The organism is Duganella fentianensis (assembly GCF_009857835.1).
Classification (GTDB): domain Bacteria; phylum Pseudomonadota; class Gammaproteobacteria; order Burkholderiales; family Burkholderiaceae_D; genus Rugamonas; species Rugamonas fentianensis.
In genome coordinates, this window is sequence record NZ_WWCL01000004.1 from 687,578 (window position 1) to 745,248 (window position 57,671).

General features: G+C 59.1%; 44 protein-coding genes (2 of these 44 running past the window's edge). 40 read left to right on the plus strand and 4 right to left on the minus strand.

Going from position 1 to position 57,671, the window contains the following annotated elements; all coding sequences use genetic code 11:
• The 27 genes from epsE to GTP23_RS20300 form a co-directional block, all read left to right on the plus strand.
• On the plus strand, nucleotides 1–138 hold the end of the coding sequence (gene epsE, locus GTP23_RS20170; RefSeq protein ID WP_161036733.1) for a polysaccharide export protein EpsE. 654 nt of this gene lie to the left of the window's left edge; the window shows 138 of its 792 coding nt (coding positions 655–792); its start codon lies off the left edge, out of view; its stop codon occupies nucleotides 136–138.
• Nucleotides 139–202: 64 nt separating this feature from the next.
• Entirely contained in the window at nucleotides 203–1,609 is a 1,407-nt protein-coding gene (epsF, locus tag GTP23_RS20175) for a chain length determinant protein EpsF (protein ID WP_161036734.1), read from the plus strand.
• A 12-nt stretch (nucleotides 1,610–1,621) separates the two neighbouring features.
• A complete protein-coding gene (epsG, locus tag GTP23_RS20180) occupies nucleotides 1,622–2,497 on the plus strand; it encodes a chain length determinant protein tyrosine kinase EpsG (RefSeq protein WP_161036735.1) in 876 nt (291 codons plus the stop codon).
• A 26-nt stretch (nucleotides 2,498–2,523) separates the two neighbouring features.
• Entirely contained in the window at nucleotides 2,524–3,408 is an 885-nt protein-coding gene (xrtB, locus tag GTP23_RS20185) for an exosortase B (RefSeq protein WP_229256197.1), read from the plus strand.
• On the plus strand, nucleotides 3,405–4,109 hold the full coding sequence (gene epsI / locus GTP23_RS20190) for an exosortase-associated protein EpsI, B-type (protein ID WP_161036737.1): 705 nt from the start codon (nucleotides 3,405–3,407) through the stop codon (nucleotides 4,107–4,109). The genes xrtB and epsI overlap by 4 nt, the downstream gene beginning before the upstream one ends.
• A 37-nt stretch (nucleotides 4,110–4,146) precedes the next feature.
• Complete coding sequence (gene asnB, locus GTP23_RS20195; protein WP_161036738.1) at nucleotides 4,147–6,063, plus strand: asparagine synthase (glutamine-hydrolyzing); 1,917 nt, start codon at nucleotides 4,147–4,149, stop codon at nucleotides 6,061–6,063.
• Complete coding sequence (locus GTP23_RS20200) at nucleotides 6,054–7,211, plus strand: glycosyltransferase family 4 protein (protein WP_161036739.1); 1,158 nt, start codon at nucleotides 6,054–6,056, stop codon at nucleotides 7,209–7,211. Before asnB (GTP23_RS20195) ends, GTP23_RS20200 begins: the two co-directional genes overlap by 10 nt.
• Nucleotides 7,208–8,386 carry a glycosyltransferase family 4 protein gene (locus GTP23_RS20205; protein ID WP_161036740.1) on the plus strand — a complete coding sequence of 393 codons (1,179 nt, stop codon included), beginning with the start codon at nucleotides 7,208–7,210 and terminating at the stop codon, nucleotides 8,384–8,386. Before GTP23_RS20200 ends, GTP23_RS20205 begins: the two co-directional genes overlap by 4 nt.
• Before the next feature lie 22 nt (nucleotides 8,387–8,408).
• Nucleotides 8,409–9,671, plus strand: coding sequence for an O-antigen translocase (locus GTP23_RS20210; RefSeq protein WP_161036741.1), 1,263 nt, complete (start codon nucleotides 8,409–8,411; stop codon nucleotides 9,669–9,671).
• Complete coding sequence (locus GTP23_RS20215; protein WP_161036742.1) at nucleotides 9,646–11,136, plus strand: O-antigen ligase family protein; 1,491 nt, start codon at nucleotides 9,646–9,648, stop codon at nucleotides 11,134–11,136. Before GTP23_RS20210 ends, GTP23_RS20215 begins: the two co-directional genes overlap by 26 nt.
• Nucleotides 11,137–11,488: 352 nt before the next feature.
• Nucleotides 11,489–12,934 (plus strand): hypothetical protein, encoded by a 1,446-nt coding sequence (locus GTP23_RS20220; RefSeq protein WP_161036743.1) that lies wholly within the window; start codon nucleotides 11,489–11,491, stop codon nucleotides 12,932–12,934.
• Between the two features lie 394 nt (nucleotides 12,935–13,328).
• A complete protein-coding gene (locus tag GTP23_RS20225; protein WP_161036744.1) occupies nucleotides 13,329–14,612 on the plus strand; it encodes a nucleotide sugar dehydrogenase in 1,284 nt (427 codons plus the stop codon).
• A gap of 7 nt (nucleotides 14,613–14,619) precedes the next feature.
• Complete coding sequence (locus tag GTP23_RS20230) at nucleotides 14,620–15,651, plus strand: NAD-dependent epimerase/dehydratase family protein (protein WP_161036745.1); 1,032 nt, start codon at nucleotides 14,620–14,622, stop codon at nucleotides 15,649–15,651.
• A gap of 19 nt (nucleotides 15,652–15,670) precedes the next feature.
• Nucleotides 15,671–16,834 (plus strand): glycosyltransferase family 4 protein, encoded by a 1,164-nt coding sequence (locus GTP23_RS20235; protein WP_161036746.1) that lies wholly within the window; start codon nucleotides 15,671–15,673, stop codon nucleotides 16,832–16,834.
• Nucleotides 16,834–18,273 (plus strand): phenylacetate--CoA ligase family protein, encoded by a 1,440-nt coding sequence (locus tag GTP23_RS20240; RefSeq protein WP_161036747.1) that lies wholly within the window; start codon nucleotides 16,834–16,836, stop codon nucleotides 18,271–18,273. Before GTP23_RS20235 ends, GTP23_RS20240 begins: the two co-directional genes overlap by 1 nt.
• 22 nt (nucleotides 18,274–18,295) lie before the next feature.
• Entirely contained in the window at nucleotides 18,296–18,733 is a 438-nt protein-coding gene (locus GTP23_RS20245) for a serine O-acetyltransferase (RefSeq protein ID WP_202412261.1), read from the plus strand.
• 47 nt (nucleotides 18,734–18,780) lie between these two features.
• On the plus strand, nucleotides 18,781–19,839 hold the full coding sequence (locus GTP23_RS20250) for a glycosyltransferase (RefSeq protein ID WP_161036748.1): 1,059 nt from the start codon (nucleotides 18,781–18,783) through the stop codon (nucleotides 19,837–19,839).
• Nucleotides 19,840–19,875: 36 nt separating this feature from the next.
• Nucleotides 19,876–20,967 carry a glycosyltransferase family 4 protein gene (locus tag GTP23_RS20255; RefSeq protein WP_161036749.1) on the plus strand — a complete coding sequence of 364 codons (1,092 nt, stop codon included), beginning with the start codon at nucleotides 19,876–19,878 and terminating at the stop codon, nucleotides 20,965–20,967.
• A gap of 16 nt (nucleotides 20,968–20,983) precedes the next feature.
• The gene (asnB, locus tag GTP23_RS20260; protein WP_161036750.1) at nucleotides 20,984–22,852 is read left to right on the plus strand and encodes an asparagine synthase (glutamine-hydrolyzing); all 1,869 of its coding nucleotides are present in this window, start codon (nucleotides 20,984–20,986) and stop codon (nucleotides 22,850–22,852) included.
• Between the two features lie 7 nt (nucleotides 22,853–22,859).
• On the plus strand, nucleotides 22,860–24,887 hold the full coding sequence (locus GTP23_RS20265; RefSeq protein WP_202412262.1) for a heparinase II/III family protein: 2,028 nt from the start codon (nucleotides 22,860–22,862) through the stop codon (nucleotides 24,885–24,887).
• The gene (locus GTP23_RS20270) at nucleotides 24,877–26,187 is read left to right on the plus strand and encodes a nucleotide sugar dehydrogenase (RefSeq protein ID WP_161036751.1); all 1,311 of its coding nucleotides are present in this window, start codon (nucleotides 24,877–24,879) and stop codon (nucleotides 26,185–26,187) included. Before GTP23_RS20265 ends, GTP23_RS20270 begins: the two co-directional genes overlap by 11 nt.
• Complete coding sequence (locus GTP23_RS20275) at nucleotides 26,171–27,418, plus strand: glycosyltransferase family 4 protein (protein WP_161036752.1); 1,248 nt, start codon at nucleotides 26,171–26,173, stop codon at nucleotides 27,416–27,418. The genes GTP23_RS20270 and GTP23_RS20275 overlap by 17 nt, the downstream gene beginning before the upstream one ends.
• A complete protein-coding gene (galE, locus tag GTP23_RS20280; RefSeq protein ID WP_161036753.1) occupies nucleotides 27,415–28,413 on the plus strand; it encodes a UDP-glucose 4-epimerase GalE in 999 nt (332 codons plus the stop codon). Before GTP23_RS20275 ends, galE begins: the two co-directional genes overlap by 4 nt.
• A gap of 15 nt (nucleotides 28,414–28,428) precedes the next feature.
• On the plus strand, nucleotides 28,429–29,589 hold the full coding sequence (locus GTP23_RS20285; RefSeq protein ID WP_161036754.1) for a nucleotidyltransferase family protein: 1,161 nt from the start codon (nucleotides 28,429–28,431) through the stop codon (nucleotides 29,587–29,589).
• Entirely contained in the window at nucleotides 29,586–31,001 is a 1,416-nt protein-coding gene (locus GTP23_RS20290; RefSeq protein ID WP_161036755.1) for a mannose-1-phosphate guanylyltransferase/mannose-6-phosphate isomerase, read from the plus strand. The genes GTP23_RS20285 and GTP23_RS20290 overlap by 4 nt, the downstream gene beginning before the upstream one ends.
• Nucleotides 31,002–31,070: 69 nt before the next feature.
• Entirely contained in the window at nucleotides 31,071–32,087 is a 1,017-nt protein-coding gene (locus tag GTP23_RS20295) for a TIGR03790 family protein (RefSeq protein ID WP_371866953.1), read from the plus strand.
• Between the two features lie 475 nt (nucleotides 32,088–32,562).
• Nucleotides 32,563–33,063, plus strand: a complete 501-nt coding sequence (locus tag GTP23_RS20300) for an FxDxF family PEP-CTERM protein (RefSeq protein WP_161036756.1) — start codon at nucleotides 32,563–32,565, stop codon at nucleotides 33,061–33,063.
• A gap of 136 nt (nucleotides 33,064–33,199) precedes the next feature.
• Here GTP23_RS20300 and murJ read toward each other — a convergent pair whose 3' ends face one another.
• Entirely contained in the window at nucleotides 33,200–34,750 is a 1,551-nt protein-coding gene (gene murJ, locus GTP23_RS20305) for a murein biosynthesis integral membrane protein MurJ (protein ID WP_161036757.1), read from the minus strand.
• Between the two features lie 182 nt (nucleotides 34,751–34,932).
• On the opposite strand from murJ, the gene rpsT reads away from it, so the two are divergent.
• Nucleotides 34,933–35,199 carry a 30S ribosomal protein S20 gene (gene rpsT, locus GTP23_RS20310; RefSeq protein ID WP_154359505.1) on the plus strand — a complete coding sequence of 89 codons (267 nt, stop codon included), beginning with the start codon at nucleotides 34,933–34,935 and terminating at the stop codon, nucleotides 35,197–35,199.
• Between the two features lie 147 nt (nucleotides 35,200–35,346).
• Here the strand turns inward: rpsT and GTP23_RS20315 are convergent, their stop codons facing one another.
• Nucleotides 35,347–35,907, minus strand: coding sequence for a pseudouridine synthase (locus tag GTP23_RS20315; RefSeq protein WP_161036758.1), 561 nt, complete (start codon nucleotides 35,905–35,907; stop codon nucleotides 35,347–35,349).
• A 197-nt stretch (nucleotides 35,908–36,104) separates the two neighbouring features.
• Here GTP23_RS20315 and icd point away from each other — a divergent pair, with 197 nt between their 5' ends.
• Together icd and chrA are read left to right on the plus strand one after the other, a co-directional pair.
• A complete protein-coding gene (gene icd / locus GTP23_RS20320) occupies nucleotides 36,105–37,358 on the plus strand; it encodes an NADP-dependent isocitrate dehydrogenase (protein ID WP_155434754.1) in 1,254 nt (417 codons plus the stop codon).
• Between the two features lie 72 nt (nucleotides 37,359–37,430).
• On the plus strand, nucleotides 37,431–38,774 hold the full coding sequence (chrA, locus tag GTP23_RS20325) for a chromate efflux transporter (RefSeq protein WP_161036759.1): 1,344 nt from the start codon (nucleotides 37,431–37,433) through the stop codon (nucleotides 38,772–38,774).
• An 81-nt stretch (nucleotides 38,775–38,855) separates the two neighbouring features.
• Here chrA and cspE read toward each other — a convergent pair whose 3' ends face one another.
• Nucleotides 38,856–39,059, minus strand: coding sequence for a transcription antiterminator/RNA stability regulator CspE (gene cspE / locus GTP23_RS20330; RefSeq protein WP_008446468.1), 204 nt, complete (start codon nucleotides 39,057–39,059; stop codon nucleotides 38,856–38,858).
• A gap of 322 nt (nucleotides 39,060–39,381) precedes the next feature.
• Here cspE and clpS point away from each other — a divergent pair, with 322 nt between their 5' ends.
• Both clpS and clpA read left to right on the plus strand, forming a co-directional pair.
• Entirely contained in the window at nucleotides 39,382–39,684 is a 303-nt protein-coding gene (gene clpS / locus GTP23_RS20335) for an ATP-dependent Clp protease adapter ClpS (RefSeq protein WP_155434756.1), read from the plus strand.
• A complete protein-coding gene (gene clpA / locus GTP23_RS20340; protein ID WP_161036760.1) occupies nucleotides 39,681–41,987 on the plus strand; it encodes an ATP-dependent Clp protease ATP-binding subunit ClpA in 2,307 nt (768 codons plus the stop codon). Before clpS ends, clpA begins: the two co-directional genes overlap by 4 nt.
• A gap of 133 nt (nucleotides 41,988–42,120) precedes the next feature.
• Here the strand turns inward: clpA and prpR are convergent, their stop codons facing one another.
• Nucleotides 42,121–43,779, minus strand: coding sequence for a propionate catabolism operon regulatory protein PrpR (gene prpR / locus GTP23_RS20345; RefSeq protein ID WP_161036761.1), 1,659 nt, complete (start codon nucleotides 43,777–43,779; stop codon nucleotides 42,121–42,123).
• Between the two features lie 172 nt (nucleotides 43,780–43,951).
• Here prpR and prpB point away from each other — a divergent pair, with 172 nt between their 5' ends.
• The 8 genes from prpB to GTP23_RS20385 all read left to right on the plus strand — a co-directional run.
• Entirely contained in the window at nucleotides 43,952–44,839 is an 888-nt protein-coding gene (gene prpB, locus GTP23_RS20350; RefSeq protein ID WP_161036762.1) for a methylisocitrate lyase, read from the plus strand.
• Between the two features lie 14 nt (nucleotides 44,840–44,853).
• On the plus strand, nucleotides 44,854–45,999 hold the full coding sequence (gene prpC, locus GTP23_RS20355) for a bifunctional 2-methylcitrate synthase/citrate synthase (RefSeq protein ID WP_161036763.1): 1,146 nt from the start codon (nucleotides 44,854–44,856) through the stop codon (nucleotides 45,997–45,999).
• Nucleotides 45,999–48,596, plus strand: a complete 2,598-nt coding sequence (gene acnD / locus GTP23_RS20360; RefSeq protein WP_161036764.1) for a Fe/S-dependent 2-methylisocitrate dehydratase AcnD — start codon at nucleotides 45,999–46,001, stop codon at nucleotides 48,594–48,596. The genes prpC and acnD overlap by 1 nt, the downstream gene beginning before the upstream one ends.
• Before the next feature lie 2 nt (nucleotides 48,597–48,598).
• The gene (prpF, locus tag GTP23_RS20365) at nucleotides 48,599–49,789 is read left to right on the plus strand and encodes a 2-methylaconitate cis-trans isomerase PrpF (protein WP_161036765.1); all 1,191 of its coding nucleotides are present in this window, start codon (nucleotides 48,599–48,601) and stop codon (nucleotides 49,787–49,789) included.
• Nucleotides 49,790–49,823: 34 nt separating this feature from the next.
• Nucleotides 49,824–51,725 carry a propionate--CoA ligase gene (locus GTP23_RS20370; protein WP_161036766.1) on the plus strand — a complete coding sequence of 634 codons (1,902 nt, stop codon included), beginning with the start codon at nucleotides 49,824–49,826 and terminating at the stop codon, nucleotides 51,723–51,725.
• Between the two features lie 93 nt (nucleotides 51,726–51,818).
• On the plus strand, nucleotides 51,819–52,127 hold the full coding sequence (locus GTP23_RS20375) for a DUF485 domain-containing protein (protein ID WP_161036767.1): 309 nt from the start codon (nucleotides 51,819–51,821) through the stop codon (nucleotides 52,125–52,127).
• On the plus strand, nucleotides 52,124–53,794 hold the full coding sequence (locus GTP23_RS20380) for a cation acetate symporter (protein WP_161036768.1): 1,671 nt from the start codon (nucleotides 52,124–52,126) through the stop codon (nucleotides 53,792–53,794). Before GTP23_RS20375 ends, GTP23_RS20380 begins: the two co-directional genes overlap by 4 nt.
• Nucleotides 53,795–54,046: 252 nt before the next feature.
• Nucleotides 54,047–57,671: the 5' portion of a bifunctional diguanylate cyclase/phosphodiesterase gene (locus tag GTP23_RS20385; RefSeq protein ID WP_161036769.1), read on the plus strand. 8 nt of this gene lie beyond the right edge of the window; 3,625 of the gene's 3,633 nt are visible here — the first part of the coding sequence; its start codon is at nucleotides 54,047–54,049; its stop codon lies beyond the right edge, outside the window.

Below are 57,671 nucleotides of genomic sequence, written 5' to 3' on the forward strand. Positions count from 1 at the left end.
CTGACGCCGCGCGGTACCGAGCGCGGTCTGGTGATCAAGCGTCGTGACGCGCACGGCAAACAACAGATTATCGATGCCAAACAGGATGACCTGGTGCAGAACGATGATGTGGTATATGTCAAAGAGAGCCTGTTCTGATCTTCTGCGCTGTGCATGACGAGTTGTCTGGCGGCGTGTGTATTCTTAAACTGAAAGCCTTATCATGAATTTGTCCCAATTTCTGCTGATCCTGCGTGCCCGAAAGTGGGTCGTGCTGGCAGTGCTGCTTACGACGGTGCTGGTGACCGTGGCGGTCAGCCTGTTACTGCCTAAAACTTATAAAGCCACGGCATCGGTGCTGCTGAATTACAAGGGGATGGACCCGGTCACCGGCATGACCATGCCTAGTCAGTTGCTGCCAGGCTATATGGCGACCCAGGTCGACATCATCAGCAGCAAGAACGTTGCGCTGCGTGTGGTGGATGCTCTTGGCCTGGCCAATAACCCGGCTGTAGTGGCGCAGTTCCAGGAGTCGACCGGCGGTAAAGGTACGGCGCGCGACTGGCTGGCAGACCTGCTGCTCAAAAAGCTCGATATCGTGCCTTCGCGCGAGAGCAGTGTCGTGGAGATTACCTTCAAGGGGACGGATCCTGCTTTCGTTGCTGCCGTGGCCAATGCGTTTGCCGATGAATACCAGAAAATCAGCGTGCAGCTGAAAGTCGAGCCGATGAAGCGCGCGGCCGCCTATTTCAATGACCAGCTGAAATTGCTGCGGGACAATGTGGAAGCAACTCAAGCCCGTCTGTCCAAATACCAGCAGGAGAACGGTATAGTTAGCGTCGACAACCGTCTGGACGTGGAAAATAACCGCCTCAACGACCTGTCGGCCCAGCTGGTGGCAGCCCAGGGTCAGCTGATGGAAGCGAGCTCGCGTGCGGGCATGGCCAACGGTTCGGCCGAATCGCCCGATGTGGCCGGTAACCCGCTGGTACAGAATCTGCGTATCGGTCTCGGCGTGGCCGAAGGTAAACTGGCCGAGCTGAGCCAGCGTCTTGACCGCAATCACCCGCAATACCAGAGTGCCAAGGCGGAAGTGGAGAAGCTGCGTGCAGATCTGAATGCCGCGATTAAATCCACCACGAATAGCGTGGGCAATAATGCCGCCATCCTGCGTCGCCGCGAAGCGGACGTGCGCGCTGCGCTGGCCGAACAGAAGAAAAAAGTGCTGGAACTGAACCGCACCCGCGATGAATTGAACGTGCTGGTGAAGGATGTAGAAGGAGCCCAGCGCGCGTTCGATACCACCTCGCAGCGCTTCTCCCAGACCCGTCTGGAAGGTCAGGCTGAACAGTCCGAAATCGCTCTGCTCAACCCGGCAACAGCGCCAATCGCACCGGCCGGACCTAAAGTCGTGCTGAATGCTTCGCTGTCGCTGCTGCTCGGTACCATGCTGGGCGTGGCAATGGCTTTTGTGCTGGAAATGCTTGACCGTCGTGTGCGCTCCGCCGCGGATCTGGCTGAAACGCTGGAAATTCCCGTATTTGGCGTGATCGATTGGAATAAAACCAAGCATGCCCACAAACGTACCGGCCTGAATGCGCTGATACCGCGCCGCCTGCGCTTGAATTGAGAAGAGGACTCTATGAACGCCCCTACGTACCCGAATTCACCGCCGGTAGGTCCGGCCCAGACTGATTCCAGCATCGGTGGTTTGCTGCTCGAATCGGGCAAGATTACGCCGGAAAATGCCGAGCGTGTGTTGCGCATGCAGAAAGAGCTGGGCATACGCTTCGGCGAAGCTGCCCAGCGTCTTGGCCTGATTACTGAAACTGATTTGCAGCAAGTGCTGGCCCGCCAGTTCGAATACCCGTATCTTCAAGCGGGCGAAGGGAAGTTTTCGCCCAAACTGGTGGCCGCCTACCAGCCGTTCAGCGAGCAGGTCGAGCAGTTGCGCGCCGTACGTAGCCAGCTGATGCTGCGCTGGTTTGCCCGCGGCCATCGCTCCCTGACCATCATGGAAGTCGATGCGGACGACGGCGCCAGTACCTTTGCTGCCAATCTGGCCGTGGTGTTCTCCCAGCTGGGCGAACAGACCCTGCTGGTAGATGCAAATCTGCGTACCCCCCATCAGCGCGAGAATTTCGATCTGCAGGGCCGTCAGGGCCTGTCCGATGTGCTGGCCGGCCGCGCCGATTTGAGCGCCGTCACCAAAGTGCCATCGTTTGTCGACTTGTCGGTGCTGCCGGCAGGTACTTTGCCGCCTAACCCGCAGGAATTGCTCAGCCGCGCCCAGTTCGGCATTCTCAATACCCAGCTCGAAGCCAATCATGCGGTGGTGCTGTACGATGTGGCGCCGTTCTCGGTCGGTGCCGATGCGCTGGCGGTGGCAGTGCACACGCGCGGCGTGCTGCTGGTGGCGCGCCGTCACCAGACCTCGCTCGATGATATTGCCGATGCTGCTGAAAAGCTGACGCAGGCGGGTGTGCAAGTTGTAGGTTCCGTGCTGGTAGATGCATGATGGTGAGCGCGCCGGACAGTGGGCGTTTGAGCGCCGATATACCTGCGCGCGCGCTAGCGTGGGAGTGGGCCCCTATCGTCGTCGGTCTGCTGGTATTGTTCGTACCGACTTTCTGGGCGCTGTTTAACGGCCCCTGGTCGAGCGAAGATCAGGCTCACGGCCCGGTGATTCTGCTGTTGTCACTGTGGCTGCTGTGGCGTGGTTGGCCGGCAATGATGGCGGCCAGCGCTACTCGCCCGGGCAGCAAGCTGGGATGGCCGCTGCTGCTGATCGGCTTGCTCGCCTATATACTGGGCCGCTCCCAGCAAATCAATCTGTTCGAACTGCTGGCCTTTATCGCGGTACTGCAAGCCGTGCTGCTGATCAAGCAGGGCGGTGCTGCCTTGCGCATGCTGTGGTTCCCGTTCTTCTTCATGCTGTTCATGATCCCGCTACCAGGGGGGCTGGTCAGTCTGCTGACCATGCCGATGAAGATGGCCGTATCGTTTGTGGTCGAGCATCTGTTATTCTGGGTCGGCTATCCGATCGCGCGTACCGGAGTGATCCTGCAGATTGGGCAGTACCAGTTGCTGGTGGCGGATGCCTGTGCCGGCCTGCAGACCTTCCTCACGCTGGAGTCGCTGGGCCTGCTGTATCTGAATGTGGTGCGGCATAACTCGGCATTGCGCAATATTGCCATCGCCATCTTGATCATTCCCATTTCGTTTACGGCCAATGTAATCCGGGTGATTTCGCTGACCCTGATTACCTATTATTTCGGCGACGCGGCGGGGCAGGGCTTCCTGCATGGCTTTGCCGGCATGGTGCTGTTCATGAGCGCGCTGATGCTGATCCTGGCGCTCGATACCTTCCTGCAGTGGTGGGTGGGCCGGCGTGACAAGCCAGCGTTAGATACTGCGAGAATTGCATGAACAAGAACCGTGCTATAAGTTTGTTACTGGGTGTACTGATGTGCTCGTCAGCGCTGGCTGCCTATGTGCTCACGCCTAAGGTGAAGGTGGCGGACCAGCATGCGCGTATCGATCTGGAAACCATGGTGCCGCGCGCTTTCGGTGACTGGCAAGTCGATCCCAATGCCGGCGGCAACGTGCTGCCATCGCCCGATGCCCAGGCCACGCTGGAAAAGATCTACGATCAGATTCTGACCCGCACCTATGTCAATAGCCGTGGCGAGGCGATGATGCTGACCATTACCTATGGCTCTGCCCAGACCCAGGAATTGAAAGCCCACCGCCAGGAAGTGTGCTATGCGGCGCAAGGCTTCGAGATCCAGGGGCTGGAGCATCCGACTCTGCCTATCGCGGGGCGCCAGGTACCGGTTACCCGGATGTTCGCGGCCAAAGGCGAACGCAAGGAACCGGTGACCTACTGGTTCACCATGGGCGATCAGGTGGTGCTCAGCCGTACCGAACGTCTGTTGGTGCAGGTTAAGTATGCGTTTTCCGGTGTGATTCCGGATGGCATGCTGGTGCGCGTGTCGAATCTGAAACGCAATCCGCAGCAAGGGTATGAAGAGCAACGGGTATTCCTCGATCAGATGATGAGTACTCTCAATAAAGACGCTACTGATAAATTGCTGGGTATAGACGGCCATCGTCCTGACATCCGCTGAGTGTGCTAGCGATCACGTAAATTCTAGGATAAGCCGTATGTGTGGAATTGCAGGATATGTAGACCGTTCGGGGCGGGTTGCCGGCCTGAATCAGGATCTGGATGAGGCGGTGCGCGCCTTGCGCCATCGCGGCCCCAATGACCAGGGCTGCTGGACTGAGCAGGCCGGGGTCGGCATAGGCCAGACCCGGCTGGCCATTCTGGATCTCTCGCCCAACGGTCATCAACCCATGGTGTCGGAAGATGGCCAGGTGGTGATGTCGTTTAACGGCGAAGTGTATAACTTCGCCGAGATTCGCGCGGAACTGGAACCGCTCGGTCACCATTTCCGCGGCACGGGCGACTCCGAAGTCATACTGGCCGCGTTCCGCCAGTGGGGTATGGAAGCGGTACAGCGCTTTATCGGCATGTTCGCCATCGCCCTGTGGGATAGCCGGACGCGCCGTCTTCATCTGCTGCGCGACCGGCTAGGCGTCAAGCCTCTGTACTACGGCTGGGATGGACAGGTACTCTGCTTCGCCTCTGAATTAAAAGCCCTGCGCGCTTTCCGCCACTGGACCCCGGCCATCGACCGCGATGCACTGGGCGAGTATTTCCAGTTCGGGTATATCAATGCGCCGCGCAGCATTTATCAGGGCATCGCCAAACTGGAACCGGGCCACTGGCTGGAACTGGCGGAAGACGGACCGCCCAGACTGCAGCGCTATTGGTCGGTACTCGATGCCTGTAGCCAGCCCCTGAGCGGTACCGAAGAGGAACTGACGGCGCAGCTCGAAGCGCTGATGACCGATGCCTTCCGTCTGCGCATGGTGGCGGATGTGCCGGTAGGGGTGTTCCTGTCCGGCGGCATCGACTCGTCGCTGGTGACGGCATTGCTGCAAAAGGATGCCGAGCGTCCTATCCACACCTTTACTATCGGCTTTGCCGAAGAGCGTTTCGATGAATCGCCGTTTGCCCGCCGGGTAGCCGAGCATCTGGGGACCGAACACACCTCGGCCATACTGCAGACGGATGAGGCCAAACGCATACTGCCCATGTGGGGGCAGTTGTATGATGAACCTTTCTTCGATTCCTCCGGCGTACCCACCTATCTGGTTTCGCGCATGGCCAGTGAGCAAGTCACCGTCGTGCTGTCGGCCGACGGCGGCGACGAAGCGTTCGGCGGCTACGGTATCTATGACTATATGTTGGCCAAGTGGCAGAAGCGCCAGAGCTGGCCGGCCGCATGGCTGGCGCTGTTGCAGGGCGTGCTGCCGCGCCTGCCCATCGACGCAACGGACCGGCTGGTAACCTGGCTGCCTTTGCCACAGTCACTGCGTCGGCTGCTGCGTACCAAGCTGATCGAACCTGCCATACAGCTGCGTGACGTGCTGTGTGCCAGCAGTCTGGGGGAGGCCTATGATGCCAAGTTCTCGGTATGGCCCAAGGCCAAAGTGGCGCGCCTGCTGGGACAGTTTCGCCGTGTGCGCGTGACGGCCGATAGCTATCCCGGCACCCCGGCCGACCAACTGGGCCTGTGGGACTTGCATCATTATCTGCCGGGTGATGTGCTGGCCAAGGTGGACCGTGCTTCGATGGCCGTCAGCATCGAAGGGCGCGAGCCGCTGCTGGACCACCGGATTATCGAATTTGCCTACCGTCTGCCGCTGGCGCTGCGTCGCGGCAAGCTGGGTAACAAGCATATCCTGCGCAATATCCTGTACAAATACGTGCCGCGCGAGCTGATCGAGCGCCCCAAACGAGGTTTCGCCGTACCCTTGCTGGAGTGGTTGCGCGGCGATCTGGCCGAACTCGTCGACCGCTATCTGGACACCGACGCAGTGCGCACCCAGGGCATACTCGATGCCGATCAGGTGGCCGCCACTGTGCGCGCTTTCCGGGACGGTGACGATCGCCTGGTGCAGCAAGTCTGGACTCTGCTGGCATTCCAAATGTGGCATGAACAATGGATGTGAAGCTTAAGCAGGCCGCGCCCGGACGGCGCCCCTCGGTGTGTTTTGTCGCGCCGGCAATTTATCCGGTACTGGCACGCGACACGGGAATTGAAAGCGTGGGTGGGGCGGAGGTCCAGCAGGCCGTACTGGCGCGCACGCTGCAGCGGGCCGGCTACGAGGTCTCGGTGGTGACCATGGATTATGGCCAGCCGGCCATGGTGGAAATCGATGGTATCCGGGTTTATCGCGCCCATACCCCTGATGGCGGCCTGCCCGTGCTGCGCTTTGTGCATCCGCGCCTGACCTCGATCTGGTCGGCCATGCGACGGGCCGATGCGGATATTTATTATCAACGATCTTCCGGCATGCTCACCGGTGTGGTTGCCCAGTTCTGCCGTATGTATGGACGGCGCTTTATCTACGCGGCCGCGTCCGATGGCGACTTCTACCCGGCCTTGCCGCTGATAGCGCACGGGCGTGACAAATGGCTGTACCGGCGTGGCCTGCGCCAGGCCGACGCCGTGGTGGTGCAGCACCCGGCGCAGCGCGAGGCCTGCGCCCAGCACTTTCTGCGTGCTGACAGCCACATAGTGCCCAGCTGCCATGCTGGCGCCGCGGAGGCAAGTGCGGCTGCGGATGGTTATGTGCTCTGGGTCGGTACCATCAAGCCGCTGAAGCGGCCCGAGCTGTTTATCGAGCTGGCACGGCGCCTGCCACAGTTCCAGTTCCGGCTGGTGGGCGGTGGTAGCGGCAATGCGCTGTTCGAGCAGCTGCGCGAACAGGCAGCGGCACTGCCCAATCTGACGCTGACCGGCTTCGTGCCATATGCGGCGGTGGATCAGCAGTTTGCCGGCGCGCGGCTGTTCGTCAACACCTCCGACTTCGAAGGTTTTCCCAATACCTTTCTGCAGGCCTGGTCGCGCGGGATTCCTGCCGTCAGCTTCTTTGATACGGGTGCTACCCATGAGGGCGGGCCCGTGTGCCGGCAGGTGCCGGATCTGGACGCCATGGCGGCCTGCGTGGCACGCCTGATGGGCGATGCCGCGGCCTGGCAGGCGGCCAGTGATCATGTGCGTCGCTATTTCGATGCTAACCATACGCCATCGGCCGCTCTGCGCGCCTATGAGCAAGTATTCGCTGCCATGGGTGCAGCTGGTGGGGTTGTATGAGTGTGAATGCCGTTGCAGGCCGTGCGCCGCTGGAGGAAAATCCCGCGCTGCCGCATATCTGTTTTGTCGCGCCTGATATCTATCCGGTACTGGTGGGGGACACCAGCATCCCGGTGGTGGGCGGTGCCGAGGTGCAGCAGTGTTTTCTGGCCCGAGGTCTGCGCCAGGCCGGTTATCGCGTCAGCATCGTCACCGGTGATTTCGGTCAGCCGGACCAGTGCGAAATCGACGGGATCCGCGTCTTCAAGATTATTCGCTCCACCCTGAACATTCCCGTACTACGCTATCTGCATCCGCGTCTGACTTCGATCTGGCAGGCTTGCCGCCGTGCCAATGCCGATATCTATTACCAGCGCTGCGCCTCGGCAGTGACCGGAGTGACGGTGGCCTATGCCAATTTCGCCCGGCGCAAAGCAGTATTTGCTGTTGCCAGCGACATCGATCTGTTGCCGGGCAAGGCCAACTCGAATGCAGCATTGCGTGAGCGCTGGCTGTTCGTGTACGGCTTGCGCCGCGCTGCGGCAGTGGTACTGCAAAATCCGTTACAGCAGCAGCGCCTGCTGGACTGGACTGGCCGTCAGGGCGTGCAGATTCCTAGCTGTTATGCCTTGCCTGCGCAGCGCAGCACAGCGCCCGGTGGCTACATCCTCTGGGTTGGCATGATGCGTCTGGCCAAGCGTCCGGAACTGGTGCTGGATCTGGCAGAACGTTTGCCCGGACTACGCTTCCGTCTGATCGGCGGCCCCTCGTCGAGCGGTGATGCGGACGATTATTTCCGCCACATCGAGGCACGCGCGCGCACATTGCCAAATGTGGAATTCCTCGGTTTTGTTCCCTATGCGCAGGCCGAGCAGCACTTCGATGGCGCCGCACTGCTACTCAATACCTCGGTCATCGAAGGCTTCCCGAATACCTTCCTGCAGGCATGGGCACGTGCTGTTCCATCCGTTTCCTTCTTCGATTGCGGCGCGCGCGATGCGCAAGGCACGCTGGGCGCCGTGGTGCCCGATGTCGATGCCATGGTGGCCCAGCTGGCGCTGCTGATGGGCGACGACGCGGCCCGTGCTGCGCTGGGCCAGCGCTGTCTCGATTACTTCCAGCACAAGCACCATGTCAGCGCGGCCCTGAGCAAACTGCAACCGCTGCTGGCACAACTGCAGGAAGCCCAGCAATGACGAACGCAGGCGGAGCAAGTTTATGGCGTTAAAAGTTGCGCTGATATGGGGGGCAGGACAGACCGCTCTGAAGATGGTGCTGAGTTTTCTGAGCATCAAGATTACGGCCGTCTATCTGGGGCCGGTAGGTCTGGCCATGGTGGGCCAGTTCGGTAATTTCTTTACGCTGCTGCAGGCGGTGGTGGGGAGTGCCCTGAATACGGGGGTGACCAATCTCAGTGCCCAGACGGATGACCGCGCGCAGCTGCGCCGGGTGTGGGGCACGGCCATGAGCGGTTCCCTGCTGTTAGGCGGAGCGATGGCGCTGTTGGTCGCGCTGGCTTCCTATCCGATTGCCCAGTGGCTGCTCAAGGATGGGGCCTACTGGCCGGCCGTAGTGGGGGGCGCCGTCAGTGTGCCGGTGGTGATGGTGGGATTGGTGCTGAATGGCGCAATTAATGGCCGCAAGCAGATTTCCTTGCTGGGCCGCATAGGTATGGGGGGCGCGCTGGCCGGCACTCTGGTGTTTGTGCCGCTGTGCTATCTGTTCGGTGTATGGGGCGGCTTGTTCGCTTATTCGCTGTCCACTTGCTGTGTATGTCTGGTAACGGTGATTGCCGTGTATTGGTCGCGTGACTGGCACTGGGCCGATTTCGGCCTGTGCTGGGACAGTGCGGTGGCGCGCCAGTTGCTGGCATTTTTCCCCATGCTGCTAGTACATGCCGTTGCCGAGCCGATTGCGCCACTGCTGATGCGCGATGCCATGTTGGCTAATCTGGGCGCCACCAGTACTGGTTTCTGGCAGGCAGCGCTGAGGCTGTCCGATATGTATACGCTGGTGGTGACGACGGCCGTCACCATGTTTCTCATGCCCCATCTGGCATCGATTAAAGATGATCGCCAGTTCGGCCGCGAACTGTGGCGCATGATGCTGCAGGTTGCCGGTATTACGGCGCTGGGGGCTGGTGTGATCTATCTGTGCCGTGATCTGGTGATCTCTATCGTGTTCACCCGCGAGTTCCGTCCCGTCCGTGATCTGCTCGCCTATCTGTTTTTAGGGAATATTTTCAAGCTGGCGTCGTGGCCTCTGCGCATGGCCTTGGTCATCAAGCTGCGCGCCAAATGGTATATTTTGGTGGAAATCGGGGTAGCGCTGGCGCAGATCGGCCTGACCCACTGGTGGCTGGCCGATCTCGGGGCCAATGCCGCTAACGCCGCCTATGCGGTTTCATTCGGACTGGCCTTGGTCATCCTCCTCTATTCGAACAAGGATTATTTGTATGGGCTACAGCGTCAAAAAAGCTAAGAGCTCCCACTGGGTAGCCATGCTCATTGGGCTTACTCTGGCGGTCGTCTTTGGACTCATCGGTGCAGTGGCCGATGGCTGGCTGGCCTTGCTGCTGTTCGCCCCGATTATCCCGGTGGCGCTGGTGCTGGCCGATTTCCGCATAGGTGCGGTGCTGCTGATGGTCCTGCTGCCTTTGCAAAACTCGCCACTGCTACCTAACTTCACGGGCTTCAACATCATTAACTTCATCGTGCTGGGCACCATGGTGTCGATGTACCTCAGCTATTTTGGCGGCAAGGTGAAGTTTTTCCGTATCTCCAAAGTGTACTGGTGGGCTTATTTGCTACCTATCTTCGTGGGCGCTGCAATCGGAGTGATGCATTTGGGTAATGTTCCCAATATAGATGACTTCATTCTGTACCAGACACCATTCAAGTATTTGATAGGTATGATTATCAAGCCTCTGTTCACGCTGCTGGTGGCCTGGATGGTGGGTGTGGCTGTGACCCGCAGCAAGCGTCCCGAACTGTTCCTGGTCCCCCTGGTCCTGACGGCCGTAATGCCAGCCATTCTGGTCATCGTTTTCGTCTTCCGCAACGGTTTGAGCCTGGCCATGCTGGCCAGCGAACACCAGCGCGGATTGTTGTCCAGTCTGGGCATGCATGCCAACGGTTTTGGTCAGTTCTTTGGGCTGGGCTTTATTCTGCTGCTCTTCTTGTTCCCGGTGGTGACCCAGCTGCGCCATCGTATCTGGCTGACCATCTCGCTGGCTCTGGTGACGCTGGCCTTGCTGATGACGTTCTCGCGCGGTGGTTATGTAGTGGCGCTGGTGGGCATGCTGAGTTTCCTGTTCATACAGCGGCGCCTGCGCTATGCTGTAGTGCTGGCCTGCTTCGCGGTGGCGGCTGCGTTTCTGGCGCCTGACGCCGTGGTGGGGCGGGTTACAACTGGCTTGAATGCCTCCGCTACAAGCAAGATGAAAGCCGGTAAGGTGGATGAACTGACGGCGGGACGGGTGTGGATTTGGGGCCAGGTGGTACCGGAAATTGCCCGCAGCCCAGTGTGGGGGCGCGGCGTCGGTTCGATTGCCTGGTCGGAACCAGTACAGCGCGGCTTGCTGTTCTATATTCACCCGCACAATATGTTCCTGCGCCTGTTGATGGACTTGGGTTTGCTCGGCTTTATGGTGATGGCTTACTTCACCCGCTATCTGTTCCGGCAGCTGCGTGCGGTAGGGAAGATACCCGGACAATCACCCTATGTGGTGGCATTGGCTCAAGGCATGGTGATCGTCCTGTTGGGGATACTGGTGAGCGGAATGTCGGGCGGACACTACATTGCCGGCCCGGAGACGGTGATATTCTGGATGGGCTTGGGGGTGCTGTTGCCATTCTTGCCACGCCCTGCCAAGCGTGGCTCAGCAGCAGTGACCCAGCCGGAGGTAGACAGCAGGGTGTCAACGGGGAGCCGGACGGCAGGGTAGTAACAGGCGTCAAACAGGTGTTGAAAGCTTGCCATGCCCGGTCTGTGGCAAGCGCTGCAAGCTTTCATGCCGAGGTGTAAAGGCTTGTTGTTTATGTCATCATTATTTCCGTGTGGCTATTTGGATGCGTGACAGAAAAATGATTTTTTTCGGTAATTGTTTGAAGTTTTTTGTGCTAGGATGAATTATTGCGTCGCTGCATTGATGTTTAGACGGCCTATACCGGCAGCAGAAATTGCCCAGTAACAGCGTACGCGATGGTCCCGACGGGTAAGGCAAGGCGGGACGGGATGCTGTGCATAGGCGTGCACGATAGCACATTAATATTGAATATCTTTTCTGGATAATGCTCATGTTTACTCACGACACCAATAGTATCGCACCGCGCGGTGCACGGTTGATCGCTGTTGCCGCTTGTTTGGCCGCTGCAGGTCTGGCGCAGGCACAAACCACTACGGCCGTGACGGTCCCGTATATCGATCGTTTCGAATTTGTAGCGGGCGACGGTAGTCTGGGACCGGCAGGCACGATCCCGAATAACTGGGGTGGCCATCAGTCACGTATCACCCGTCACCTTGACTCCGTACGGTTGATATACACCCGTACCGATGCTGCCGGCAATATCACCTGGCAGCTGATGAAGCGCGGTACCAACGGTGGCTGGAGTAAGGAATTTTCCGGTCCGACTACGGATGATGTCAGCCTGTTGCGCGACCAGCGCGGCAATGACCGTGCTTACGTCGTGGCCTGGCCCGCCGGTGTGCCCACCGTGTACACGTCGCCTCTGTATGCGCCCGTGGCCATACCAGGCACTTGGCAAGTTCTGCCATCGAAATACCGTCAGTACACCAATACCGGCATTTCGGCCGATGGCTATCTGTGCCTGAAAGTCAACCGCGAGTTGCCTACCACCAGCGCCATGCAGACCTCCAATGTCCGTATGGAGTATCAGTGCGGCAGGACCGATGCCACCCGTACGGCGATCAGCTGGGGCTGGGCGGGTCAGGTGACCCACGTGGTCGGTCTGCGCTTCAATTATGACTATATCTTCCCCAACCCCCAGGGACGGGTGGAAGGTTTGCATGGCGTGGCCACCAAAGACGTGTACTACACTGTGTCGGACGTGCCGAAACTTGATGCCAGCAAATTCCCCTATGTTTATAACGGTGCCAATTCCTATGTGACCGCTCTGCGCGCCGATAACTACAAGGCCCAGACTGCTGTGTCTCCTGTGCCGGTACCGACGGGGGCTACGGCAGCACCGGTGGCCAAACTGATGGATAGCTTCATCGATAGTAGTGGCCGCATGTTCTCCAGCTATCACAAGGAAGATCCGCGTGACGCTTCCGTGTACGGTACTTATGTGGTGGTGCAGGATGCGCAAGGTAAGGTCCTGTTTGATAAAAAATGGCCAGCGACCCTGGAAACCTATGCCAACGTGCGTATGTTCGAAGATGCGAAAAACCGTATCTGGCTGTTGTGGAGCAACCGTGGCAACCGTGCCAGCCAACTGCGTCTGTTCCCTGTGATCGAGAGCGGTACGGCGGCTGCGCCTAGCTTTACGCTGGGGGCCTGGACGGAAGTGGGCGGTCCGACCTATCCTTACGCACTGGATGGCAATATCTATATTTCCACGGTGCGCGGCGGTACCAGCAAGAGCCAGTATGTGGAAATGTTGTTTAACGCCTGCACGGAAACCTATACGGCAGGGATTGCTTACAATGGCAACAATTGCTATCACGCCGATCGTAGCGGTCTGATGCAGATCTATTACGCCCGCCTGCGTCTGCCAGACTAATTGAGTTCAGCGTTTCACGCGACTCTGAATAACCGTGCAATCTAATTTGCACGGTTTTTTTTCGGCTACACGTACTGCTTGGGTTGCCGGGGCCGATTGACGGCGGTGGTGGAGCGCAGGCAGACATTGGCAAAACCTCGGCCGATTTAAATACTTTTAGCAATATTAAACATTCTTAACCCTGCAGTCCCGAAGTACTCAGTAGAACCCTTAGGTTTTTTGCATCGTGCGCGGTAGAATTTGCATGACGGCACGTCGTCGTGAGGTTGAAATTCTGGTATGCTTCATAACTCATGTGAATAAATTTGCAATGTGCGCGCTGGCCTCCCGGTAGCAGCCAGAAACAGGGCCGGCACAGCATGCATTGCGCAGTAAAAAAGGATTATTGTCAGCTATGCACAAACGTAAGATTTCGGTAGTGGGTCTGGGCTATGTGGGCTTGCCAGTGGCGGTGGCGTTTGGCGCACAAGCCGAGACCATAGGCTTTGATATCAACGAGGCGCGTCTGCAGGAGCTACGCGACGGCCATGACCGTACCAATGAGGTGACGTCGGCGGAACTGCGCGGCGCAAACATCACGTACACGGCTGATACCAGCGTGCTGGCACGTGCCGACTTCCACATCGTGGCCGTGCCGACTCCGGTCGATGATGCGCACCAGCCGGATCTGACGCCGGTTGAGCGTGCATCCGAGACGGTGGGCAAAGCCCTCAAGAAGGGCGATATCGTGGTCTATGAATCGACCGTTTATCCGGGCGTGACGGAAGATGTCTGCGTGCCCATCCTGGAGCGTGTCTCGGGGCTGAGCTGCGGACCTGATTTTACCGTGGGTTATAGCCCAGAGCGTATCAATCCCGGTGACAAAGAACATACTTTTACCAAGATCACCAAGATCGTTTCCGGTCAGAACCCCGCCACGCTGGAAGTCGTGGCCGAGGTTTATGGCTCCGTGGTGACGGCTGGAGTCTACAAGGCTGCCAGCATCAAAGTGGCCGAGGCCGCTAAAGTGATCGAAAATACCCAGCGTGACTTGAACATTGCGCTGATGAATGAGCTGTCGCTGATTTTTGACCGCATGGGCATCGATACCAATGGCGTGCTTGACGCCGCCGGTACCAAATGGAATTTCCTGCGCTTCAAACCGGGTCTGGTAGGCGGCCACTGTATCGGCGTCGACCCATACTACCTGACCCACAAGGCAGAAATGCTGGGCTACCACTCGCAAGTGATTCTGGCAGGCCGCCGCATCAATGACGGCATGGGCGCCTACATCGGCCAGCAAACCATCAAGCAGCTGATTCGCGCTGGACATGATGCAGGTCAATCGGTAGTAACCGTGTTCGGTCTGACCTTCAAGGAAAACTGCCCGGATCTGCGCAACTCCAAAGTAATCGATGTGATTCGTGAGCTGCAATCCTATGGCATCCAGGTGCAGGTCACCGATCCGCAGGCGGATCCGGAGGAGGCGCTGCACGAGTATGGTATCAAACTGACGCCGTTCGATCAGCTGCGTCCTGCTGAGGCGGCAGTGATCGCCGTCGCCCACAGCGAATATGCGAGCTGGACGGCCCAACAGTTCCGTGCCGTGCTGACCGAACGTCCGGTAGTGATCGACGTCAAGGGACTATGCGAACGTACTGCCTTTGAAGATGCCGGCATGATTCTGTGGCGTCTGTGAGGTGAAGATGTCGGCATATCAAGAATTGCAAGGCACGCTGCGCAGCGCGCCGAAGACCTGGCTGATTACCGGTGTGGCGGGCTTCATCGGCTCGAATCTGCTGGAGACCCTGCTGTCGCTGGATCAGCAGGTGGTGGGTCTGGATAATTTCGATACTGGCCACCGGCAGAATCTGGAGCGGGTGCAGGCACTGGTGACGCCAGAACAATGGCGGCGTTTCCGTTTTCAGGAAGGCGATATCTGCGACCCTAGTGCCTGCGTCGCAGCCGTGCAGGGGGTGGACTACGTGCTGCACCAGGCGGCACTGGGAAGTGTGCCCCGTTCGCTGGAAAACCCGCGCCGTACCAACGATACCAATATCACCGGCTTCCTCAACATGCTCGTCGCCGCACGCGATGCGCGCGTGCGCCGCTTCGTGTACGCTGCCTCCAGCTCCACTTATGGCGATCATCCGGGCCTGCCCAAGGTGGAGGAGGTGATCGGCAAGCCGCTGTCGCCATATGCCGTGACCAAGTACGTCAACGAGCTGTATGCAGATGTGTTCGCACGCTGCTACGGCCTGTCGTCGATAGGTTTGCGTTACTTCAACGTGTTCGGTCCCCGCCAAGATCCTAATGGCGCCTATGCCGCCGTGATTCCCAAGTGGTATGGCGCGCTGCTCAGTGGCGAGCAAATCCAGATTAACGGTGACGGTGAGACCAGTCGCGACTTTTGCTACATTGCCAATGTGGTGCAAGCCAATCTGCTGGCCGCAACCAGCGAGCGGGCGGAAGCGGTGAACCAGGTGTACAACGTGGCGCTGGGTGATCGCACCACCCTGAATGAACTGTTCGAGCTGATACGCCAGCGGGTCGCCCGCAGTGTGCCGGCCGCCGCCAGCGCCGTGGCCAATTACCGCGCCTTCCGCGACGGTGATGTGCGCCATTCCCAGGCCGATACCAGCAAGATTGTTTCGCTGTTGGGCTATGCCCCTACGCATCGCGTTGCGGAAGGGTTGGATCAGGCCACGGCTTACTACCTTGCCGTGATCGGGCGCTAACTCGATGGTGCCCAACGTCATGTTCGTTGTGCCCAGCCTGATCCGGGCTGGGGCGGAAACCCAGGTGATCGATCTGGTCAACCAGATCGATCCGGGGCAGATGCGCGTACATCTGTTTACCTTTGAACGCCAGCTGGACCTGCTTGAAAAGCTGGACCGTAGCAAAGTCAGTCACCATCAGTGTGTGCGGCGCAGTAAGTACGACTTGCAGCCGGCGCGCGAACTGGGGCGCTTGATCGACGAGCTGGAAATTGATGTGGTGCATTGCACGCTGCAGTTCGCGTTGCTGTGCGGCTGGCTGGCGCGCCGCTACAGCCGGCGCCAGCCACGCCTGATCGTCTCCGTCCATACCACGCTCAATCGTGATTTCAAAGGCGATGTGCTGGACTGGGTGATGTACCAGTGGCTGATGCGGGCCTGTGACCAGATTATTTTTGTCTGCGATGCGCAGCGTCATCACTGGATACGGCGTTTCCCGTTTATTGCTGCCACTGCCGTGACTATCCATAACGGTATCAATGTGGCGCGTTTCGATCCATCCCAGACTGCGCCGGCCGGGGTGGCATTGCGGGCGCAACTGGGGATACCGGCCGACGCCGTGGTGCTCGCTCACGTTGCTGCCTTCCGCCCGGAAAAGGCCCATCAAGTGTTGCTGCAGGCGCTGGCGCAAGTCATGCCGGAATTGCCTGAGTTGCAGGTGATTTTTGCCGGTGACGGCCCTTTGCGGTCCGCCATCACGGAGCAGGGCCGGCAGTTGGGCCTGGCGCCGCGTCTGCACTTTACCGGTAGCCTGCCCGATGTGCGGCCAGTTCTGGCGGCGGCCGATTTTTCCGTGCTGCCGTCGATCGCTGTCGAGACGTTTTCACTGGCCATGCTGGAATCGCTGGCGCTGGAAGTACCGATGATCGCTTCCGACCTGGGCGGTGCCCGCGAGGCGGTGCTGCAGGGCGAGACGGGTGCGCTGGTGCCCCCCGGGCAGGTGGCCGAACTGGCCGCAGCATTGCGTGCCTTGTGCCGCGATGCAGCTGGTCGCCGCCGCATGGGGCAGCGTGGACGACAGCTGGTGCTGGAACGTTATGATGGCGCGATGATGGCGCAAAAAACGGCTGATGCCGTGCTGCAATGCGTGCGCAGTGCGCCAGGGGCTGCGCGACTGCCGTACGCCAAGAGCATGGGTAAGTAATGGGATTTGAAGATCGCCTGTATTCGCTACTGTCCCTGTACATCCGATCGCCGCAATGGGTCAAGTCTATCTTCGGCCGTCTCTATCTTGCCTTGCCTCCCTACGTACGCCGGGGGCGGCATTATCCGCGCTTTCTGGAACAGGTTGCAGTGCACGATCCGGCGGCGCTGGCACAGCTGTCGCGCGCCAAGCTGACCGAGACGTTGCGCTGGGCATTGCAGACCGTACCCCGGTACGCCTCCTATGCCCACTTGCTCGGCCAGCTGGAAGCTGATCCCTATGCGGTGCTGCAGCAGCTGCCTATTGTCAGCAAGAGTGACGTCAAGGCAGATCTCGATGACTTGCTGTCGCGCCAGATGCCGCTGACGGCAAGGCTGAAGACTTTTACCGGCGGCTCGACGGCCCAGCCCATGATGTTTTACCTGCACAAAGGGGTGACGCGTACCAAAGAGTATGCCTTCATGGATAGTTTCCACCGTCGCGTAGGCTTGAGCGACAAGGATGTGGTGCTGGCACTGCGCGGACGCAGCGTGCCCGGCGCTGGTCGCCCCGGTGCCAGTTTGTGGATGTATGAGCCCATCAAGAGGCAGCTGATACTGAGTTGCGACCATCTGGAGCGCGCCAATATGCCGGCCTATGTAGAGGCCATCCGGCGCTGGAAACCGCGTTTCATCCAGGCCTACCCGTCAGCGTTGCATCCGCTGGCGCGCTGGCTCAAGGAGCATCCGGCGCCCGATGTGACAGCCCCGATACGCGGCATCATGCTGTATTCGGAAAATGTGTACGAGGGCCAGATGGCCATGCTGCGCTCGGTATTCGATTGCCCTATCCTGTGTCATTACGGTCATTCCGAGCGGGTCCTGATGGCGGCTTCTATGCCGGACGATGAGCGCTGCTTCTTCTGGCCCCAGTATGGCCATGTGGAATTGCTGGATGTGATGGGGCGGCCTGTAACGCAACCGGGCGAACTGGGCGAGCTGGTGGGAACCTGCTACGACAATCAAGTCATGCCGTTCGTGCGCTATCGTACCGGCGATCTGGCCGTGCTTAGCGATCGTCCCCATCCCGCTCTGCCCGGCTATTTTGCGGTGGAACGGATAGAGGGGCGCTTGCAGGAGTTTCTGGTGTGCCACGACCACCGCCTGATTTCCATATGCACCATGGGGGCGGCGCATTTCGACGATCTGGCTGCGGTCGAAATGATACAGTACGAACAGTTCCGGCCCGGACACTTCCTGCTCAATGTGGTGGCCTCGCAAGCCTTGTCCGACGCTGCCCGCGGCCGCATCGCCAGGGCAGTGTATGCCAAGACGCAAGGCGGCTGCCAGGTCGAAGTGCGCGAAGTGGCGCAGATTGCCCGCACCGCTAGTGGTAAGCATCGCATGTTGTTGCAGCATCTGGATATCAGTGAATATTTTGGTGCGACGCTGGCAAGCTGAGTCGCCCCCTTAGGAGTTTGTTATGTTGCCTCTGTTCCGACTGTATTCCCTGCTCTGGCGCTGGCGTGTGCCACTGCTGCCACGTTTGCTCTATCTGCTCAACCGCATACTGTTTTCCGTGGCGCTGCCGCCTAGCGTGCGGATGGGTAAGAATGTGGTGCTGGCCTATCAGGGGCTGAGCACGGTAGTGCATGCCCAGGCCAGTATCGGTGATGATGTGTATATCGGTCCGCAAGTGATCATCGGTGGCCGTAGCGGCGAAAGCCTGGTACCCGTGATCGAAGCGGGCGCGTATATCGGCGCTGGTGCGCGCGTGCTAGGGCCTGTCACCGTGGGACGCAATGCACTGGTGGCGGCGGGCGCGGTGGTGTTGGCCGATGTGGCGCCCGGGCAAGCCGTTGCCGGCATTCCCGCGCGTCCTATCAAGATGTCGCGCGGCGAAGCGGGGCGGGATACCTGAGTGAGGGCGGCGGCCCCGGCATATCGATGAAGCGGCGCTGGATAGTCATGCTGGGGACGGCGGAGGCAAGCCGGGGCGGGATAGCGGCCGTGCTGCAAGCCTACCGCCGCGGCGGCCTGTGGTCGCGCTGGCCCGTGCTGCATCTGGCCACCCATACTGATGGCAGCGCGGCCGCCAAACTGGGGCAGGCCTGGCGCAGCTGGGTGCGTCTGCTGTGGCTGCTACTTACCGGCCGGGTGGCACTGGTGCATCTGCATCTGGCCTCGCGTGCCAGCTTCTGGCGCAAATTGATGTTTTTCCTGCCCGCGAGGCTGGCCCGGGTACCAGTGCTGGTGCACCTGCATGGCGGGGGATTCCAGAATTTTTATGCGCGGGGCGGCGGGCTGACCCGGGGGGTGATCCGGCTGGTGTTCCGCCAAGCCGCGTGTGTGCTGGTACTCTCGTCGGGCTGGGCGCACTGGCTGGCGAGCGTGGCGCCGCGCGCGCAGGTGATCGTGCTGCCTAATCCGGTGAGCGTGCCGTCTGTCGTGCACCGGGAAAAACTGAGCGAGCGCTTGATTTTTCTAGGGCATTTGAGCAAGGCCAAAGGCTGTTACGATTTGCTGGCAGCACTGGCGATGCTGGCGCCACGGTACCCTCAGCTCAGCCTGGTGATGGCCGGCGAGGGCGAACGCGCTGCGCTGATGGCTCATGCAGCCAGCCTGGGCCTGGCGCAGCGGGTACTGTTTCCCGGCTATGTGGATAGGGATGAGCGCGATCGTTTGCTGGCCGATGCGGCCGCATTGGTGCTGCCCTCGTATGCGGAAGGGGTGCCCATGTGCCTGCTCGAAGCCATGGCGGCGGCAGTGCCGGTGGTGGCCAGCAAGGTAGGTGGCATCCCTGATCTGGTTAGTGCCGGTGTCGAAGGGCTGCTGGTGCCCCCGGGGGACGTGACGGCACTGGCTGCCGCGCTGGCTACGTTGCTCGATGATGTGGGGCGCGCCCGTGCCATGGGACTGGCTGGACGTAGCACGGTTATTGCTTGTTATAGCGATGGTCGGGTGCTGGCGCAGCTGGAGCAGCTTTATGCACGATATGCCGGGATCGACAGTAAGTCGGTTTATTAATATAATGTTATTTCAAAGGTAATTGTGACAACGCGCATGAAGAAAACAGTGATGATGCTGGGGCCGTCCACCGCTGCTGTCAGCGGGGTCAGCACCCATTTAAACCAATTATTTCATTCAGCGCTGGCGCAGCAGTGGGAGCTGGTGCAGTTTCAGGTGGGCAGCGAAGGGCGCGCCGAATCGACGTTGAGCAAGCTATGGCGCTTTGCCATCAGTCCGCTGCAATTTGCCGTGGCCATCTGCCGTCTCTGGCCTGCGATCGTCCATCTGAATACATCGCTCGAGCCCAAGAGCTACTGGCGTGACATTGTGTATTTACTGATCGCCAAATTATTCGGCCGACGTGTGCTATATCAAGTCCACGGCGGTGCTTTACCTGAACAGTTTTTTGCCGGTCAGCCGATGCGTCGCTGGTTGCTGCGCCGCATGTTGCGCCTGGCCGATGCCGTGGTGCTGCTGGCCGATATCGAGCTGCAGGCCTATCGCCAGTTCGATCCCCGGCTGGTGCTCAGCGTGATTCCCAACGCCATCGATCTGGTACCCGATCCGGCCGGCAAGGAGCAGCAGTTGCAAGGCCCGCTAACGGTGGCTTATGTGGGACGTCTGGCGCGCAACAAGGGGATTTTCGAACTGCTGGACGCACTGGCACTGGTACGGCGCGAAGGCGTTGCACTGCAACTGGTGATTGCCGGCGGCGGCCCGGACGAGGCCGAATTGCGCGCAGCGGTGGAGCGGCTGGCGCTAGCCGATCAAGTGCGTTTCGCCGGCCCCGTGTTCGGCAAAGAGAAAGATGAGCTGTGGGCCCGCGCGGATGTGTTCGGTTTCCCGACCTATCATCGCGAGGGGCTGCCTTATGCTTTGCTCGAAAGTATGGCCGCGCGCACCGTGCCCCTGGTATGTCCCGTGGGGGCTGTGCCGGATGTAATGCAGGATGGCGAGCATGGTGTGTTTGTCCCGCCCCGGGATCCGGCGGCGCTGGCCGCCGCTTTGTTGCGTCTGGAGCGTGACCGTGCCCTGTTGCGGCGCATGGGCGCGGCCGGGCGCCAGCGTATAGAACAAGCTTATACCGTGGAACGTTTGGCGCGTGATTTTGACGCCGCCTATACGCGCCTGTGTACTGAACATTGAAATAGGAGTCGTATCCATGTGTGGAATTGCCGGATTTGTACTCGCTGCGCCGCAGCCGGAACGGCCCCAGTTGCTGCGTGCCATGGGGCAGGCGATCGCTCACCGGGGTCCCGATGACGCCGGTTTCCTCGAGGTCGATACTGCCGATGGTCAGTATCATGTGGGCCTGGCGCACCGGCGCCTGTCCATCATCGATCTGGCGACCGGCCATCAGCCGATAGGCAACGAGGATGGCAGCGTGCAGATCGTCTTCAATGGCGAAGTGTATAACTTCGAAGCCTTGCGCACGCAGCTGATCGATCTGGGTCACCAGTTTGTTACAGCGTCGGATACGGAAACCATCGTCCATGCCTACGAGCAGTGGGGCTATGCCTGCGTCGAGCATTTCCGCGGCATGTTTGCATTCGCCATCTGGGATGCGGCGCGCGAGCGTCTGTTCCTGGCCCGTGACCGCTTCGGCAAGAAGCCGCTGTTCTTCCACGAACATGAAGGCAACCTGCTGTTCGCGTCCGAAATCAAGGCTTTGTTGGCGGCACCGGATGTGGTTGCGGCAGCCGATACGGCGGCGATCTGGGACTATCTGTCCTACCGCTACGTGCCGGGGCCGCGTACCCTGTTTGAAAACATCCGCAAGCTGGGCCCTGGTTGCTATGCCGTGTGGGAAAAAGGCCAGTTGACGGAAACCCCGTATTACCGCAATCCCGACAGCCTGCCGCCGCGCGCCCAGCCCATGCCGGCCGACCCGGTCGCGACCTTCCTCGACAAGCTTGATGAAGCAGTGCGCATTCGCATGGTGTCGGATGTGCCGTTCGGCGCCTTCCTGTCCGGCGGACTCGATTCCTCCGCCGTGGTGGGATTGATGTCGCGCCACTCCACGTTGCCGGTCAAGACTTTTTCTGTAGGTTTCAAGGAAGGCGCGTTCAGCGAGCTGCGCTATGCGGCCGAGATTGCCCGCCAGTTCAAAACCGATCACCACGAGCTGACTGTCTCGGTCAACCAGGTGATGGATCTGCTGCCTACGCTTGTGCGCTTCCGCGATGCGCCGGTGGCCGAACCGTCGGATATTCCCATCTATCTGTTGGCCCAGGAAGCGCGCAAAACCGTCAAGATGGTACTGACGGGCGAAGGGTCGGACGAATTCCTCGGCGGTTATCCGAAGCACGTCTATGAAAATCTGGTCCAGCCCTATCAGCGTCTGCCTGGCTGGCTGCGTGCGGGCGTGATCGAGCCGGCCGTATGTGCTTTGCCTTACCGCTTCCAGCGCGCCAAGACGGCCATCGTCAACCTCGGGCTGGATGCCTTCGAACAGCGCATGCCACGCTGGTTCGGTGCGCTGTCCGAGCGCGAGCGCGAGCATCTGGTGGCGCTCGACCCGCTGCCGCCGGGGCGCAATCGCGCCATGCAGGTTGCCAGCGAGGGTAGCACGCCGATGCGGCGCATTCTCAGTTTCGATCAGACCAGCTGGTTGCCCGACAATCTGCTCGAACGTGGCGACCGCATGACCATGGCCGCTTCGCTGGAAGCGCGCATGCCGTTCATGGATCACGAACTGGCCGCCTATGTGTCCACCCTGCCGGACCAGTATCGGGTGCGGGGCAAGGTCACCAAATGGGTGTTGCGCGAAGCGATGAAGCGCATGTTGCCAGTGTCCATACTGGAGCGTCCCAAGGTGGGCTTCCGCGTGCCCGTCAATGAATGGTTCCGCGGCCCTATGCGCGAATACCTGTACGACCACCTGACCGGCCCCGATTCGCGCACCCGTGATTACTACCGTCGTGAAGCGCTGGAGAAGGTGCTGGCAGACCACGTCGCCGAACGCCAGAACCACGAAAAACTGTTATGGAGCCTGCTCAATCTAGAGATCTGGCACCGCGAGTACCTGTGAGTCCGTCTTGAGTCAACTAGTCTGGAAAATAAACCGCCTGCGCGCCATGGGGGCGGGCGAGATTGCCCACCGGGTCGGCGATGCCATCCGTATGCGCCTGCAGGCGCGCGGCGTCGGTCTGGCCCGGCCTGCGCCGGCGCGCCAGACCTACGGCCAGCCGTGGGTGCCGCAGCTCCCCCGTCCGGCGCAGCCGCAAGCCTATGTGGCGGCGGCCGAGCAGATCCTGGCGGGCCGCTTCGATGTGTTCTCGCTGCGCGCTGCGGAGCTGGGCTGGCCGCCGCGCTGGAACCGCGATCCGCGCACGGGCATCGAAGCGCCGCTGGTCAACGGTAAAATGCTTAACTACCGCGACGAGCAACTGGTAGGTGACATCAAATACCTGTGGGAGCCCAATCGCCATCTGGAACTAGTGACGCTGGCGCAGGCCTGGCACTTGACGGGCGAAGCGCGCTATGCCGAGGGTGTGCGCACGCTGCTCGATTCCTGGTTGCAGCAATGCCCGTATCCACAGGGGCCCAACTGGACCAGTTCGCTGGAACTGGCAATCCGCCTGATGAACTGGTCGATGGCCTGGCATCTGCTCGGCGGCGCGGCCTCGCCCCTGTTTTACGGCAGTGAGGGCGCGGCCTTCCGCGAGCGCTGGCTGGAGAGCGTGTACCGTCATTGCCATTTCATTGCAGGTTATTTTTCGCGCCATTCTTCCGCCAACAACCATCTGTTCGGCGAACTGGCGGGCTTGCATATCGCCGCGCTAACTTGGCCTTGCTGGAATGATAGTGCCGCCTGGCTGGCGCAAACCAGTGCGGAACTGGAAACCCAGGCCCTGCTACAGAACGGCAAGGATGGGGTAAATCGCGAGCAGGCCGTGTATTACCAGCATGAAGTGGCCGATATGATGCTGCTCTGCTATCTGGTAGGCCGCGCCAATGGCTTGCGCCGCTCGGCAGCATATATGGAGCGTCTGGAACAGTTGCTGGAGTTTCTCGCCGCGCTGATGGATGTGGGCGGCCAGTTGCCGGCCATAGGCGATGCCGATGATGCCTTGCTGGTGCGCTGGAACCAGCAGCCCCACTGGAATGTGTACCGCTCGCTGCTGGCAACCGGCGCCGTGCTGTTCGGCCGTCCCGACTTCAAGGCCAAGGCCGGCCCGTTCGATGACAAGAGTCTGTGGCTGCTGGGTGAAGACGGGGCCCGGCGCTATGCCCGCATGGCCTCGGTGCGCCAGCCGCCATGCCAGGCATATCGCGAGGGCGGCTACTATATATTGGGGTGTGATTTCGATCAGCCGAGCGAAGTACGGCTGGTGGCCGACGCCGGGCCACTCGGCTATCTGGCGATCGCGGCGCACGGCCACGCCGACGCGCTGGCGCTGACCCTGTCCGTGGCGGGGCAGCCCATGCTGATCGATCCCGGCACTTATGCCTACCACACGCAGAAAAAATGGCGTGATTATTTCCGCGGCACCCAGGCGCACAATACCTTGCAGGTAGATGGACTGGACCAATCCGAATCGGGCGGGAATTTCCTCTGGCTGCGCAAAGCGACGGCACGCTGCGAAGCCTGGCATAGCGACGCCCGGTGCGATAGTCTGACAGCCAGCCATGATGGTTATCTGCGTCTGGCCGATCCGCTGCTGCACCGGCGCCGGATCGAGTTCCTGAAAGACAGCCTTAGCATAGTTATTGAAGATATAATCGAGTGCGAAGCTAGTCATGAGATCGCATTGAGCTGGCATTTCGATCCTGCCTGCCGTGTAGTGTTGGAAAACGGGGTGGTCAGGGTAAGCACGGGGCCGGCGACACTGACTTTAAGCATGGAAAATGGCGCGGCCGTGCCGCGTCTGGTATGCGGTGCAGAGCAGCCTCCGCTGGGGTGGAGCGCGCCGTGTTTTGACACCAAAGTGGCAACGCATACCGTGGTGTGGAGTGAAAAAATACAGGGCAATACCAGCCGCCGGACACGCATAGAGTTGGTGCTGAATCAATCAAAGCAGCAGACTCAAACATTTATCGAAGGGGAACGTCTTGAAAATTAGTATATTTGGTCTGGGTTACGTCGGTGCCGTTTCTGCAGGTTGTTTGGCCACGGATGGCCATCAGGTGGTCGGGGTGGATCCCAATCTGACCAAGGTCGAACTGATCAATCAGGGCGTCACGCCGATTATTGAAAAAGACATAGGCGAAATGATCGCCAGCACCGTCAAGTCCGGCCATCTGCGGGCCACGGTCGATGTGCGTGATGCCGTGCTCAATACGGATATTTCGCTGATCTGCGTCGGTACCCCGTCCCAGTTGAACGGCAACCTCGATCTGAGCCACGTGCGTAAAGTGTGTGAACAGATCGGCGCGGCCATCAAGGAAAAATCCAGTTTCCACGTGGTGGTGGCGCGTAGCACCATGCTGCCCGGTTCGATGACCAGCGTGGTGATTCCGACGCTGGAAGCGGCTTCCGGCAAAAAGGCCGGGGTGGACTTCGGTGTTTGCAACAATCCTGAATTCCTGCGTGAAGGTACGGCCGTCTATGACTATTACCATCCGCCCAAGACCGTCATCGGCGAGAGCGATGTGAAGGCTGGCGCCATGCTGGTGGAACTGTATGCCAAGATGGACGCACCGCTGGTGCGCACCGACGTGGAAACGGCCGAAATGGTCAAATACACGGACAATACCTGGCACGCCGTCAAGGTCGCATTTGCCAACGAAATCGGCAATATCTGCAAAGCCGTGGGGATAGACGGCCACAAAGTGATGGAGATCTTCTGCCAGGATACCAAGCTCAATCTGTCGTCCTACTACATGAAACCGGGCTTTGCTTTCGGCGGCTCCTGCCTGCCCAAGGACGTGCGCGCCCTGACCTATAAGGCGCGTAGCCTGGACCTGGAACTGCCGCTGCTCAATTCCATCCTGCCGTCGAACGAGAAGCAGGTGGCCAAAGGCTTGAAGATGATTATGGACAAAGGTGCGCGCAAGGTCGGCATCCTGGGCTTCTCCTTCAAGGCCGGCACCGACGATCTGCGCGAATCGCCGCTGGTGGACGTGATCGAACACCTGCTGGGCAAAGGCTACGAGCTCAAGCTGTACGACAAGAACGTCAATCTGGCGGCGCTGACGGGCGCCAATCAGGATTACATCCTCAACCATATTCCGCACATCTCGAAACTGATGGTCGACTCCATGGAGGATGTGCTGGCCTTCGCCGACACCATTGTGATCGGTAACGGCGCGGCCGAATTCAAGACTGTGCCGGCCAAGCTGAAACCGGCGCAGCATCTGGTCGACCTGGTCCGTATTTCGCAAGAACAGAGCGGGGGACAGTACGATGGCATCTGCTGGTAAGCGTCGCGTTCTGATCCTGGTAGAAAATCTGCCGTCGCCCTTTGACCGGCGCGTATGGCAAGAAGCTACCACCCTGCATGCCAACGGTTATCAGGTTTCCATCATCTGCCCGACGGGAAAAGGCTATGAAAGCCGCTACGAGGAAATCGACGGCATTCATATCTACCGCTACCAGCTGCCGTTGGAAGCGGAAGGCGCCAAAGGCTATGCGATCGAATATAGCGCGGCCTTGTTCCATACTTTCCGGCTGGCCTGGAAGGTGCATTTTGCGCGCGGCTTCGATGTGATCCACGCCTGCAATCCACCGGATCTGCTGTTCCTGATCGGCGGCTTCTTCAAGCTGCTGATGGGAAAAAAATTCCTGTTCGATCACCACGATATCAATCCGGAATTGTACGAGGCCAAGTTCGGCCGGCGCGATTTCTTCTACAAGCTGATGGTGCTGTTCGAGCGCTGGTCGTTCAAGACGGCTGACGTATCGATCGCTACCAACGAGTCCTACAAGAAGATAGCGGTCGAGCGTGGTGGCATGGATCCGGAAAAGTGCTATGTGGTGCGCAGCGGTCCTAAACTGGATCGTCTGCGCGTGCTGCCGCCCGTTCCTGCCCTGAAACAGGGGCGCCAGTATCTGGTGGGCTATGTCGGCGTGATGGGGGCGCAGGAAGGCATCGATCTTCTGCTGCAGGCAGCGCGCCACATCATCGTCGACATGGGACGCCGTGATGTGCACTTCGGGCTGGTGGGCGGCGGTACCTCGCTCAATGACATGAAAGCCATGGCGGCCGATCTGGGCATCGCCGACTATGTGACCTTCACGGGACGGGTGCCGGACCAGCAGTTGCTGGAAATGCTGAACACGGCCGATGTCTGCGTCAATCCCGATGTAGCCAACGAGATGAACGACAAGTCGACCATGAATAAAATCATGGAATACATGGCCTTGTCCAAACCCATCGTGCAGTTCGACCTGACCGAAGGCAAGGTGTCGGCACAGGAAGCGTCGCTGTATGCCCTGCGTAACGATGCGCTGGACATGGCACGCAAGATCGTCGAGCTGCTCGATGACCCGCAGCGGCGTGAGCGCATGGGCGCGTTCGGTCGCAACCGCGTGATCAATGAACTCGAATGGGAATATGAAGCGCCCAAGCTGCTGGCTGCCTACGAGCGCCTGTATTCCGACCGTGCGCCGCTTCCTAGCGCTTTGTCCTCTGTCGCGAAAGAAAGCAAATGAAAATTCTAGTCACAGGTGGCATGGGATACATAGGTTCCCATACAGTCGTTGAATTGCTCGCTGCAGGACACGAGGTGGTGGTGGTGGACAATCTGTCGAACGCCAAGGTATCGGTGGGCGAGCGTATCGCCCGTATCGCGGGCCGTCCCTGCAGCTTTGCCGAAGTCGACATCCGCGATCGTGACGGCATGGAAGCGGTGTTTGCCGAGCATGCCATCGAAGCGGTCATCCACTTTGCCGGCCTGAAGGCGGTGGGCGAGTCCGTGGAGCAGCCTTTGCGTTATTACGATAATAATGTGACCGGCAGCTTGGTCCTGTTTGAAACCATGGCCAAGTTTGGTGTCAAGACACTGGTATTCAGTTCCTCGGCCACTGTCTATGGCGATCCGGCTTCGGTACCCATCCTCGAGAGTTTTCCGCTGTCCGCCACCAATCCATACGGCCGCAGCAAGCTCATGATTGAAGACATGCTGCGCGACTTGTACAAGGCAGATCCTAGCTGGAGAATTGCCCTGCTGCGCTACTTCAATCCCGTGGGAGCCCACGAAAGCGGTTTGATAGGTGAAGATCCCAACGGTATTCCTAACAATTTGCTGCCGTATATCGCCCAGGTGGCGGAGGGGCGTCGCGAGCGCCTGTCTGTGTATGGCAATGATTATCCTACGCCTGACGGTACCGGTTTGCGCGACTATATCCACGTGGTCGATCTGGCGCAAGGGCATTTGGCGACGCTGGACAAACTGGCCGGTGGCGCCGGTATTTATACCTATAATCTGGGCACGGGCTGCGGCAACAGCGTGCTTGAAATGATACGCGCCTTCGAGAAGGCCTGTGGGCGTGCGGTGCCGTTCCAGATCGTTGCGCGGCGCGCCGGCGATATTGCCGCTTGCTACGCAGACCCCAGTCTGGCGGAGCGCGAGTTGGGCTGGAAGGCAAGCCGGAATATCGATCAAATGTGCGCGGATTCGTGGCGCTGGCAGAGTACGCCAACCTAAACTAGGATACGCTCTATGAAAGCAATGATATTGGCGGCGGGTAAGGGGACTCGGGTCCGGCCTTTGACGTATGACTTGCCCAAACCTATGATTCCGATCTTGGGCAAGCCAGTGATGGCTTATCTGATCGAGCATCTGCACAAATATGGCGTGACCGAGATCATGGTCAATGTCAGTTATTTGCATGAGAAAATCGAAGAGTATTTTGGCGAAGGGCACCAGTTCAATGTGCAGATCGGATACTCGTTCGAGGGTTACACCACCGACAGCGGTGAAGTAGTGCCGCAGCCACTGGGCTCGGCGGGTGGAATGAAAAAAATCCAGGAGTTTGGCGGCTTTTTCGATGACACTACCATTGTGCTGTGTGGCGATGCGCTAATTGATCTCGACATCAAATCGGCATTATTCGAGCACCGCCGCAAGGGCGCCTTGGCGTCGGTTATCACCAAAGAAGTGCCGTGGGAAAAGGTCTCCAGCTATGGCGTCGTGGTGACGGACGCCGATGGGCGTATTACCGAGTTCCAGGAAAAACCTAGCCAGAAGGATGCCAAGTCGAACTTCGTTAGTACCGGCATCTATATCTTCGAACCCGAGGTAATCGACCTGATTCCATCCGGCCAGACCTTCGATATTGGTTCCGAATTATTCCCCTTGCTGGCCGAGAAGGGTTTGCCATTTTACGCCCAGACCCGCAACTATAACTGGATCGATATCGGCAGCGTCAGTGATTACTGGGAAACCTGTCAAAGCGTGCTGATGGGCGAAGTCGCCAATCTGCACATGCCGGGCATCCAGATTAATGACGGTCTGTGGGTGGGCCTGAATACTTCCATCGACTGGGACGGTACGCGCATCGACGGTCCCGTGTACATCGGCTCAGGCACGCGCATAGAGGCGGGTGTCCACATCGTCGGCCCGAGCTGGATCGGTCATGGGAGTCATATTTGTGCCGGTGCAGAAGTGGTACGCAGTGTACTGTTTGAATACACCAGGGTGTTACCGAATGTTGCATTGCATGAAATGATAGTATTTAAGGACTATAGTGTCGACCGTGCCGGCGTGATGAAGCATGTGTCAGACACGGATCCCGATTCCTGGGCCAATGCACGTGACCGGCGTAGCAGACGGCGAACTCAGAAAGACGCCGAACTTACCAAGAAGAGAATTAGCGCATGAAAATTTATCCAGTGATCCTGTCCGGTGGTTCCGGTACTCGTTTATGGCCGTTATCGCGAGCAGTATTGCCTAAGCAGTTGCTGCCGCTGGTATCGGAACGCACGATGTTACAGGACACCGTATTACGTCTGCACGAACAGCCGCAAATGCAAGCGCCGCTGGTGGTTTGTGGCAATGAACACCGCTTCCTTGTCGCCGAGCAGATGCGTGAGATCGGTGTCGCGCCGCTTGGTATATTGCTTGAACCAGTAGGACGCAATACGGCGCCCGCCGTTGCCTGTGCCGCCCATTATTTGAAAGCCATTGATCCGGAAGCGGTGATGCTGGTCTTGCCGGCCGATCACGTGATCGAAGATGTCACCGCGTTTTATGCGGCAATTCGTCAGGCGGCCGTACCGGTAGAGCAGGGGGCCCTGGCCACGTTTGGGATAGTCCCGACAGGACCGGAAACGGGATATGGCTATATCCGCAGTGGTGAGGCGCTGGCAGCCGCAAGCTGCTACCGGGTTGACCGCTTTGTCGAAAAACCAGATCGCACCACGGCACAGAGTTTTGTCGATGCGGGGAATTATTACTGGAATAGCGGCATGTTCCTGTTCCGCGCCGAGAGCTATTTGAGCGAACTGCAGACCTTTGCGCCTGCCATTGTCACAGCTACCGCGACTGCTGTGGGCAATGATTATCGTGACCTGGATTTCTGCCGTCTTGATGAAGCTTCATTCATGGCTTGCCCGTCCGACTCTATCGACTACGCTGTCATGGAGCATACCAAACATGCCATCGTTGTACCTGCCGATATAGGCTGGAGCGACGTGGGCTCGTGGTCCTCGCTGTGGGAAGTGCAGCAGAAGGATGGACAGGGTAATGTCACGCGCGGCGATGTCTATCTTGATGATGTGAGTGGCTCGCTGGTGCGGGCGGAGAGCCGCATTGTGGCCATGATAGGTATCCGTGATCTGGTGGTGGTTGAAACTAATGACGCGGTGCTGGTGGCTCATAAGGACCAAGTACAGCGCGTCAAGAATATTGTTGATCATCTGAAAACAAAACAGCGTACCGAGCATTTACATCACACCAAGGTCTACCGTCCTTGGGGCTGTTATGAAGGCATCGATATCGGCGATCGTTTCCAGGTTAAACGGATTACCGTCAATCCAGGTGGCAAACTTTCCTTGCAGATGCACCATCATCGGGCTGAGCACTGGATCGTGGTCAGTGGCACGGCCAGCGTAACCTGCGGTGATAAGGTTACCTTGTTGACTGAAAACGAATCGACCTATATCCCTATAGGCATGACTCACCGCCTAGAAAATCCCGGTAAATTGCCACTGCATCTGATCGAGGTGCAATCTGGAAGCTATCTGGGCGAAGATGACATCGTCCGGCTGGAAGATGTGTATCAGCGTACCTAAGGCTGAGCAACAGACGCTATAATCAAAAACGGAAGCTTTGGCTTCCGTTTTTTTTGAGGGTTCTATCAAGTGCGACGTTTAGCCATATTCTTTGCGATAGTGTTATTTCCGTTTGCCCAGGTTCATGCGCAGTTTGTGCCACCGAAAGGGATTAGCGCCGCCCAGCTGGCACTGGTTATAAATGACGAGGAAGCTAATAGTGTCGAGTTGGGAGAATATTATCGCAAGGCGCACGGCATACCTGCTGCGAATATTGTGCATGTCCAGATCGCCAATCGTCCGCGCAAATTGGCTGCGGAAGAGTTCGAGGCGCTCAAGACTAAGATAGATGCCAAGCTGGGTGCGGATGTTCAAGCGGTGCTCATGCTCTGGACTGCACCGTACGCGGTCGAATGCAACTCGATTACAGCGGCATACACGCTGGGACTGGATAGCGCCCTGTGCGCCAAATCCTGCGCACCTAGTAAACCTAGCGCTTACTACAATGCTGCCAGTACTCGCCCGTACAGCGAGCTGAAAATGCGATTATCTATGTTGCTTCCTACCGAGAATGTCGGCGCTAGCAAAGCGTTGATTGATCGCGTGGTCGCCAGTGCAAATCCGCCCCCAGCGGCGAGCGCCTATTTTCTGCAGACCAGTGATGTAGCCAGGAGTAGCCGCGCGCGTTTCTTTCCCCGCTCTATGACAGTACCTCAGCACAATTTGACCGTGAAGACTCTGCAAGCCGATAGTATCGAGCAGGTCAGCGACATAATGATCTATCAGACTGGTCTGAGTAGCGTTGCGAAATTGAATACGCTAAAGTTTCTACCCGGTGCATTGGCTGATCATCTGACCTCTTTCGGTGGCGATTTGCTAGGCGAGGGGCAAATGAGTAGCTTACGCTGGCTAGAGGCAGGCGCTACGGCCAGCTACGGTACGGTGAGCGAACCCTGCAATCATTGGCAAAAATTCCCGAATTCCACCGTATTGTTGAGCCAGTATCTGCGTGGTGCCAGTGCCATCGAGGCTTACTGGAAAAGTGTGGCTTGGCCTGCTCAAGGTTTGTTTATTGGCGATCCGCTCGCCGCGCCTTATCGCCGGTAATTTCGATACGGGTATCGTGGCGTGGACTGAGGGCACTGCCTCCGGGGCGCCATTCGAGGTATTGAGGTTGGTTCAAAATTCGATGTTTGTCTAATTCAAACAACACTTCCGCAGAAAATTTGATTTTGCGGGAAGAAACACGCCAGATCACGACTGATCAGGCATAAAAATCTTGCTCTCAGAGGGAGGGGCTGACATAACTTGGCATTTTGCCAAGCTCGCCGAGCATATTTTTGTGCTGTCGGAACAATATTGATAGTGAATATTGGACTTACATGCATAAAAATAGTCTCGATAAATGAGCTCTTTCGCCACATATTTCATATGGCAAAATAAATTGCAATTTAGAAAAACAAAATGGAAAATTTGCAATTATTTTTGGCTTTCTTATGTTATGATTATGACTGTAGCACTCCTGTTAATTAATTAGTGGCACGCACAGCGACGCCACAATTCGTCTGATTAAGGAAATCATATGAAATTGAAAACTTTTGCTGCTGGTGCCTTGCTGGCTGCCGCGTCGTTCAGTGCCTTCGCAGGCGACCAGACCATTACCGTTGTTGCCGATGGCAAAACTCACGGTTTCCTGTCGGTTGTTGACGACGGCATTCTGTCGAGCGGTCAGGACGTCATTACCTTCGATGGTTTGTCCAAGCACCAGAACTACTCGATTAGCGTGTCGATTACTGGCCAATTGCTGACTTTCAATGCGTTGACCTCGAACCTGAACCACACGCTGGGTACTGCAACTGAGACCAATATCCCAGGTTTTGGTACGCTGAAGTTCTTCGGCGTAGCGACCAATGGTGTTGTTCCTTTCGTTCTGCAACTGAACGGCACTAGCGAAGTGGGCGGTAACTATAGCGGCACCTACACCATTACTGCAGTTCCAGAACCAGAAACCTATGGCATGATGTTGGGTGGCCTGGCTCTGCTGGGTGTTGTTGCTCGCCGCAAGGCAAAAAAAGCAGCCTGATTTACAGCTGACTTAGAAAACCCGCTAAGGCGGGTTTTTTTTCGTCCGTAGACTGGCACGGCCGCCCGGAAGGGCGGCGCAGCGCCAAGTGAGTGTCAGTCTATGGGGCTGGCTACAGCCAGTCGCCAGTCCCATGTTAGCGGGCGCTGCGCTTGAAGTCGCGCAGGCGGAAGCCCAGTGCCAGCAGTACGGCGAAATATACGGTCGCGCAGGCGCCGATGACCAGCAACAGTGCGCCGATACGCAGCATAGTATGGTGCTGCATAGCTAGCCAGTTGACCTCATGCGCGCCATACCAGGCGGCAGTGCCCATCAGGACGCAGGCGACCGCCAGCTTCAGGCAGAACAGCGGCCAGCCCGGTTTCGGCATATAGATGCGACGTTTGCGCAGCCCGGCAAACAGGAAGCCGGCATTGATACAGGCGCCCAGGCCTATCGATAGCGCCAGCCCCGCAACTTGCAGATAGGGGACGAACAGCCAGTTCATCAGCTGGGTGGCAATCAGTACGCCCGTGGCAATTTTCACCGGCGTGCGGATGTCCTGCCGTGCGTAAAATGCTGGCGCCAGCGTTTTCACCAGAATAATCCCCAGCAGGCCGGCACTATACGCAATCAGGGGGCGGGCAGACTGTGTGGCCGCTTCGGCCGTGAATTTACCGTAGTGGAACAGGGTGGCAATCAGCGGTTCGGCCAGCATGGCCAGTCCCACGGCGGCCGGCAGGGCCAGCAGGAAGGTCAGGCGCAGGCCCCAGTCCAGCAGGTCCGAATATTCTTGCGGGTCACCGTCCGACTGGGCTTTGGACAGGCTGGGTAGCAGGATGGTGCCCAGTGCCACGCCCAGCAGAGCGGTGGGGAATTCCATCAGGCGGTCGGCATAGGAGAGCCACGAGATACTGCCTTCGGCCAGACGTGAGGCAATACTGGTGTTGATCATCAGGCTGATCTGCGCGGCCGATACGGCAAACACGGCCGGTCCCATCTTTTTCAGTACGCGTCGTACGCCCGGATCGCCGAGGCCGGCGGCCGGATTCCATGATAGCGTGGGCAGCATGCCGATCTTGATCAGGGCCGGGATCTGGATAGCCACCTGCAGGATACCGCCGATGAAGACGGCGATCGCCATAGCGTAGATCGGTTGTTCGAGATGCGATTGCAGGAACAGCGAGGCCGCGATGAAGGAGAGATTGAGCAGCACGGGTGTGAATGCCGGTATCTTGAACTCGCGCCAGGTATTCAGGATACCGCCCGCCAGTGCCACGAAAGCCATGAAACTAATATACGGGAACATCAGGCGCGTCATCCAGACGGCTGCATCGAAAGCGCCAGCTTGCTGGTCGAGGCCGGTGGCGATCAGGTAAACAAAGACGGGGGCGCCGAGGATGCCGATGGCGCTAACGAATAACGTGGCCCAGACCAGCGTATTGGCCACATGGTCGGCCAGGGTCTTGCTGGCTTCCTGACCGTGCTGGTTCTTGTACTCGGATAAAATAGGCACGAAGGCTTGCGAGAAAGCGCCCTCGGCAAACAATCGGCGCAGCAGGTTGGGAATGCGGAACGCGACGATGAAGGCATCTGTATAGGCGCCGGCGCCAAAGGCTCGGGCAAACAGGGTTTCACGCAACAGGCCGGTAACGCGGGACAGCATGGTCATGCTGGAGATGGCGGCTAGAGTTTTAAGCAAGTTCATGGGGCATGATTATAGTTGCTCCTGACGGAAAATATCGCTATAATCGCAGGCTGTACAAAATTCTGTTATGCAGACACTAATGTTTGGCAAGCAGTAGTTTGATCGGCAGATGCAATGAATTGCACCTGCTTGGCAAACATAAATGTTTGCAAACGAACCTTTACCCTGTTTTAGGAAATTCCATGGCAAATACCGCACAAGCGCGCAAACGTGCTCGTCAAGCAGTTAAGCAAAACGCTCACAATTCGGCTCAGCGCTCGACCCTGCGTACCGCGATCAAAGCAGTTCGCAAAGCGATCCAAGCTGGTGACAAGGCTGCTGCAACGACTATCTTCCAATCGTCCGTGTCGACCATCGACAGCATCGCCGACAAGAAGATCATCCACAAAAACAAGGCAGCTCGCCATAAGAGCCGTCTGGCCGCTGCTCTGAAAGCACTGGCCGCTTAATTTCCCTCACGGGAAGTTAGCTGTTTAAAAACCCGTACTGGCCTCTGGCTGGTGCGGGTTTTTGTGCTTGCGCGACGGGTTTTTCCTGTCGTAAATGGCCAGTGCAGGCCAGCCCGTTTGCACAGGCTGGCCGCGCTGCCGCTTTGCTCAGGTATTTATATCCTTGGGCGAAACTTCCATCCATTCGCCCGGCATCAGCGGATGGGTGGCCAGCGAAATGCCGCCGATGGCGGTGCGTACCAGCCGCAGTGTGGGCAGGCCCACGGCCGCCGTCATGCGCCGCACCTGCCGGTTCTTTCCTTCCTGCAGCGTAATCGCTAGCCAGCTGGTGGGCTGATCGGCCCGCTCGCGGATGGGCGGATTGCGTGGCCACAGCCACTCCGGCGCTTCGATCTGCACCGCCTTGCAAGGTTTGGTGACGAAGTCGCCCAGATCAAGCGGCGCCTGTAATTTCGCCAGGCTTGCTGCGTCCGGTACACCTTCCACTTGCACGATGTAGACCTTGGCTTCCTTGTGGTCGGGGTGGGCTATCATATGCTGCAGCTTGCCGTCGTCGGTAAGCAGCATCAGTCCCTCGCTGTCGGCGTCGAGCCGGCCGGCAGGGTAGATGTTGGGAATGCTGAGGTGGTCGGCCAGCGTCGCGCGGCCGTCCTGTGGTGAGAACTGACACAGTACCTGGAAAGGTTTGTTAAATAGAATGAGAGACATACTTTTCTTGGGGTGTTTTTGGTGTAGGCTTATTGGCCAGTATCTGAAAAACCGTAGCGCCTAGTAAAATACTCGTGCATAATGTGAAACGCCCGTCTTATGTCTTATAGAAGACTTCGGACAAATGTACCACCGTGCAACTAATTCCTGCCTGATAGCAGCTCGCTGCTAGTCTAGCGTCCACTTCGGAGATCACGATGTATCAACATATCAAAGTACCTGCCGACGGCCAGAAAATCACCGTCAACGCCGATTTTTCCCTGAATGTACCAGATAACCCTATCGTTCCGTACATCGAAGGTGACGGTACCGGCGTCGACATCAGCCCAGTCATGATCAAAGTGATCGATGCTGCTGTTGCCAAAGCTTACGCTGGCAAGCGCAAGATCAGCTGGATGGAAATCTACGCTGGCGAAAAATCGACCAATGTGTACGGTCCGGACGTATGGCTGCCAGAAGAAACCCTGACGGTACTGAAAGACTACGTGGTTTCCATCAAAGGCCCTCTGACCACTCCAGTTGGCGGCGGTATCCGTTCGCTTAACGTGGCCCTGCGTCAGCAGCTGGACCTGTACGTCTGCCTGCGCCCAGTGCGTTACTTCACCGGCGTGCCTTCGCCAGTGAAAGAGCCAGAGAAAACCGACATGGTCATCTTCCGTGAAAACTCGGAAGACATCTATGCCGGTATCGAATACCAGCAAGGTTCGGAAGGCGCCAAGAAACTGATGGACTTCCTGATCAAGGAAATGGGCGTGACCAAAATCCGCTTCCCAGAGACCTCGGGTCTGGGCATCAAGCCAGTGTCGAAAGAAGGCACACAGCGTCTGGTACGCAAAGCGATCCAGTACGCGATCGACAACGACAAGCCATCCGTGACCATCGTTCACAAAGGCAACATCATGAAGTACACCGAAGGTGGCTTCCGTGACTGGGCTTACGAACTGGCACAAACCGAATTCGGTGCAGAACTGATCGACGGCGGCCCATGGTGCAAATTCAAGAATCCTAAGACCGGTAAAGACATCATCGTCAAGGATTCGATCGCTGACGCGTTCCTGCAACAGATTCTGCTGCGTCCAGCAGAGTACAGCGTGATCGCTACCCTGAACCTGAACGGCGACTACATCTCCGACGCACTGGCAGCACAAGTGGGCGGTATCGGTATCGCTCCAGGCGCCAACCTGTCGGATTCCGTCGCGATGTTCGAAGCGACCCACGGTACCGCACCTAAGTACGCTGGCAAAGATTATGTGAACCCAGGTTCGCTGATCCTGTCGGCTGAAATGATGCTGCGTCACATGGGCTGGGTTGAAGCTGCTGACCTGATCATCTCGTCGATGGAAAAATCGATCGACTCGAAGAAAGTCACCTACGACTTCGCCCGCCTGATGGAAGGCGCAACCCAGGTTTCGTGCTCGGGCTTCGGCGACGTGATGATCGCCAACATGTAATTCTTGCATTAGCATAGAGGGCCCGCTTCAGCGATGAAGCGGGCCTTTTTTATTTCCGTACGGGGAGAGTAAATGGCGCAGCAGGAGCCGCAAAGCAGTCCGGCCACGCCGGGTTTCTGGCAGGCCGTACGTTACTGGTGGCTGCTGGGCTGCATCAGTTTCGGTGGTCCGGCCGGCCAGATCGCGCTCATGCATCAGGAGCTGGTGGAGCGGCGCCGCTGGATCTCGGAACGGCGCTTTCTGCATGCACTCAATTACTGCATGACGCTGCCCGGTCCCGAGGCCCAGCAGCTCGCGACCTATATCGGCTGGCTGCTGCATCGTACCCGTGGTGGCGTGGTGGCGGGTGTGCTGTTCGTGCTGCCCACGCTGTTGTTGCTGATCGTGCTGTCATGGCTGTACGCGGCCTATGGCCAGCTGCCGCTATTCGCAGGCATGCTGTACGGTATCAAGCCGGCCGTAACGGCCATCGTGCTGCAGGCGGCGCACCGCATCGGCAAACGTACGCTGCGCAATGGCTGGCTGTGGGGCATCGCCGCCGCAGCTTTTGTGGCCATCTTTGCCTTGCACTGGCCTTTCCCTTTGATTATCGGGCTGGCGGCGCTGGCCGGCTATCTGGGCGGGCGCTGGCGGCCTGCCGCATTCAGCATCGCGGGCCATGGCGCCGCCGTACAACAGCACTATGGTGCGGCTGTGATCGACGACACCACGCCGCCGCCTGCGCACGCCCAGTTCCGCTGGTTGCGCCTGCTGCTGGTGCTGGCCAGCGGCTTGCTGTTATGGCTGCTGCCCATGGGCGCGCTTACGTTGCTGCTGGGCTGGCAGCACACCTGGACCCAGATGAGCTGGTTCTTCACCAAGGCGGCGCTGCTGACCTTTGGCGGGGCTTACGCCGTGCTGCCCTATGTGTACCAGGGGGCTATCATGCATTACGGGTGGCTGCAGCCGGCGCAGATGATGGATGGTCTGGCACTGGGCGAAACCACGCCCGGCCCGCTGATCATGGTGGTGGCTTTCGTCGGCTTTGTGGGCGCCTACGGGCAGGCGCTGAACGGCGCGCAGCCAGCGTGGCTTGCAGGCACCGTGGCAGCGCTGCTGGTGACATGGTTCACCTTTCTGCCTTCGTTTATTTTTATTCTGGCCGGTGGCCCACTGGTAGAAGCCACGCGTGACGACCTGCAACTGACCGCGCCTTTGACGGGGATCACGGCGGCTGTCGTGGGGGTGATCGCCAATCTGGCACTGTTCTTCGGTTACAACGTTTTATGGCCGCAGGGCCGGGCAGGGCAGTTTGATCTGGCAGCAGCACTGATCGCCGCCGTGGCGGCACTGGCGCTGATACGCTACCAGCAGAAAGTGCATAAAGTGATCTTCTTCTGCGCGCTGGCAGGGTTGCTCCATGGATACTCTTTGTAGGGCGGTTACAACAGCTACCGAGACCCAGGGGCGAAAAAAAACCTCGCAGTGCGAGGTTTTTTACATCTGCTGCTTAAGAAATTAAGCGGATTGGATGTTGGAAGCTTGCTTGCCTTTAGGGCCTTGCGTGACTTCGAATTGAACTTTTTGACCTTCTTTGAGGGTCTTAAAACCGTTCATGTTGATTGCGGAGAAGTGAGCGAACAAATCTTCGCCGCCGTCATCAGGAGTGATGAAGCCAAAACCTTTGGAATCATTGAACCACTTAACAGTACCTGTTGCCATAAAAAGAACTTTCAAAATTAAAACGGATCACACGAGCCATAAAAGCAAGAAGCTTCTTGCCCCCTCCTCACGCCTCACTTCTTATCAACATGTACATTTCTGCACGCAGCCGATAACGCATTGTTAGCGTAGCAAATTCTAATGTCAAGCATATTTGTATCCATTTTGCTACTTTGAATTAAATTGGTGAAAAAGCAACTCTTGAATTTGGAAGAGAGGGAGCCATCTGCGACAAGTCGAGAAAACGCGTAAGATGGAAACTATAGACACAGCTATGTGAAATCACATTGCAACAAGACTGAAAGCATTAGAATATAAGCGTATGGCAACCAAGCATGACACCGAAGCGCTCCTGGAGCGGCAGGCACTGAAACCGCCGCCGCTGTATCAGGTGGCGCTGCTGAATGATGACTACACCCCGATGGAGTTCGTGGTGGCCATTATTCAGGAGTATTTCAATAAAGACCGCGAAACGGCCACGCAAATCATGCTCAGCGTGCACCAGCACGGCAAAGGTGTGTGTGGCGTATTTTCCAAAGACGTCGCCAGTACCAAAGTGGAGTTTGTTTTAACGCACGCCCGCAAGGCAGGCCACCCCCTGCAATGTGTGATGGAGGAAGTATGATTGCGCAGGAATTAGAAGTAAGTTTGCACATGGCGTTTGTCGAGGCTCGACAGGCACGGCACGAATTCATCACGGTAGAGCACTTGCTGCTGGCCTTGCTGGACAACCCTTCGGCTGCCGAAGTGTTGCGCGCCTGCGCCGTCAATATCGAAGACCTGCGCAAAACGCTGACCAATTTCATCGGTGATAACACGCCGACCGTGCCCGGCACGGGCGAAGTGGATACCCAGCCGACGCTGGGCTTCCAGCGCGTGATCCAGCGTGCCATCATGCATGTGCAGTCGGCGTCCAATGGCAAAAAAGAAGTAACTGGCGCGAACGTGCTGGTGGCTATCTTCGGCGAAAAGGATTCGCATGCCGTGTACTACCTGCACCAGCAGGGCGTGACCCGTCTGGATGTGGTCAACTACATCTCGCACGGGGTGCGCAAGGATCAGCAGGGCGAACCGGCCAAAGCTTCGGAAGGTGGCGAGGAAGGCACGCCTAGCAGCGAAGGCCAGCCTAAGGAAAGCCCGCTCGATCAATACACCCAGAACCTGAACAAGGCTGCTGCCGAAGGCAAGATCGATCCGCTGATCGGGCGCGAAGAGGAAGTGGACCGCGTGATCCAGATCCTGTGCCGCCGCCGCAAGAACAATCCGCTGCTGGTGGGCGAAGCCGGTGTGGGCAAGACCGCGATTGCCGAAGGTCTGGCCTACCGCATCACCCAGAGCGATGTGCCGGAAATCCTGCAGAATGCCGTGGTGTATTCGCTCGACATGGGCGCGCTGCTGGCCGGTACCAAATACCGCGGCGATTTCGAGCAGCGCCTGAAAGCCGTGCTGAAACAGCTCAAGGATAACCCGCACGGCATCCTGTTCATCGACGAGATCCACACCATCATCGGTGCCGGTTCTGCGTCCGGTGGCACGCTCGATGCGTCCAACCTGCTGAAGCCTGCACTGGCGAATGGCCAGCTGAAATGCGTGGGCGCGACCACCTACACGGAATTCCGTGGCGTGTTCGAGAAAGACCACGCACTTAGCCGCCGCTTCCAGAAGGTTGATGTGAACGAGCCTACCGTGGAGCAGACTGTGCAGATTCTGCGTGGCCTGAAATCGCGCTTCGAGGAACACCATGGCGTGAAGTATTCCGCGTCGGCACTGTCCACCGCTGCCGAGCTGGCCGCGCGCTTCATCAACGACCGTCATCTGCCGGACAAGGCTATCGACGTGATCGACGAAGCGGGGGCTGCCCAGCGCATCCTGCCGAAATCCAAGCAGAAGAAAACCATAGGCAAAACCGAGATCGAGGACATCATCTCCAAGATCGCACGGATTCCGCCGCAGACCGTCAACCAGGACGACCGCAGCAAGCTGCAGACTATCGACCGCGACCTGCGTAATGTGGTGTTCGGTCAGGACCCTGCGATCGAAGCGCTGTCGTCGGCCATCAAGATGGCCCGTGCTGGTCTGGGTAAAACGGACAAGCCTATCGGTTCCTTCCTGTTCTCCGGTCCTACCGGCGTGGGCAAGACGGAAGTGGCGAAACAGCTGGCCTTCATCCTTGGCATCGAACTGATCCGCTTCGACATGTCCGAGTACATGGAGCGTCACGCTGTGAGCCGTCTGATCGGCGCGCCGCCGGGTTATGTCGGTTTCGATCAGGGTGGTCTGCTGACGGAAGCCATCACCAAGAAACCGCATGCGGTGCTGCTGCTGGACGAGATCGAAAAAGCCCATCCGGACATCTTCAACATCCTGCTGCAGGTGATGGATCATGGCACGCTGACGGACAACAACGGCCGCAAAGCCGATTTCCGCAACGTGATCATCATCATGACCACCAATGCCGGTGCCGAGAGCCTGCAGAAGGCGTCGATCGGCTTCACCACCGCCAAGCAGGCTGGCGACGAGATGGCGGATATCAAGCGTATGTTCACGCCGGAGTTCCGCAACCGTATCGATGCCACCATCAGCTTCCGTCCGCTGGATGAGGAGATCATCCTGCGTGTGGTCGACAAGTTCCTGATCCAGCTGGAAGAGCAGTTGCACGAGAAGAAAGTGGAAGCCGTATTCACCGAGAATCTGCGCAAATTCCTCGGCAAGAAAGGCTTCGATCCGCTGATGGGCGCACGCCCGATGGCACGTCTGATTCAGGACATGATCCGCAAGGCGCTGGCCGACGAACTGCTGTTCGGTCGTCTGGTAACGGGCGGTCGCGTAACGGTAGATCTGGACGAAAAAGATCAGGTCAAACTGGAGTTCCCGGAACCGCCGGATGCTGCACCAAGCACGCCACCGGAAACGGTCGAAGTGGAATAAGAAAATCGGGGCCTCGCCCCGATTTTTTTTTGTGGGGTCAGGTCGGGCAAAGTGCAGGGGTCAGGTCGGGCATTGGTGCAGTGCTTGCTGTAAGCCAGCCGAACTCTGCGCCAATGCCCGACCTGACCCCGGCTTAGTTTTGGCCTTCAGCGCGCAGTTTGCGCCACAGGGTAGTGCGGCTGATGCCGAGATAGTCGGCGGCGGCATCGCGCCGCCCGCCAAAGCGTGCCAGTACGGCGCTGACGCTTTCACTGGCAGCGTGTGGCGCTGGCATAGGCGCTAGTGCGGGGGCTAGACTGCCAGCTAGTGCCGCTGCCTCGTGGCGGCTTGCATAGCTCAGTTCCGGTGCTACGCTCAGGGCAAAGGCGGGCGTCAGTGCCTGCAGCGGTTCGGCCGCGAGGAATAGTGCTAGCCGCTCCGTCAGGTTGCGTAGTTCGCGCACATTGCCGGGCCAGTCGTAGGCTTGCAGCACTGGTGCGCACGCGCGCATTTCCGCGTGCAGGTTGGGATGCGGACGGGCGCCCAGCGATGCCAGTGCATTCTTCAGCGACCATTCGGCCAGCGGCACGATATCGTCGGGCCGCTCGCGTAGCGGTGGCAAGGTCAGGCGCAGCACGGCCAGTCGGTAAAACAAGTCGGCACGGAAGCGGCCTTCGCGCACGCGCTGTTCGAGGTCGCAATGGGTGGCGCTGATGATGCGCACATTGATGGGAATGGGGCGTGTGCCGCCTACCCGCACCACTTCGCGCTCTTCCAGCACGCGCAGCAAGCGGGTCTGCAAGGTCAGCGGCATTTCGCCGATTTCGTCGAGGAATAGCGTACCGCGGTTGGCCGCCTCGAACAGGCCGGCGTGGCCACCGCGTCGGGCCCCCGTGAACGCGCCTTCCTCATGGCCGAACAGTTCCGATTCCAGCAGCGACTCGGCAATCGCACCGCAGTTGACGGCCACGAAGGGCCGGTTCTGGCCCAGCGTGCGCGGGCTTTCGCGGTGGATGGCCTGCGCCACCAGTTCCTTGCCGCAGCCCGTTTCGCCCTGTATCAGCACGGTGGCGGCCGATTTCGCGTACAGCACCACGGACTGGCGTATGCCTTCCATCGCCAGCGATTCGCCGCGCAGATCGTTGATGCCGTGCTTGGCGCGCAGCGTGTCTTTCTCGACCGTGCCGCGGGCGCGGTGGCGGTTCGATTCCAGTTGCGTCAGCCGCGCCATTTCCAGCGCGTTGTCGAAAGCGTCGCGGATCGAGGTGGCCGAATACACGAACACACCGGTCAGCCCCGCTTCTTCAGCCAGATCGGTAATCAGACCGGCGCCGACGATGGCTTTGATGCCGGCCGCTTTCAGATCATTGATCTGGGCGCGCGCATCTTCTTCCGTGGCGTAGGTGCGCTGCGCCACATCGAAGCCGAAGGTACTGGCAAATTCGGCCAGTTCGGGCAGCTTTTCCTGATAGGTGATGATGCCGATGCGATCCGATACGCGGCGGGCCCGCGCCAGCGCCTGCATCACATCGAAGCCACTGAAGCGTGCAATCACCACGGGTACGGATAAACGGCCCTTCAGGTAGGCGGCATTCGAGCCAGCCGCAATCACGGCATCGCAGCGCTCGGTTGCCATGCGTTCGCGGATATGCCGCGCCGCTTCGTCGAAGCCCAGTTTGATGGGTTCGATGGTGGCGAGGTCGTCGTATTCCAGCGTGATGTCGCGGAACAGGTCGGAGAGGCGCGAAACGGATACCGTCCAGATGACGGGTTTGTCGTTGGCGTCGAAGGGCAGGGGAGTGGAATGGCGCATGGTTGCATTCTAGAGCAGGTGTTGCGATGTTTCAATGTGAAACGTAGATGAAACGATTTTGAAATGGCGTGAAACGTTGCAGTTTGCTAAGTGATTGATTTGTATAGGCTGGCTGCATGGCACGCTGCTTGCACTAAGGACAGCACTTAACGCAACATTGAAAGGTCACAACATGAGTCTATATTCCGCAGGCGCCGCTTTCCGCAAAGCTGTACAGGAAGAATCCCCTCTGCAAGTCGTCGGTGCAATCAACGCCAACCACGCCTTGCTGGCTAAACGTGCCGGCTTCAAAGCCATCTACCTGTCCGGTGGCGGCGTGGCGGCTGGCTCGCTGGGCCTGCCGGATCTGGGCATCTCCAACCTCGACGACGTGCTGACCGACGTGCGCCGCATTACCGACGTGTGCGACCTGCCGCTGCTGGTCGACGTGGATACCGGCTTCGGCGCCTCCGCCTTCAACGTGGCCCGTACCGTCAAATCGATGATCAAGGCTGGCGCCGCCGCCATGCACATCGAAGATCAGGTAGGCGCCAAGCGCTGCGGCCACCGTCCGGGCAAAGAGATCGTCACCAAGCAGGAAATGGTGGACCGCGTTGCGGCTGCCGTGGATGCGCGTACCGATGAAAACTTCGTCATCATGGCCCGTACCGATGCGCTGGCCGTCGAAGGTCTGGATGCCGCCATCGAGCGCGCGGTCGCCTGCGTGGAAGCCGGTGCCGACATGATCTTCCCTGAAGCCATGATCGATCTGGCCATGTACAAGAAATTTGCCGCCGCCGTGAAAGTGCCGGTGCTGGCCAACATCACCGAATTCGGTGCGACTCCGCTGTTCACCGTCGATGAACTGCGCGGCGCCGACGTTGGTCTGGTGCTGTACCCGCTGTCGGCTTTCCGCGCCATGAACAAGGCGGCCGAAAACGTCTACACCGCTATCCGTCGCGACGGCACCCAGCAGAACGTGGTCGACACCATGCAGACCCGCGCCGAGCTGTACGAGCGCATCAACTATCACAGCTTCGAGCAAAAGCTCGACGCCCTGTTCGCCGCCCAGAAAAAGTAAGAGGAGAATCCCAAATGACCGAAGCTACCTTCAAACCAAAAAAATCCGTTGCCCTGTCGGGCGTTGCAGCCGGTAACACGGCGCTGTGCTCCGTCGGTAAGAGCGGCAATGACCTGCACTACCGTGGCTACGACATTCTGGACGTTGCCAATACCTGCGAATTCGAAGAAATCGCTCACCTGCTGGTACACGGCAAACTGCCGACCGAAGCAGAACTGAAAGCCTACAAAGGCAAACTGAAATCGCTGCGCGGTCTGCCAGCCAATCTGAAAGCCGCGCTGGAAGCGCTGCCTGCATCGGCCCACCCGATGGATGTGATGCGCACGGGCGTATCCGTGCTGGGCTGCACGCTGCCGGAAAAAGATGATCACAACACCCCGGGCGCACGCGATATCGCTGACCGCCTGATGGCGTCGTTCGGCTCCATGCTGCTGTACTGGTACCACTACAGCACCAACGGCAAACGCATCGACGTGGAAACCGACGACGATTCGATCGGTGGCCACTTCCTGCACCTGCTGCACGGCGAGAAGCCGCAGGCATCGTGGGTACGCGCCATGCACACCTCGCTGATCCTGTACGCAGAACACGAGTTCAACGCATCGACCTTCACCAGCCGCGTGATCGCCGGCACGGGTTCCGATATGTACTCGTCGATCACCGGCGCGATCGGCGCGCTGCGCGGTCCTAAGCACGGTGGCGCTAACGAAGTCGCTTTCGAGATCCAGAAGCGCTACGAAAATCCGGACGAAGCTGAAGCGGACATCCGCAACCGCGTGGCCAACAAGGAAGTGGTGATCGGTTTCGGCCACCCTGTGTACACCATCTCCGACCCGCGTAATGTGGTGATCAAGGACGTGGCACGCCAGCTGTCGGAAGAAGCCGGTTCGACCAAGATGTACGACATCGCCGAACGTCTGGAAAGCGTGATGTGGGAAGTTAAAAAGATGTTCCCGAATCTGGACTGGTTCTCGGCCGTGTCCTACCACATGATGGGCGTGCCGACCGCCATGTTCACGCCGCTGTTCGTGATCTCGCGTACTTCCGGCTGGGCCGCTCACATCATCGAGCAGCGCATCGACAACAAGATCATCCGTCCTAGCGCCAACTACGTTGGCCCTGAAGACCTGCAATTCGTGGCTATCAAGGACCGCAAATAATGAATACCCAATTCCGTAAAAGCCTGCCGGGTACCAAGCTCGATTACTTCGATGCGCGCGCCGCCGTCGATGCCATCGCGCCCGGTGCCTACGACAAGCTGCCGTACACCTCGCGCGTGCTGGCAGAGAATCTGGTACGCCGCTGCGATCCTGCCACGCTCAACGCTTCGCTGTCGCAGCTGATCGAACGCAAGCGCGATCTGGACTTCCCGTGGTTCCCGGCCCGCGTGGTGTGCCACGACATTCTGGGCCAGACCGCACTGGTCGATCTGGCCGGTCTGCGTGATGCTATCGCCGAGCAGGGCGGCAATCCGGCACTGGTCAACCCTGTGGTGCCTACCCAGCTGGTAGTGGACCACTCGCTGGCCGTGGAGTGCGGCGGTTTTGATCCTGACGCGTTTAACAAGAACCGCGCCATCGAAGACCGTCGTAACGAAGACCGTTTCGACTTCATCAACTGGACCAAAAAAGCTTTCCAGAATGTGGACGTGATCCCGCCCGGTAACGGCATCCTGCACCAGATCAATCTGGAACGCATGTCGCCCGTAATTCAGGTGAGTGACAACGTGGCTTACCCTGATACGCTGGTCGGTACCGACTCGCACACCCCTATGGTCGATGCGCTGGGCGTGATCGCTATCGGCGTGGGTGGTCTGGAAGCGGAGACCGTGATGCTGGGCCGTGCTTCGTGGATGCGTCTGCCGGACATCATCGGTGTGGAACTGAGCGGCAAGCCGCAAGCCGGCATCACCGCTACCGACATCGTGCTGGCGCTGACCGAATTCCTGCGCAAGGAAAAAGTGGTTTCCGCCTATCTGGAATTCTACGGTGCTGGCGCTACGGCGCTGACGCTGGGCGACCGCGCCACCATCGCCAACATGGCACCGGAATTCGGTGCGACTGCCGCGATGTTCTCGATCGACGAACAGACCATCAAGTACCTGAAGCTGACTGGTCGCGACGACGAGCTGGTGGCACTGGTAGAGCAGTACGCCAAGCATACGGGCCTGTGGTCGGATGCACTCAAGAACGCCGAGTACGAACGCGTACTCAAGTTCGATCTGTCCACCGTGGTGCGTAACATCGCTGGTCCATCGAATCCGCACAAACGTGTGCCGACTTCGGAACTGGCAGCACGCGGTATTTCCGGCGTAGTGGAAAACGAACCGGGCAAGATGCCGGATGGCGCCGTGATCATCGCAGCGATCACCAGCTGCACCAACACCAACAACCCGCGCAACATGATTGCTGCCGGTCTGCTGGCACGCAATGCCAACAAGGCGGGCCTGCTGCGCAAGCCTTGGGTGAAATCCTCGCTGGCGCCCGGCTCCAAGGCCGTGACGCTGTATCTGGAAGAAGCAGGCCTGATGCCTGAGCTGGAAAAGCTGGGCTTCGGCGTCGTAGCCTATGCCTGCACCTCGTGCAACGGCATGTCCGGCGCGCTCGATCCCGTAATCCAGCAGGAAGTAGTGGAGCGTGATCTGTACGCCACCGCTGTGCTGTCCGGTAACCGTAACTTCGACGGCCGTATTCACCCTTATGCCAAGCAGGCCTTCCTCGCTTCGCCGCCGCTGGTAGTGGCTTACGCGATTGCTGGCACCATCCGCTTCGACATCGAAAAAGATGTGCTGGGTACCGACGCCAGCGGCAAGCCGTTGACGCTGAAAGACCTGTGGCCTAGCGACGAAGAAATCGACGCCGTGGTAGCTGCTTCGGTCAAGCCTGAACAGTTCCGCAAAGTGTATATCCCGATGTTCGACCGCAGCAATGCCGTGGCCGAGAAGGCCGAGCCGCTGTACGACTGGCGTGCACAATCGACCTACATCCGCCGTCCGCCATACTGGGAAGGTGCGCTGGCAGGCGAGCGTACCCTGAAGGGCATGCGTCCGCTGGCTGTGCTGGGCGATAACATCACCACCGATCACCTGTCGCCATCGAACGCCATCATGATGGACAGCGCTGCCGGTGAATACCTGCACAAAATGGGTCTGCCGGAAGAGGACTTCAATTCCTATGCCACCCACCGCGGCGACCACCTGACGGCGCAGCGTGCCACCTTCGCCAATCCGACGCTGAAAAACGAGATGGTGCGTAATGCCGACGGCAGCATCAAGGCCGGTTCGCTGGCCCGCGTGGAGCCGGAAGGTCAGGTTACCCGTATGTGGGAAGCCATCGAAACCTATATGGAACGCAAACAGCCGCTGATCGTGGTGGCCGGTGCCGACTATGGTCAGGGTTCCTCGCGTGACTGGGCCGCCAAAGGCGTGCGTCTGGCCGGCGTGGAAGCGATTGTGGCTGAAGGCTTCGAGCGTATCCACCGCACCAATCTGGTCGGCATGGGGGTGCTGCCGCTCGAGTTCAAGCCGGGCGTGAACCGTCTGACGCTGGCGCTCGATGGCACCGAGACTTATGACGTGGTAGGCGAGCGCGCACCGCGTGCCACGCTGACGCTGGTCATCCACCGCAAAAACGGCGAAACGCTGGAAGTGCCGGTCACCTGCCGTCTCGATTCGTCGGAAGACGTGTCGATCTACGAAGCAGGCGGCGTGCTGCAGCGCTTCGCACAGGACTTCCTCGCGTCGTCCAAGGCGGCTTGATCATGGCGCATCTTCCACAGATCAAAGTCCCTGCGACTTACATCCGCGGCGGCACCAGCAAAGGCGTATTTTTCCGCCTGCAGGACCTGCCGCCTGCGGCACAGCAGCCGGGCGCCGCACGCGACGCCTTGCTGCTGCGCGTGATCGGTAGCCCCGACCCTTACGGCAAGCAGATCGACGGCATGGGCGGCGCGACTTCCAGCACCAGCAAAACCGTGATCCTCGCCAAGAGCAGCAAGGCCGATCACGACGTCGATTACCTGTTCGGTCAGGTTTCCATCGACAAGGCTTTCGTCGACTGGAGCGGCAACTGCGGCAACCTGTCGGCTGCCGTCGGCGCCTTCGCCATCAGCGGCGGTCTGGTCGACGCGGCCCGCGTGCCGCGCGATGGCGTAGCCGTAGTCCGTATCTGGCAGGCCAACATCAGCAAGACCATCATCGCCCACGTGCCGATGACCAATGGCGAAGTGCAGGAGACGGGCGACTTCGAACTCGATGGCGTGACCTTCCCGGCCGCTGAAGTGCAGCTCGAATTCATGGACCCTGCGGCCGAGGAAGAGGGCGCTGGTGGCTCGATGTTCCCCACCGGCCAGCTGGTCGATGATCTGGAAGTGCCCGGTGTGGGTACCTTCAAGGCCACCATGATCAATGCCGGTATTCCTACCATCTTCGTGAATGCCGACGCTATCGGCTACACGGGCACGGAACTGCAGGACGCCATCAACGGTGATGCCAAGGCGCTGGCCATGTTCGAAACCATCCGTGCTCACGGCGCTCTGCGCATGGGCCTGATTTCGGACCTGAGCGAAGCGGCCAAACGCCAGCACACGCCCAAGATCGCTTTTGTGGCGCCCCCCAAGGATTACGTATCCTCCAGCGGCAAAGCCGTGGCAGCAAACGACATCGACCTGCTGGTGCGGGCTCTGTCCATGGGCAAGCTGCACCACGCCATGATGGGTACGGCCGCTGTTGCCATCGGCACGGCCGCCGCCATCCCCGGCACGCTGGTCAGCCTCGCGGCAGGCGGCAAGGCACTGCCGGCGGTGCGCTTCGGCCACCCGTCCGGCACCCTGCGTGTGGGCGCGGAAGCCCAGCTCAAGGATGGCGAATGGAGCGTGACCAAGGCGGTGATGAGCCGCAGCGCCCGCGTACTGATGGAGGGATGGGTACGTGTACCTGGTGATACGTTCTAACTAGCTGCAATCTGATACGGAGTATGGAGGAGACATGAATTACGCTGATTTCTATCAGCGCTCTATCGCCACGCCTGAACAATTCTGGCAAGACGAATCTGCGCTGATCCACTGGAACACGCCATGCACGCAAGTGCTCGATCATTCCAACCCGCCGTTCGCCAAGTGGTTCGTGGGCGGCACCACCAATCTGTGCTACAACGCGGTGGACCGCTGGGCAGCCAGCCAGGGCGACAAGGCGGCGCTGATCGCCATATCGACGGAAACGAATACGGAACGCAGCTATTCGTTCACTGAACTGCAGCGCGAAGTCGAGCGCTGCGCGGCCGTCATGCAGTCGCTGGGCGTAGGCCGTGGCGACCGTGTGCTGATCTACATGCCGATGATAGCCGAAGCGGCGTTTGCGATGCTGGCCTGCGCCCGCATAGGCGCGATCCACTCGGTAGTGTTCGGCGGCTTTGCCGCCAACTCGCTGGCCAGCCGCATCGATGATGCCAAGCCGGTGCTGATCGTGTCGGCCGATGGTGGCTCGCGCAACGGCAAAGCCATCCCTTATAAACACCTGCTCGACGAAGCCATCAACCTGTCCTCGGCCAAGCCGGCCAAGGTGCTGCTGGTGGACCGCAAGCTGGCGGCGATGGAACTGGTGGCAGGCCGTGATGTGGATTACGCCGAACTGCGCGCCGCCCACATGGATGCGCAAGTACCGGTCACCTGGATGGAGTCGAACGAGCCTTCCTACATCCTGTACACCTCGGGCACTACCGGCAAGCCGAAAGGCGTGCAGCGCGACGTGGGCGGTTATGCCGTGGCGCTGGCCTCGTCGATGAAGTACAACTTCTGCGGCAATGCCGGTGAAACCTTCTTCGCTACCTCGGACATCGGCTGGGTAGTGGGCCACTCCTACATCGTGTATGGCCCGCTGATCGCCGGCATGGCTACTATCATGTACGAAGGCATGCCGATCTGCCCGGATCCCGGCATCTGGTGGAGCATCGTCGAGAAGTACAAGGTCACCCGCATGTTCTCGGCGCCGACCGCGATCCGCGTGCTGCGCAAGCAGCCGCCCGAATATATGCGCAAGTACAACCTGACCTCGCTGCGCGCACTGTATCTGGCCGGCGAGCCGCTCGACGAAACCACCTCGCAGTGGATCTACGACGAGCTGCACGTGCCCATTATCGACAACTACTGGCAGACCGAGACGGGCTGGCCTATCCTGTCGATTGCCAAGGGCATCGAAGACCTGCCTACCCGTCTGGGCAGCCCCGGCGTGCCCATGTATGGCTACAAGGTCAAACTGCTCAACGAGTCCACCGGCGAAGAATGCGGCGCCAACGAAAAAGGCGTGGTAGTGATCGAAGGCCCGCTGCCACCGGGCTGCATGCAGACCGTGTATGGTGACGATCAGCGCTTTGTGGATACCTACTGGTCCACCTTTACTGACCGGCAGGTGTACTCCACCTTCGACTGGGGCCTGCGCGACGCGGATGGCTATTACTTCATCCTGGGCCGTACCGACGACGTGATCAACGTGGCCGGCCATCGTCTGGGCACTCGCGAAATCGAGGAATCGATTACCAGCCACCCGAATGTCTCGGAAGTGGCCGTGGTCGGGGTAGAGGACAAGCTGAAAGGGCAGGTGGCGGTAGCTTTCGTGATCGCCAAGAACGCTGCCGAAGTCAGCAGCGACGAACAGCGTGCGGCGCAGGAGAAGGAAATCTTCGCCGTGGTCGATCGTCAGCTGGGCGCGGTGGCACGGCCAGCGCGGGTGTTCTTCGTGCCTCAGCTGCCCAAGACCCGTTCCGGCAAGCTGTTACGCCGCTCGATACAGGCTATCTGCGAGGGCCGTAGCCCTGGCGACCTGACGGCAATCGAAGATCCTGCATCTTTACAACAGATCCAGAACGCAGTGCAGAACGGCCTGAAAAATTAGTTTTGCCGTAAGGGGCTGGTAAGCCAGCCCCATTAATCTTGCCTCAAGCTCGAATAAAAAAAGAGTACCTGTACCTAAAATAGGAGACACAAAATGCAAGATCATCTCGTTCAGAAGATAAAAAGTGATCCCAACTATCACAAGTTGGTCAAAGTCCGTTCGGGCTACGGCTGGTGGCTGACGCTGGCCATGCTGGTGGTCTACTACGGCTACATCCTGCTGATCGCCTTCAACAAAGAGTTCATGGCAACCAAGCTCGGTGCCGGCGTCATGACCTGGGGGATTCCTCTCGGTCTGTTCGTCATTCTGTTCACCGTCATCATTACCGGCATCTACGTGCGTCGCGCTAACAGCGAATTCGACGAACTGACCGAAGCCATCAAAGCAAAGGTGAAAGCATGAACGCACGTAAGTTTCTCTCTCTGATGGCAGCCGTCGGGCTGCTCGGTGCCTCTGGTGCTGCTCTGGCAGCCGGTGGCGATCTGGGCCAGGCCACCAAACAGGCGACCAACTGGACCGCCATCATCATGTTCGGCGTGTTCGTGGTGTTCACCCTGTTCGTGACCAAATGGGCTGCTGCCAAGACCAAATCGGCAGCTGACTTCTACACCGCCGGTGGCGGTATCACCGGTTTCCAGAATGGTCTGGCGATCGCCGGCGACTACATGTCGGCTGCGTCCTTCCTGGGTATTTCCGCTTCCGTGTTCCTGAACGGTTACGACGGTCTGATCTACGCTATCGGCTTCCTGGTCGGCTGGCCTATCATCACCTTCCTGATGGCCGAGCGTCTGCGTAATCTGGGCCGCTTCACCTTTGCTGACGTAGCGGCTTACCGCTTCAAGCAGACCCCGATCCGCGTGTTCTCCGCTTCCGGTACGCTGGTGGTGGTGGCCTTCTACCTGATCGCCCAGATGGTGGGTGCAGGTCAGCTGATCAAACTGCTGTTCGGTCTGGACTACTGGATCGCCGTGGTACTGGTTGGTACGCTGATGATGATCTACGTGCTGTTCGGCGGCATGACGGCAACCACCTGGGTGCAGATCATCAAGGCAGTGATGCTGCTGGGTGGCGCTTCCTTCATGGCCTTCGTGGTGATGGCACAATTCGGCTTCAGCCCTGAAGCGCTGTTCGCTAAAGCGGTTGAAGTGCACAGCAAAAAAGACGCCATCATGGGCCCAGGTACCTTCATCAAGGACCCGATCTCGGCAATCTCCTTCGGTATGGCACTGATGTTCGGTACCGCCGGCCTGCCACACATCCTGATGCGCTTCTTCACCGTACCTAGCGCAAAAGAAGCACGTAAATCCGTGTTCTGGGCGACCACCTGGATTGGTTACTTCTACATCCTGACCTTCATCATCGGCTTCGGCGCAATCGTTCTGGTCAGCACCAACCCGGACTTCAAAGACAGCGCTGGCAAACTGCTGGGCGGTAACAACATGGCCGCTATCCACCTGGCTAAAGCCGTGGGCGGTGACGTGTTCCTCGGCTTCATCTCGGCTGTGGCATTCGCCACCATTCTGGCCGTGGTTGCCGGTCTGACCCTGTCGGGTGCATCGGCGGTATCGCACGACCTGTACGCTACCGTGATCAAAAAAGGTAAAGCTTCCGGCGCCAGCGAACTGAAAGTGTCGCGTATCACCACCATCGCTCTGGGTATCGTTGCTGTGGCTCTCGGTATCGCCTTCGAGAAGCAGAACATCGCCTTCATGGTGTCGCTGGCCTTCGCCATTGCTGCTTCGGCTAACTTCCCTGTGCTGTTCATGTCGGTACTGTGGAAAGACTGCACCACCCGTGGCGCTACCATCGGCGGCTTCATGGGCCTGATCACTGCAGTGGGCCTGACCATACTGTCGAAATCGGTGTGGGTGGACGTACTGGGCAATGCCAAGGAAATCTTCCCCTACGCTTCGCCAGCCATCTTCTCGATGACGGTAGGCTTCGTCGGTATCTGGCTGTTCTCGATCACCGACAAGAGCAAGCGTGCGGCAGAAGACCGCGCCGGCTACGAAGCGCAGGAAATGCGTTCCGAAACCGGTATCGGTGCTGACGCTGCCAGCGGCCACTGATGGTATCCGGCTAGACAGCACACGCGCCGAGCTAACTTTCAATGCGAAACTTAGCTATATCAAGTGGCTGGATTAGCCGAAAATAAATAATGCTTGAAACGCAATGCCCGGTTCGCCGGGCATTGTCGTTTTTAGGAGCTTTGCTCGGACGCCGCGTTGGCGTAGTCCTAGTTTGTGGTTTATCATCTGCCAACTATGCTGCCAAGTGGTAATGGGCGAGGTAGCATCGCCGATCAGATGCCACAGGTATTCATGACTTACGTTGCAAGCTATTCCGAATTTATTGCCGAGGCCCTCGCGCTGGTAGGCGTTCCCGCCTGCGCTTACGACGTGGACGGCACGCTGCTTGCTGCCAATCCGGAACTGGTGGCTTTGCTGGGTACAGACCCGGCCGGACGCAATGCGGGCGATCTGTTCGCACGCCATGTGCGTACTGCCAGCCTGGCCGCCATGCAGACGGCAGTCGAGGACTATCAGCGCTGGGACAGTTGCCTGACCTGTGCCGACGGGCGCTATCTGTCCGTACAGGCCAGCAGCAAACCGCTGCCGGCCAGCGCCGGCGTGCGTGGCGCCACCATCGTATTCCATGATATTACCGAGCTGGAGCGCGATCAGCGCGCGCTGCGCAAGACGCTGCTCGAGCAGCAGGCCATACTGGAAAATGCCGCAGTCGGGATTCTGTTCACCAGGGCTTCCACGGTACAGGAGTGCAATATCCGCTGCGCCGAGATGCTGGGCTATAGCCGGCAGGAACTCGAAGGCGGCTCCACCAATCAGGTCTTCCCGACCGAAGCGGAGTTTATCGAACTGGGGCGGGCAGCTGGTCCGCTGCTGGTGCAGGGTCTGTCGTTCAAGCGCGAAGCGCAGTTGCGCCGCAAGGATGGCACGCTGTTCTGGGCCCGCCTGTATGGCCGGGCAGTCGATCCTAGCAACACGGCCGATGGCACCATCTGGATCGTCGAAGACATCAACGAGCATCGCATCGATGAGGAAAAACTGCGCCGTGCGCTGCTGGAGATGCAGGCCATTATGGACAATGCGCCGCTGGCCATCGTGTTCCAGCGCGATCACCGCATCCTGCGCTATAACGACCGGTTTGCCGAATTCTTCGGCTTCAGCGTCGATAGCGGGGTGGGGCGCCTGACATCCACCCTGTACCCGTCCGGCGCGATGTTCGATGCCGTGATGGCGCAGGCCTTGCCGCTGCTGGCCAGCGGCAAGCCGTATCAGGCCGAAATGGAAATGCGCCGGCAGGATGGCTCGACCTTCTGGGCCCACGCCTTCGGCTACGTGATCAATCCGGGCCGCTCGCAGCAGGACACTATCTGGATCTTTGATGACCGCAGCGCCCAGCGTCAGCATGAAGAAGGCACGCGCCAGCTGCTGCTGGAACAGAAAGCGATTCTCGATAACGCATCGATCGGCATCCTGTTCAGCAAATCGCATACAGTGGTCAGCTGCAATCCGCGCATGGCGCAGATGTTCGGCTACGACGTCAACGAAATGATAGGCCAGCCTTCGTCGGCCGTGTTCCCGTCCTATGAGCTGTACCGGGCGTTCCGGCGCGAAGCGGCGCCGCTGCTGGGCAAAGGGCTGCCGTTCGAGCTGTCCGCGTATGAGTTCAAGCGCAAGGATGGTAGCCTGTTCTGGTGCCGCGTGCGCGCCAAAGCCGTCGATGCCAGCCACCATGAAGGCGGCACCATCTGGATTCTGGAAGATGTGACGGTGTCGCGCCAGATGCAGATGGAAGTCGAAGCCATCATGACCAATGCTTCGATGAGTATCCTGTTCACCAAGAACCGCGTGGTTACGCGCTACAACCGCGGCTTTGCCGAAATGTTCCGCTACGAAGGCGATGCGGCGCTGGGCCTGCCCGGCATGGCGCTCTACCCATCCCGTGCCGACTACGAAGCGCTGGGCGCGCAAGCTTATCCCTTCCTGTCGGTGGGCAAACCGTTCCAGACCGAGATCGAGATGCGGCGCGCCGATGACACGCGGATGTGGGCGCAGCTGATCGGCTATGTCATCAATCCCGAAGATCCGACCCAGGGCACGATCTGGGTGATCGAAGACCGTACCGAACAAAAGCGCGCCGAAGAATCGCTGCGCAATGCCCTGCTGGAGAATCAGGCAATTCTTGATAGTGCCGTGATGGGCATCTCGATGATCGAACAGGGCCGCAACGTGCGCTGCAACGCCAAGATGGAAGAGCTGTTCGGCTATGCGCCCGGTGAGATGCAGGCGCTCAGCGTGCAGTCCTTCTACCCCGATCTGGAGGAGTGGGACAGGGCCCGTGCTGCTACCGCACGCGATTTCGAGGCGGGCCGCGTGCACGCTTCCGAATACCGGCTGGTGCGGCGCGATGGCTCGCTGTTCTGGGGCCGCCTGTCGGGCCGGCCGTTCGATCTGTCGCAGCCGCGCGGGCGCTCGGTCTGGCTGGTGGACGATGTGACGGAACGCCACGAGGCGGCCGATGCCGTGCGCCGCGCGCGCGATGAACTGGAACTGCGCGTGCAGGAACGTACGGCCGAACTGGCGGGCGCCAACGCCCAGCTGCAGGCCGAGATCGTGGAACGCCGCCAGGCCGAAGCGCGTGTGCATCACATGGCCTACCACGACAGCCTGACCGGTCTGCCGAATCGCGCCCTGCTGGCCGACAGGCTGGATCGTGCCATGCTGGCGGCGCAGCGTTCGGAACGCCTGCTGGCCGTGATGTTCATCGATCTGGATCGCTTCAAGACCATCAACGATACGCTGGGCCACCTGACGGGCGACCAGCTGCTCAAGGAAGTGGCCAGCCGTCTGTGCCGCGCGGTGCGCGCCAGCGATACTGTGGCCCGTCTGGGCGGCGACGAATTCGTGGTGCTGGTGCCGGGCATACGTTCGTCCGAAGAAGCCAGCAATGTGGCACAGAAGATTATCGAAGCCCTGTCCGAATCCGTCCCGCTGGAAGGGCGTAATCTGCATATCACGCCGTCGATAGGCATTTCCGTCTTCCCGGATGATGGCGGCGACGTTGAAACGCTGATGCGCCACGCCGACGCGGCGATGTACCACGCCAAAGCCAGCGGCCGGAATAATTACCAGTACTTCAAAGAGGCCATGAACCAGACGGCCGCGCGCCACTTCGAGCTGGAGTCGAGCTTGCGCGGCGCGCTGGCACTGGATGAATTCGAGCTGTACTACCAGCCCATCATGGATATCGGCACGCGCCGCCTGCATAGCATGGAAGTGCTGCTGCGCTGGCGCCACAAGGGCGAGCTGATACAGCCCGACCATTTCATCCCCATACTGGAAGAGAATGGCCAGATCGTGGCCGTGGGCGAGTGGGTGCTCAGGCAGGCCTGCAGCCAGAGCATGGCATGGCGCGCAGCCGGCATGCTGCCGGTGCCGCTGGCGGTGAATCTGTCGCCGCGCCAGTTCATGCACCGTGGCCTGATGGATGCCATCCGCACGATATTGTCCGATACCGGCATGGACCCGCAGATGATCGAATTCGAGATCACCGAAACGGCGCTGATGCAGCACGGTGAGCAGACGCTGGATGTGCTGGGGCAGATCGACAGGCTGGGCATCCGCCTGTCGATCGACGATTTCGGTACCGGTTACTCGAGTCTGGCCTATCTCAAGCGCTTCCCTGTGAAGAAGCTGAAGATAGACCGCGCCTTCGTCAAGGATCTGGAAGCGAGCGCGGAAGACCGCGCCATCGTGGACGCGATCATTGCGCTGTCCGACAGCCTGCAGCTATCGGTGGTGGCGGAAGGGGTGGAGACGGAAGGGCAGTATGCCTTGCTGCAGCGTAGCGGCTGCCAGTATGCGCAAGGCTATCTGTTCTCGCAGCCAGTGCCGCATGCTACAGCCCAGCTGCTGCTGCCGC

Excerpts from the sequence above, each read along its gene's own strand:
- epsI (WP_161036737.1), top strand. The coding sequence starts at position 3,405 with ATGAACAAGAACCGTGCTATAAGTTTGTTACTGGGTGTACTGATGTGC.
- prpF (WP_161036765.1), top strand. The coding sequence starts at position 48,599 with ATGGCGCATCTTCCACAGATCAAAGTCCCTGCGACTTACATCCGCGGC.
- prpR (WP_161036761.1), bottom strand. The coding sequence starts at position 43,779 with ATGCGCCATTCCACTCCCCTGCCCTTCGACGCCAACGACAAACCCGTC.
- rpsT (WP_154359505.1), top strand. The coding sequence starts at position 34,933 with ATGGCAAATACCGCACAAGCGCGCAAACGTGCTCGTCAAGCAGTTAAG.
- GTP23_RS20245 (WP_202412261.1), top strand. The coding sequence starts at position 18,296 with ATGTTGCCTCTGTTCCGACTGTATTCCCTGCTCTGGCGCTGGCGTGTG.
- prpC (WP_161036763.1), top strand. The coding sequence starts at position 44,854 with ATGACCGAAGCTACCTTCAAACCAAAAAAATCCGTTGCCCTGTCGGGC.
- acnD (WP_161036764.1), top strand. The coding sequence starts at position 45,999 with ATGAATACCCAATTCCGTAAAAGCCTGCCGGGTACCAAGCTCGATTAC.
- GTP23_RS20275 (WP_161036752.1), top strand. The coding sequence starts at position 26,171 with ATGGCATCTGCTGGTAAGCGTCGCGTTCTGATCCTGGTAGAAAATCTG.
- GTP23_RS20240 (WP_161036747.1), top strand. The coding sequence starts at position 16,834 with ATGGGATTTGAAGATCGCCTGTATTCGCTACTGTCCCTGTACATCCGA.
- clpS (WP_155434756.1), top strand. The coding sequence starts at position 39,382 with ATGGCAACCAAGCATGACACCGAAGCGCTCCTGGAGCGGCAGGCACTG.
- GTP23_RS20235 (WP_161036746.1), top strand. The coding sequence starts at position 15,671 with ATGTTCGTTGTGCCCAGCCTGATCCGGGCTGGGGCGGAAACCCAGGTG.
- asnB (WP_161036738.1), top strand. The coding sequence starts at position 4,147 with ATGTGTGGAATTGCAGGATATGTAGACCGTTCGGGGCGGGTTGCCGGC.
- galE (WP_161036753.1), top strand. The coding sequence starts at position 27,415 with ATGAAAATTCTAGTCACAGGTGGCATGGGATACATAGGTTCCCATACA.
- GTP23_RS20380 (WP_161036768.1), top strand. The coding sequence starts at position 52,124 with ATGAACGCACGTAAGTTTCTCTCTCTGATGGCAGCCGTCGGGCTGCTC.
- asnB (WP_161036750.1), top strand. The coding sequence starts at position 20,984 with ATGTGTGGAATTGCCGGATTTGTACTCGCTGCGCCGCAGCCGGAACGG.
- GTP23_RS20255 (WP_161036749.1), top strand. The coding sequence starts at position 19,876 with ATGAAGAAAACAGTGATGATGCTGGGGCCGTCCACCGCTGCTGTCAGC.
- chrA (WP_161036759.1), top strand. The coding sequence starts at position 37,431 with ATGGCGCAGCAGGAGCCGCAAAGCAGTCCGGCCACGCCGGGTTTCTGG.
- GTP23_RS20225 (WP_161036744.1), top strand. The coding sequence starts at position 13,329 with ATGCACAAACGTAAGATTTCGGTAGTGGGTCTGGGCTATGTGGGCTTG.
- GTP23_RS20200 (WP_161036739.1), top strand. The coding sequence starts at position 6,054 with ATGGATGTGAAGCTTAAGCAGGCCGCGCCCGGACGGCGCCCCTCGGTG.
- GTP23_RS20215 (WP_161036742.1), top strand. The coding sequence starts at position 9,646 with ATGGGCTACAGCGTCAAAAAAGCTAAGAGCTCCCACTGGGTAGCCATG.
- icd (WP_155434754.1), top strand. The coding sequence starts at position 36,105 with ATGTATCAACATATCAAAGTACCTGCCGACGGCCAGAAAATCACCGTC.
- clpA (WP_161036760.1), top strand. The coding sequence starts at position 39,681 with ATGATTGCGCAGGAATTAGAAGTAAGTTTGCACATGGCGTTTGTCGAG.
- GTP23_RS20285 (WP_161036754.1), top strand. The coding sequence starts at position 28,429 with ATGAAAGCAATGATATTGGCGGCGGGTAAGGGGACTCGGGTCCGGCCT.
- GTP23_RS20220 (WP_161036743.1), top strand. The coding sequence starts at position 11,489 with ATGTTTACTCACGACACCAATAGTATCGCACCGCGCGGTGCACGGTTG.
- GTP23_RS20230 (WP_161036745.1), top strand. The coding sequence starts at position 14,620 with ATGTCGGCATATCAAGAATTGCAAGGCACGCTGCGCAGCGCGCCGAAG.
- GTP23_RS20300 (WP_161036756.1), top strand. The coding sequence starts at position 32,563 with ATGAAATTGAAAACTTTTGCTGCTGGTGCCTTGCTGGCTGCCGCGTCG.
- GTP23_RS20210 (WP_161036741.1), top strand. The coding sequence starts at position 8,409 with ATGGCGTTAAAAGTTGCGCTGATATGGGGGGCAGGACAGACCGCTCTG.
- cspE (WP_008446468.1), bottom strand. The coding sequence starts at position 39,059 with ATGGCAACAGGTACTGTTAAGTGGTTCAATGATTCCAAAGGTTTTGGC.
- GTP23_RS20205 (WP_161036740.1), top strand. The coding sequence starts at position 7,208 with ATGAGTGTGAATGCCGTTGCAGGCCGTGCGCCGCTGGAGGAAAATCCC.
- epsF (WP_161036734.1), top strand. The coding sequence starts at position 203 with ATGAATTTGTCCCAATTTCTGCTGATCCTGCGTGCCCGAAAGTGGGTC.
- GTP23_RS20290 (WP_161036755.1), top strand. The coding sequence starts at position 29,586 with ATGAAAATTTATCCAGTGATCCTGTCCGGTGGTTCCGGTACTCGTTTA.
- epsG (WP_161036735.1), top strand. The coding sequence starts at position 1,622 with ATGAACGCCCCTACGTACCCGAATTCACCGCCGGTAGGTCCGGCCCAG.
- GTP23_RS20250 (WP_161036748.1), top strand. The coding sequence starts at position 18,781 with ATGCTGGGGACGGCGGAGGCAAGCCGGGGCGGGATAGCGGCCGTGCTG.
- GTP23_RS20315 (WP_161036758.1), bottom strand. The coding sequence starts at position 35,907 with ATGTCTCTCATTCTATTTAACAAACCTTTCCAGGTACTGTGTCAGTTC.
- GTP23_RS20370 (WP_161036766.1), top strand. The coding sequence starts at position 49,824 with ATGAATTACGCTGATTTCTATCAGCGCTCTATCGCCACGCCTGAACAA.
- murJ (WP_161036757.1), bottom strand. The coding sequence starts at position 34,750 with ATGAACTTGCTTAAAACTCTAGCCGCCATCTCCAGCATGACCATGCTG.
- prpB (WP_161036762.1), top strand. The coding sequence starts at position 43,952 with ATGAGTCTATATTCCGCAGGCGCCGCTTTCCGCAAAGCTGTACAGGAA.
- GTP23_RS20375 (WP_161036767.1), top strand. The coding sequence starts at position 51,819 with ATGCAAGATCATCTCGTTCAGAAGATAAAAAGTGATCCCAACTATCAC.